Origin of the sequence: Kitasatospora sp. NPDC057692 (genome assembly GCF_042799475.1) — a bacterium.
In the GTDB taxonomy this organism is placed as follows: Bacteria; Actinomycetota; Actinomycetes; order Streptomycetales; family Streptomycetaceae; genus Kitasatospora.
Map to the genome: position 1 here is coordinate 1 of NZ_JBHVIV010000057.1, position 57,671 is coordinate 57,671.

Genomic DNA, 57,671 nt, shown 5'->3' on the forward strand with positions numbered 1-57,671 from the left:
AGCGACACCCCCGTCATCACCCTCGACGCCCGCCGACGCGACAGCGCCAAGAGCGCCCTCATCACCCTCGTCGAACACGCCCTCCTCGCCCGGCTGCGGTGAACCGGGGGCACTGCCCGACGACGCACCGCCCGACGACGCACGGCCGCACGGCGCGGCCCGCGGACCCTCCGGTCCACGGGCCGCGCCGTTCTGCCCCGCCCCCCGCGGGGCGCTACGCGGCGTCCGGCTCCAGGCCGGCCCGCAGCAGGCCGTGGGTGTAGGCGTCCTCCAGCGCCAGCCAGGAGGCGGCCACCACGTTGTCGGCGACCCCGACCGTGGACCAGGAGGCGGTGCCGTCGGAGGTGTCGATCAGCACCCGGGTCTTGGAGCCGGTGCCGTGCTGGCCCTCCAGGATGCGGACCTTGTAGTCCACCAGCTCCAGCTTCGCCAGCTGCGGGTAGATCCGCTCCAGCGCGGTGCGCAGCGCCCGGTCCAGGGCGTCGACCGGGCCGTTGCCCTCGCCGGTGGCGATCATCCGCTCGCCCTTGGCCCAGACCTTGACGGTCGCCTCGTTGCCGGCGTTGCCGCCCGGGCCCTGCTCGCTGATCGTGCGCCAGGACTCCAGCGCGAAGAAGCGCTCGCGCCGGCCGCGCACCTCGTCGCGGAGCAGCAGCTCGAAGGAGGCGTCGGCGGACTCGTAGGTGTAGCCGAGGTTCTCCTGCTCCTTGACCTTGGCGACCACCCGGCCGGCGAGGTCCCGGTCGGTGGAGAGGTCGTAGCCGAGCTCCTTGCCCTTGAGCTCGACGGAGGCGCGGCCGGCCATGTCGGAGACCAGCATCCGCATGGTGTTGCCGACGGTCTCCGGGTCGATGTGCTGGTAGAGGTCCGGGTCGACCTTGATCGCCGAGGCGTGCAGGCCGGCCTTGTGGGCGAAGGCGGAGAAGCCGACGTAGGGCTGGTGGGTCGAGGGGGTGAGGTTGACCAGCTCGGCGATCGCGTGCGAGATCCGGGTCATCTCGGCGAGGCTGCCGGGCGGCAGCACCCGGCGGTCGTACTTGAGCTCCAGCGCGCCGACCACCGGGAAGAGGTTGGCGTTGCCGACCCGCTCGCCGTAGCCGTTGGCGGTGCACTGGACGTGGGTGGCACCGGCGTCGACCGCGGCCAGGGTGTTGGCGACGGCGCAGCCGGTGTCGTCCTGGGCGTGGATGCCGAGCCGGGCGCCGGTCCGCTCAAGGACGTCGGCGACGATCTCGCGCACGCCGGAGGGCAGCATCCCGCCGTTGGTGTCGCAGAGCACCACCACCTCGGCGCCGGCCTCGTGGGCGGCGCGGACCACGGCGAGCGCGTACTCCCGGTTGGCCCGGTAGCCGTCGAAGAAGTGCTCGCAGTCGATGAAGACCCGGCGGCCCTGGGCGCGCAGGTACGCGACGCTGTCGCGGACCATCTCCAGGTTCTCCTCCAGGGTGGTGCGCAGCGCCAGTTCGACGTGCCGGTCGTGGGACTTGGCGACCAGCGTGATCACGGGCGCGCCGGAGTTCACCAGCGCGGCGAGCTGCGGGTCGTCGGCGGCGCGGCCGCCGGCCCGGCGGGTGGCGCCGAAGGCGACCAGCCGGGCGTGCCGGAGGTCCAGCTCCTCGGCGGCGCGGGCGAAGAACTCGGTGTCCCGGGGGTTCGCACCGGGCCAGCCGCCCTCGATGAAGCCGACGCCGAACTCGTCCAGGTACCGGGCGATGGCCAGCTTGTCGGCCACCGTGAGGTTGATGCCCTCGCGCTGGGCGCCGTCGCGCAGGGTGGTGTCGAAGACGTGGAACGCTTCGTCGGGGAGGTTGCTCGCCTGGGTCATGACCCTGGGTTCTCCGTTCCGGGAGGTCGGTTACTGCTCTGCCGGTTCTGATCCGGCTCCACTGTCCAGCATCCCGCGCGCGCCCGGTGTCCCTCGGCCCCTTGTGGGGGCTCCGGCCGGTCCGGGGGAAACAAAAAGACCTCTCGCGGGTGCGAGAGGTCTGCGCGCGGGTCTGGACGCTGGTGGTCGCCCCGCATCGGGTGGTGCGGTGGCGGTCACTGCGGACCGGCGCGCCTGCTGCTAATAATCAGCGACAGCGAGGACACGCTCGCAGTCTAGGCACATCGTCCGGTGCGCGGCCCGCCCGTCTCGCGATCCGGGACGGGCGGGCCACGGCGTCGGCGTCAGACGATCTTGTGCAGCCAGCCGTGGGTGTCGGGGGCCTGGCCGCCCTGGATGGCGAGCAGCGCGCGGCGCAGCTCCATGGTGACCGGGCCGGGCTCGCCGGCGCCGACGGTCCAGTCGCCGCCGTTGGACTTCACCGAGCCGACCGGGGTGATCACGGCGGCGGTGCCGCAGGCGAAGACCTCGGTGAGGGTGCCGTCGGCGTTGCCCTGCTTCCACTCCTCGGTGGAGATCCGGCGCTCCTCGACGGCGTAGCCGAGGTCGGCGGCGAGCTGCAGCAGCGAGTCGCGGGTGATGCCGGGCAGCAGCGCGCCGGACAGCTCGGGGGTGACGATCCGGGCGTCCTTGCCCTCGCCGAAGACGAAGTAGAGGTTCATGCCGCCCATCTCCTCGATCCACCGGTGCTCGGCGGCGTCGAGCCAGACCACCTGGTCGCAGCCCTTGGCGGCGGCCTCGGCCTGGGCGACCAGGGAGGCGGCGTAGTTGCCGGCGCACTTGGCGGCGCCGGTGCCGCCGGGGGCGGCGCGGACGTAGTCCTCGGAGAGCCAGACCGAGACCGGCTTCACGCCGCCGGAGAAGTAGGCGCCGGCCGGCGAGGCGATGATCATGAAGAGGTAGGAGTTGGCCGGGCGGACGCCCAGGCCGACCTCGGTGGCGAACATGAACGGGCGCAGGTAGAGGCTCTGCTCCGGCTCGTTCGGGACCCAGGCCTGCTCCTGCTGGACGAGCAGCTCGACCGCCTCGACGAAGGTCTCGGTCGGCAGCTCCGGCATCGCCAGCCGGCGGGCCGAGGCCCGCAGGCGGGCCGCGTTGGCCTCCGGGCGGAAGGTCGCGATCGAGCCGTCGGCCTGGCGGTAGGCCTTGAGGCCCTCGAAGATCGCCTGGCCGTAGTGGAGGGTCATGTTGGCCGGGTCCATCTCGATCGGCGCGTAGGGCGCCAGCTGGGCGTCGTGCCAGCCCCGGCCCTCGGTCCAGCGGATGGTGACCATGTGGTCGGTGAAGACGCGACCGAAGCCGGGGTTGGCCAGCCGGGCCTCCCGCTCCGCGTCGGACAGCGGGTGGGCGGAGGGCTTGAGGTCGAACGTGATGGGCGCCTGGGTGGGCGTGCTCATGGCTGTATGTCCTTCACCGTGGGGTTGGTCCGGGCCGCCTCCGCCGGTGAACGCTCCCGGTGCACCACACCGGAAACGGACGCACGACGACACGGCCCACTGTCGATACTCGCATCCAGAGGGCCGTGCCGAACAGCCGCGGTCTCCTTCGAGATCCGCAAGCTGCCGTTATGGGGTCCGGCCCTGCGGGGGCCGGAACACCGTCTGTCGGGTTCCGGCCTCCTAGGCGGATACTCGGGCGGCGAGCGCGTCGCCGACCTGGGCGGTGGTGCGGGTCCCGGTGCGCCCGGTGAGGTCCGCGGCGACCGCGTCCTCGATCCGGGCGGCCTCGGCCGGGTACCCGAGGTGGTCGAGCAGCATGGCGACCGACAGCACGGTGGCGGTCGGGTCGGCCTTGCCCTGGCCGGCGATGTCCGGCGCCGAGCCGTGCACGGGCTCGAACATCGACGGGAAGGCGCCGCTCGGGTTGATGTTGCCGCTGGCGGCCAGGCCGATCCCGCCGGTGACGGCGGCGGCCAGGTCGGTCAGGATGTCGCCGAACAGGTTGTCGGTCACGATGACGTCGAACCGCTCGGGCTGGGTGACGAAGAAGATGGTCGCCGCGTCAACGTGCAGGTAGTCGGTGGTGACCTCGGGGAACTCCCGGCCGACCTGCTCGAAGATCCGGGTCCACAGGTGGCCGGCGTGCACCAGCACGTTGTTCTTGTGCACCAGGGTCAGCTTCTTGCGCGGGCGCGCCTGGGCCCGGCGGTAGGCGTCGCGCACCACGCGCTCGATGCCGAAGGCGGTGTTGAGGCTGACCTCGGTGGCCACCTCGTGCTCGGTTCCGGTGCGCAGGCTGCCGCCGTTGCCGACGTACGGGCCCTCGGTGCCCTCGCGGACGACCACGAAGTCGATCTCCGGGTCACCGGCCAGCGGGCCCGCCACCCCGGGGAAGAGCCGGCCCGGGCGGAGGTTGATGTGGTGGTCGAAGGCGAACCGCAGCTTGAGCAGCAGCCCCCGCTCCAGCACGCCGGACGGCACGCTCGGGTCGCCGATGGCGCCGAGCAGGATCGCGTCGTGGGACTTGAGCTCCGCCAGGACACTGTCCGGGAGCGTCTCACCGGTGCGGTGGTAGCGCCGGGCCCCGAGGTCGAACTCGGTGGTCTCCAGCTTCACATCGGCGGGAAGCACCGCCCCCAGGACCTTCAGGCCTTCGGCCACCACTTCCTGGCCGATACCGTCACCGGGGACGACTGCGAGACGAATCGTGCGAGACATGCTCGGAGGCTACTCCGGTGTCCCACAGCCTGACATCCGGCGTCCACCATCCGGACAGTGGGCCCCCGGGCCGCCTCAGGTGAGATCGATGTCGACCGGGAAGGGGCGGTCGAGCTTCAGCTGCTTGTGGTGGATGCCGGTCAGCCCGTAGAGGCGGGTCGCCGGGTCCAGCTCGTAGGTGTGGACGATGGCGTGCCCCTCTTCGTCGCTCTCCACGCGCCAGAAGTGCGCGATGCCGGCGGCGGCGTACTTGCGTGGCTTGACCTCTCGATCGCGCTCCCGGGACTCCGTGGACACGATCTCGACGGCGAGCAGGACGTCCTGCGCTTCGCAGTAGGTTCCCTCAGGACCGGTGTCCGCGTTCTCGTTCACGACGGTGAGATCCGGCTCGGGCCGATTCCGCAGGTTCAGCCGGATCGTCATCTCCCGCCACACCTGCCACCCGTCCGGTACGGCCGCCTCCAGGGCTCGTTCCAACCTGCGGAGTGTGCGCATGTGGAAGAGGGTCTGCGGGCTCACGAAGATCAGGCTCCCGTCGAGCAGCTCGGTGTGCGGCGGGAGATCCGGCAGCCGGTCGAGGTCCTCGGCGGTGTAGCCACCGACCGGGGGCCGAAGCCAGTCGGGGTACGGCGCGACGCTCATGGTTCCTCCCATACGGGCATCCTCGTGGCCTTTCTCAGGCTACTCGGCCCGATCCCCCCGGGACTTCATCCTTTCGAGGGGCGTGCACAGATCCGTGCACGCCCCTCGGCAGCTCCTAGGGCAGGGTCAGGACCTGGCTGCGGTGGGCCTCCGGGTTGAGGTGGTGGAGGAGGAGGATCCGGGACCGGTCGCCGGAGGTGCGGCGGATGTCGAGGACGGTGGCGGGGCGGACGGGGGCGGCGATCGCGGTGGCGCCGCCGGGGACGGTGCGGATGTCGACGGCGGGCTGCAGGACGTCGACGGCGAGGGTCGGCCGGGCGCCCTCCAGGCCGATCGCGGAGAAGGCCTCGGCCGGGTCCGGGGTGCCGGAGCCGGTGAGGCCGGACCACAGGGCGTAGTGGACGGTGCCGTGGCCGGCGCCGATGCCCGGCAGGGCGGCCAGGCGGACCGGCAGGACCACCGCGTCGGAGTCCAGCAGGGCGGTGTCGGTGTCGCCCCAGCGGGCGTTCAGCGGCTGGACGTCCAGCTCGGTACCGGTCCGGGCGTCCAGCGAGCGGGCCACCAGGACGTCGCTGCCGCGCAGCCGGTCGGCCTTGACGATCACGTCGGTGACGCCGTCCCCGTCGGTGTCCAGCGAGGCCCGGACGGCGAACAGCCCGACCGGGGTGGCGGCCGGCGCCCAGACCTGGGCGCCGAGGTAGAGCCGGCCCTCGGCGAGCGGGTCCCCGGCGACGGCGGGCGCGTCGGTGGCGGCGCCGACCGCGCGCAGGTTGGCGGCCCGGTCGCCCGCGTGCTCGACGCAGAGGTCCGCGAGGTGCTCGGCCTCGCCGGTGCTCCCCTCCGGGACGTAGCCCGCGCCGGGACCGACCGCCGCCCCGCTGTCCGGCGGGCAGTCCGGCCAGCGGTCGCCCTCCCCGCCGAGGGCGAAGGCGCTGAGCAGGCCGGGTCCGCCGCCGGGCGTGCCGGTGCCGGTGAGGGCGGCCAGCGCGCCGCCGCGGGCGGTGCGGACCGGGGTGGTGGCGGCCAGGTCGGAGGCCGCCCGCGGGGCGGCGAACAGCGGCACCCGCAGCCCGGGGGCGGCCGGGTCGTCCGGGGTGAGCAGCAGCCGGCCGGAGAGCTCGCCGCGGTAGCTGCGGGCCCGGCCGCCCTGGAGGGCGGCGGTCGTCGGGTCGGGGGCCCGGTCCAGCGCCCCGGGCACGCTGAGGGTGACCCGCACCCGCGCGGCGCCGCCGGGCGGGACCTCGACCCGGGCGGGCGCGAGCTCGAAGCGGGCGCCGGGCACCTCGGTGGCGGCCGCGTAGCCGGTGCGGTACGCGACCGGGGCGGCGGAGAGGTTGCGCACCTCGACCTCGCGGACGAGGTCCAGCGGCCCGGTGACGGCCACCGGGCCGAAGGAGACGCCGACGGCGCCCTCGACCGCCCCCTCCCCCGCCGCGTAGGCGACGGCCGGGGTGCGCACCGCTCGGTCCACGGCGGCCCGGCCGGCGCCGGTGCGCTCGGGCCCGTAGACCGGGCCGGTGCCGCCGTCGCCGAGCCAGGTGTCCCCGGCGGTGTTCATCAGCGCGGCCTTGACCTGCTCGACCGTCCAGTCCGGGTGGACGGCGCGGACCAGCGCGGCCAGCCCGGCGACGTGCGGGGTGGCCATCGAGGTGCCGTCCTCGCGCTGGCCGCCGGTGCCGCTGCCGACCAGGGCGGACCAGACGGTCTCGCCGGGGGCGGCGAGGTCCGGTTTGACGACGCCGGGTACGCCGATGCCGCGCGAGGTGAAGTCGGTGAGGGTGTCGAGCCGCTGCGGCTGGTCCTGGGCGACGGCGCCGTGCAGCGGGTCGCCGGGCGCCGCGAGGCGGACCCGGACCGGCCCGGCGGCGGCGCCCGCGCGCAGCCGTTCGCCGTCGGCGCGGCCGAGCAGCGCGAGCGGCACCCGGTCGTTGCCCGCGATCTCGGCGAGGTGGTCGTCGTCGGCGGCCAGGACGGCGCCGATCGCGCCCGCGTCGGCGACGTGGTCGGCGCGCGGGCCGGAGCCGCAGGCGCGCTCGGACTCCCGGGTGCTCCAGGCGAGCACCGCGATCCGCCCGGCGAGCCGCTGCCGGTCCGCCTCGGAGAAGGCCGCGCAGCCGTCCGGCTGGTCGGCGGGCAGGACGAGCTCGCCGGTGACGTCGGCGGTGGACCAGTCCCGGTAGCGGGCGCTCCAGTGGGCCGGGACGACGCCGGCGAGCGGCGCCGGTTCGAGCACGGTGATCCCGTCGGCGTCGCCGTGCGGATCGACGGAGGCCGCGACGGCGACGGCCCGGGCGGCGGTGCCGGGGCTGCCGCCGATGCCGTACACGTCGCCCTCGTTGCCCGCGGCGGCGACCACCACGGTGCCGAGCGCGGCGAGCCGGTCGACGGCGAGGGCGTCGGCGTCGTCGGTGGAGCCGAAGCGGCTGCCGAGCGAGAGGTTGAGGACGTCGAGGCGGTCGCCCGGGTCGCCGTCGCCGTCCGGGTCGGCGGCCAGGTCGAGGGCCTGGCCGAGCTGGTCGGTGGAACCGTCGCAGCCGAAGACCCGGATCGCGTACAGCTGGGCGCCGGGCGCGGCGCCGGGGCCGACCTTGAAGCCGGCCGGGTCCAGGCCGGGCCGGTAGGGGCCCCGGTAGGGCTGCCCGTCGGCGGTGACGCCCAGGCCGGCGGCGGTGCCGGCGACATGGGTGCCGTGGCCGTTGCGGTCGCAGTCGATCGGGTTGTCGTCGGGGTGCGGGTCGGGCTGGTAGTGCGGGGCGCCCGGATCGGGCTGGTAGTCGTCGCCGACCAGGTCGCGGCCGCCGACCACCTTGGCGCTGGGGAAGAGCCCGGCGGGCGCGGGCAGGGCGCCGTCGACGGACCGGAACGCCTCCTCGGTGCCCGGACCGCCGAAGTCGGCGTGGGTGTAGTCGATGCCGCTGTCGGCGACGCCGATCCGCACCCCCTGCCCGGTGCTGCCGGCCGCCCCGTCCTGGGACGGGCCGCCCGCCCAGACCGCGGGCGCGCCGGTGACCGGCACCGAGTGGGCGTTGTCGCGCCGCTTGCGGACGATCGGGTGCACGGCCGCGACCCCGGGCAGGGTGCGCAGCGCGGGCAGCCGGCCGGCCGGCGCGCTCACCGCGAGGCCGGTGACCAGGGTGCGGGTGCGGTAGATCTCCCGGGCGCCGGGGACCGCGCCGTGGACGGTCTCGGCCAGCCGGTCCAGCGCGGCGGAGGCGCGGGACCGCTGGGCGGCGCCGGCCCGGGCGGCCTCCCGGCGGGCGGTCTCCGGGGAGCGCCGCTGCCGTCGGGCCTCGTCGCCGGCCCGCCGCCAGACGGGGGCGACGGGCTCGGTGGCGAGTTCCAGCAGGACGGGGACGGGCCGGTCGGCGACCCCGGCGGGCGGGGCCGGCGGCGGGCTGCCGGCGGCCGGGGCGGCGCCGGTGAGCAGGGCCGGTCCGGCCAGCAGGGCCAGCGCGAGGCCGATCCGGGCGAGCGGTCGGCGGACGGTCGGACGACGCATGGGGTCCTCTCCCCCGGCCGGGGGTACCGATCCGCACGCCGTGTGCCGCTGACGCCCGCCCGTGCGGCCGTCGATCGCCCTCCCGGGGGCCCCAAATTAGGAATATCGCGCCGGTCGAGGCGAGCAACCTCCCCCGAACGGTGGCAAGTTGCACCCCTTGGGGTGACATCCCGTCGGCCCGTTCGGCTCATTCGGCGGATGAACGCCACCGGGCCCGGGGCGACCGGAGCGGCGTCAGTGGTGGCCGGTCGCGCCGCCGTTGTCGCGGCGGTCCAGCGCGCGCTGGAGCGCGGCGGCGGCGAAGGGGTTCGGCTCGGCGGCCCGGCGGCGCCGCGGGACACGGGTCTGCGGGGCGGCGGGGGCGGAAGCGGCGTGGCGGTCGGCGGTCGGGGGCATACCGGGGCTCCTTGGTTCGATACGCGCCGTCGGGACGGACGCGGCGGAGGGGAGGAGAGGGGTACACCGGGCGGGGATCACCTGCCCATCGGGCGTACTCAGGCGCACGGGCCGCACTCCCTGGCTACAGGGGCGGCGCACCGTACGGCTTCCACCACCGTACGACTCCGGCCCGGCGGTGTCTGCACGAATACTTGGATTTCCTACTATCTGAGACGGCCGTCACCCGGAGATACGCACCAGGGCCCGGACCGCCGTGCGTACGGCGGTCCGGGCCCTGGTGGGAGGGTGCCGCGGGGTGCGGCGCGGGGCTCAGGCGCCCAGGTCGACCGAGCGCGCGAAGCGGGCGCCGATCTCGGCGGCGATGGCCGACAGCACCTCCTGCGGGATCTCGCTGTCCACGGTGAGGGAGGCCAGCGCGCCGCTGCCGTCGCGGGCGACCTGCATGCCGGCGATGTTGATGCCGGCGTCGCCGAGGTGGCGGCCGAGGACGCCGACCACGCCCGGGCGGTCCTCGTACTTGAAGAAGGCCATGTGGTCGGTGAGCGCCACGTCCACGTCGAAGGCGTCCACGCCGACGATCTTCTGGACCTGCTTGGGGCCGGCCAGCGTGCCGGAGATGGCGATCTCCTCGCCGTTCGCGAGGGTGCCGCGCACGGTGATGACGTTGCGGTGCTCGGGGCTCTCGCTGGAGGTGGTCAGCCGCACCTCGACGCCGCGCTCCTGGGCGAACAGCGGGGCGTTGACGTAGGACACGGTCTCCGCCACGACGTCCTCGAACACGCCCTTGAGGGCCGACAGTTCGAGCACCTTGACATCGTGCTGGGTGATCTCGCCGCGCACCTCGACGTCGAGCCGGACGGCCACCTCGCCGGCCAGCGCGGTGAAGATCCGGCCGAGCTTCTCGGCCAGCGGCAGGCCCGGGCGGACGTCCTCGGCGATCACGCCGCCCTGGACGTTGACCGCGTCCGGCACCAGCTCGCCGGCCAGCGCCAGGCGCACCGACCTGGCGACGGCGATGCCGGCCTTCTCCTGGGCCTCGTCGGTCGAGGCGCCCAGGTGCGGGGTGGCCACCACGGTGTCGAGGGCGAACAGCGGCGAGTCGGTGCACGGCTCCTTGGCGTACACGTCCAGGCCGGCGCCGGCCACCCGGCCGTCGAGCAGGGCGCTGAGCAGCGCCTCCTCGTCGACGATGCCGCCGCGGGCGGCGTTGACGATCCGCACGGTCGGCTTGACCTTGTGCAGCGCCTCGTCGCCGATCAGGCCGATGGTCTCCGGGGTCTTCGGGAGGTGGACGGTGATGAAGTCCGAGACCTCCAGCAGCTCCTCCAGCGAGACCAGCTTGACGCCCATCTGGGCGGCGCGGGCGGCCTGGATGTAGGGGTCGTACGCGACGATCTTCATGCCGAAGGCGGACATCCGCTGGGCGACCAGGACGCCGATCCGGCCGAGGCCGACGACGCCGAGGACCTTCTCGCTCAGCTCCACGCCGGTGTACTTGTTGCGCTTCCACTCGCCGCCCTTGAGCGCGGCGTTGGCCGGCGCGATGTTGCGGGCGACGGAGATCAGCAGGCCGCAGGCGAGCTCGGCGGCGGTGACGATGTTGGAGGTCGGCGCGTTCACGACCATGACGCCGGCCTTGGTGGCGGCGGAGACGTCCACGTTGTCGAGGCCGACGCCGGCCCGGGCGACGACCTTGAGCTTGCGGGCGGCGGCCAGCGCCTCGGCGTCGACCTTGGTGGCGGAGCGGATCAGGACGGCGTCGACGTCCGCGATCGCGGTCAGCAGCTCGGTGCGGTCCGCGCCGTTGCAGTGGCGGATCTCGAAGTCGGGGCCAAGGGCGTCGACCGTGGCGGGCGAGAGCTCTTCGGCGATCAGAACTACGGATTTGCTCACGACAGTGTTGTCCTTAACTGTCCGGTTCCCCCGGGCACGAAGGTGGCGTGGAGGGCGGGGGAAGGTGGCATGCCGCGTAGGTAGACGCACGACGCTGTGGGCCTGACGCGCACTCGGAAGTGTATCGACGGGCTGGGTACCGGGCTGCTCCCGTCCGGCGAAATCACCCGGACGGGAGCAGCCTAGTTGTACAAGGGCGTTACAAAATCGAGAGGGTCCGATTCAGCGAGCGCCCCGGACGGCTCAGGCCTCTTCCTTGACCCAGCTCATCAGCTTGCGGAGCTTCTTGCCGGTGGTCTCCAGCAGGTGGTCCTCGTCGGCCTTCTTGTACTCGTTGTACTTGGGCAGACCGGCCTTGTACTCGGCGATCCAGGTGTTGGCGAAGGTGCCGTCCTGGATCTCGGCGAGGACCTTCTTCATCTCGGCCTTGGTGGCGTCGGTGATGATCCGCGGGCCGGTGACGTAGTCGCCCCACTCGGCGGTCTCGGAGACCGACCAGCGCATCTTCTCCAGGCCGCCCTCGTACATCAGGTCGACGATGAGCTTCAGCTCGTGCAGGCACTCGAAGTAGGCGATCTCCGGCTGGTAGCCGGCCTCGACCAGGGTCTCGAAACCGGCCTTGACCAGGGCGGCGGTGCCACCGCAGAGGACGGCCTGCTCACCGAACAGGTCGGTCTCGGTCTCCTCGGTGAAGGTGGTCTTGATGACGCCGGCCTTGGTGGCGCCCAGGCCCTTGGCGTAGGACAGCGCCAGGTCGAAGGCCTTGCCGGAGGCGTCCTGCTCGACGGCGACGATCGCCGGGACGCCGCGGCCCTCCTCGTACTGGCGGCGGACCAGGTGGCCCGGGCCCTTCGGGGCGACCATGCAGACGTCGACGTCGGCCGGCGGCTTGATGAAGCCGAAGCGGATGTTCAGGCCGTGGCCGAAGAACAGGGCGTCGCCGGCCTTCAGGTGCGGGGCGATGTCCGCCTCGTAGACGTCGGCCTGGATCGGGTCCGGGACCAGGATCATGATGACGTCGGCCTCGGCCGCGGCCTCGGCGGGGGTGACCACGCGCAGGCCGGCCTCCTCGGCCTTCTGGCGGGACTTGGACTCCGGCTTCAGGCCGACGCGGACGTCCGCGCCCGAGTCGCGCAGGGACAGCGCGTGGGCGTGGCCCTGGCTGCCGTAGCCGATGACCGCGACCTTGCGGCCCTGGATGATGGACAGGTCGGCGTCGTCTTCGTAGAACAGCTCGGCCACGGGGGCACATCTCCTTGCGAGTGGTTTGCACGGGTCCGGGTCGGTTCCTACCGTATGCGGACCCGGTGAAGGGGTGGGGCGGTACTCGGGGTGTAGCAGGGCGGCGCGGTCAGGCGCTGCGGTCGAGGGCGCGCAGCGAGCGGTCCGTGATCGAACGGGCGCCGCGCCCGATGGCGACCAGGCCGGACTGGACCAACTCCTTGATGCCGTAAGGCTCCAGCATCCGGAGCATGGCTTCCAGCTTGTCCGAGCTTCCGGTGGCCTCGATGGTCACCGCGTCCGGGGACACGTCGACCGTCTTGGCGCGGAACAGCTGGACGATCTCGACGATCTGCGACCGGGTCTCGTTGTCGGCGCGGACCTTCACCAGGACCAGTTCCCGCTGGATCGCAGCGGACTGGTCGAGTTCGACGATCTTTATCACGTTGACGAGCTTGTTGAGCTGCTTGGTGACCTGTTCCAGCGGGAGGTCCTCGACGTTGACCACGATGGTCATCCGGGACACGTCCGGATGCTCGGTGGGGCCGACGGCGAGGGAGTCGATGTTGAAGCCCCGACGGGAGAACAGCGCGGCGATCCGGGCGAGCACGCCGGGCTTGTTCTCGACCAGGACGGACAGGGTGTGCTTGGACATGGGTCGTGGGTTCCCTTGGTCGTTCCGGAGGGGGCTCAGTCGAGGTCGTCGCCGAAGTCGGGGCGCACCCCGCGGGCGAACTGGATCTCGTCGTTGCTGGTGCCGGCCGCGACCATCGGCCAGACCATGGCGTCCTGGTGGACGATGAAGTCGATGACCACCGGGCGGTCGTTGATCTCCATCGCCCGCCCGATCACCGCGTCGAGGTCCTCGGGGCGCTCGCAGCGCAGGCCGACGCAGCCCATCGCCTCGGCGAGCAGGACGAAGTCGGGGATCCGGGTGCCCTGGGCGGGCGGCTCGATGCCGTCGTGGCCGGGGCCGGAGTGCAGCACGGTGTTGGAGTAGCGCTGGTTGTAGAACAGCGTCTGCCACTGGCGGACCATGCCCAGCGAGCCGTTGTTGATGACCGCGACCTTGATCGGGATGCCGTTCAGGGCGCAGGTGACCAGCTCCTGGTTGGTCATCTGGAAGCAGCCGTCGCCGTCGATCGCCCAGACCGCCGTCTCCGGGCGGCCCGCCTTGGCGCCCATCGCGGCCGGCACGGCGTAGCCCATGGTCCCGGCGCCGCCGGAGTTGAGCCAGGTGCCCGGCTTCTCGAACCGGATGAACTGCGAGCTCCACATCTGGTGCTGGCCGACGCCCGCCGCGTAGATGGCGTCCGGGCCGACCAGGCTGCCGATCCGCTCGATGACCTGCTGCGGGGAGAGCTCGCCGCCCGCCGCGGGCTCGTAGCCCAGCGGGTAGGTGCGCTTCCACTCGTCGAGCCGCTCCCACCAGTCGCCGTAGTCGCCCTTGTGGCCGGCGTCGAACTCGGCCTGGACGGCGACGATGAGGTCGGCCAGCACCTCGCGGGCGTCGCCGACGATCGGCACGTCGGCCGGGCGGTTCTTGCCGATCTCGGCCGGGTCGATGTCGGCGTGGACGACCTTGGCGTACGGCGCGAAGCTGTCCAGCTTGCCGGTGACCCGGTCGTCGAAGCGGGCGCCGAGGGTGAAGAGCAGGTCCGCCTTCTGCAGCGCGGTGACGGCCGGGACGGAGCCGTGCATGCCGGGCATGCCCAGGTGCTGCGGGTGGCTGTCCGGGAACGCGCCGAGCGCCATCAGGGTGGTGACGACCGGGGCGCCGGTCAGCTCGGCGAGGATCCGCAGCTCGGCGGTGGCGCCGGCCTTGATGACGCCGCCGCCGACGTACAGGACCGGGCGCTTGGCGGTCACCAGCATCTTCGCGGCCTCGCGGATCTGCTTGGCGTGCGGCTTGGTGACCGGGCGGTAGCCGGGCAGCGAGGTCTCGACCGGCCAGCGGAAGGTGGTGGTGGCCTGCAGGGCGTCCTTGGCGATGTCGACCAGGACCGGGCCGGGGCGGCCGGTGGCGGCGATGTGGAACGCCTCGGCGATCACCCGGGGGATCTCGGCCGGGTCGGTGACCAGGTAGTTGTGCTTGGTGATCGGCATGGTGATGCCGCAGATGTCCGCCTCCTGGAAGGCGTCCGTGCCGATCGCCTGCGAGGAGACCTGGCCGGTGATCGCGACGATCGGCACCGAGTCCATGTAGGCGTCGGCGATCGGGGTGACCAGGTTGGTGGCGCCCGGGCCCGAGGTCGCCATGCAGACGCCGACCCGGCCGGTGGCCTGCGCGTACCCGGTGGCGGCGTGGCCGGCGCCCTGCTCGTGGCGGACGAGGATGTGGCGCACCTTGGTGGAGTCCATCAGCGGGTCGTACGCGGGAAGGATGGCCCCGCCGGGGATGCCGAAGACGGTGTCCGCGCCGACGGCCTCCAGCGAGCGGATGAGCGACTGGGCGCCGGTCATGGTCTCGACGACGTGCTGCGGAGCGGGAGCGTGGGCGGCCGGGGTGTCCCCGCGGCGGGGGGCTGCGGCGTGCTCAGTCATCTGCCTGTCTCTTCTCGGTTCTGGCCGGCCCGGTGGTTGCGGGCCCCGGGGGTCGAGGGAGGGGGTCCCGCTTGCGGGCCGATCGCCGGCTCTGCCCCAATCGTCCCTTTCGAGGGGCCACGGGGCCAGGGGTCTTGCTGTGGTGGAACGGCGTCGGTGCAACAAAAAACCCCTCGTGCCCAAGGGCATGCGAGGGGTGGCGCGTCGGTCTGTCACGAGCGGGGCATGGCCCGCTCAGCCGACGCGCCCGCCAAGTACGAGAATTCGGGTGCGCATGGCAATGACCTTCCTCCCGTCAAGGCCCGGCTGTCAAGCAGGTGGGACGGCAGTCTCGCCATGCGGACCCGCTCCCGGACCGGGCACGGACTGGTGTTCGGGCAGGTCGGAGGGGCTGCGGTGGGCCGCGGCGCGCCCCGGGCCGCCCTCGGCGCGGCCGCCCGTCCGCGGATCCGCGGCCAGGTACGCCCGCCGGGCCGGCGGCGCCCCGGGCGGGCGCGGCACCGGGTAGGAGCGGCGGGCCAGCGCGCGCCGCAGCCGGGTCTCGTCCAGCGGTGCGGCGAAGGCCGAGCCCTGCACCTGGCGGCAGCCCAACTCCTGCAGCACGCCCACCTGGCGGGGCAGGTCGACGCCCTCGGCGCCGGTCACCAGGCCGAGGTCCCGGCCGAGCCGCAGGGCGTGCCCGGCGAGCGTGCGGGCGAGCGCGGAGTCACCCAGGTCGTGCACCAGCGAGCGGTCCAGTTTGAGGCCGTCGAGGGGCAGCCGGGCGAGCGCGCCGAGCGAGCCGCCGCCGGCCCCGAAGCCGGCCAGCGCGGTGGAGACGCCGAGCCGGCGCAGCGCGGCGAGCCGGCGGCCGAGTTCGTCGGCCAGCTCGTCCGGGCCCGTCCGGGCCACCTCGACGATCAGCTGGCCGCCGGGCAGCCCGCTGTCGCGCAGCGCGGCGGCCACCGTCTCGTACAGGCCGGGGGCGCAGAGCCGTTCGACGGAGAGCCGGACCGAGACCGGGACCGGCGGCGGGACGGGGCGGCCGCGGGCGGGCAGGCCGCGGCGCAGCGCGGCGGCGGTGACCGCCTCGCGGACCAGCCAGCGGGAGAACCGGGCGGCGGCGTCGCCGTGTTCGGTGGAGCGCAGGAACTCGGCGGGGGTGAGCAGCAGCCCCTGCGCGGAGCGCCAGCGGGCCTGCGCCTCGACGGCGGTGACCGCGCCGCTCGCGAGGTCCACCACGGGCTGGTGGAGCAGGGCGAAGCCGCCCTCCCGGACGGCCGCCCGGAGCCGTTCGTCCAGCTCGGTGCGGCGCTCCAGGTCGGCGCGCATGGCCGGGGTGTAGAGCATCACCCGCCCCTTGCCCTCGGACTTGGCGCGGTACATCGCGAGGTCGGCGTTGCGCATCAGCTCGTCGGCGGCGGCGCGCGGGTCGGCGGCCGGGCCGCGCTCGGGGCTGCCGAAGGCGATGCCGATGCTGGCGGCGACGCTGAGTTCGGTGCCGCCGATCCAGTACGGCTCGGAGAGCGCGGTGCGCAGCCGCTCGGCGAGCTCCTGGACCTGGAGGCGGCCGAGCGGGCCGCAGACCAGGGCGGCGAACTCGTCGCCGCCGAAGCGGGCGACGGTGTCCCCGCAGCGGACGGCGCCCTGGAGCCGGCGGGCGGCCTGGACGAGCAGCTCGTCGCCGACCTGGTGGCCGGCGGTGTCGTTGACCGCCTTGAAGCCGTCCAGGTCGAGGAAGAGCACGGCGACCCCGGCACCGGCCTCGTCCTGCGGCCCGCGGGCGGCCAGCGCGGTGCGCAGCCGCTGGGTGAACAGCGCCCGGTTGGGCAGGTCGGTGAGCGGGTCGTGGAACGCGTTGTGCTGCAACTGGGCCTGGAGCATGACCCGTTCGGTGACGTCTCGGCTGTTCAGGATGAGGCCGTCGCGGTACCGGTCGACGGTCGACTCCACGTGCAGCCACTCACCGGCGCCGGAGCCGATCCGGCACTCCACCCGGGCCGCGGGCAGCGGTTCGCCGCCCGGGTCGCGGTGGGCGGCGAGCCGGCCGCGGGCCAGGAAGCGGCGGACCTCCAGCAGCACCCGGTCGACGTCCTCGGGGTGGATCAGGTCGAGGAGGTTGCCGCCGACCAGCTCCTCCGGGTCGCGCCCGTAGACCCCGAGCGCGGCCGGGGAGACGTAGGACAGCACCCCGTTGGCGCCGGCGATCATGATGACGTCGCTGGACCCCTGCACCAGGGAGCGGAAGTGCGCCTCCTTGTGGGCGAGTTCCTGCGCCAGCGACAGGTTGTCGAGCAGCATGATGCCCTGCCGCAGGATCAGCGCCAGGCCGACGGTGCAGGCGGCCGAGGCCACCACCCGGTCCAGCGAGCGCCCGCCGAGGGCGTTGTAGAGGATCCCGGCGGTGCAGACGGCGGCGGCCGCGTACGGAGTGAGCGCGCTGAAGGTGGTGGCGACCCGGCGGCGCGGCAGTCCGCCGAGCGCGGGGTGCTCGCGCAGCGGGCGGCGCCAGCGCGGGGACCACGGCGCCCAGGCGAGCAGCAGGCTGCCGGCGAACCAGCCGGCGTCCAGCAGCTCGCCGGAGTGGTAGCTGCTGCGCAGTTCGGGCGAGGTGAACAGGGCGTCGCAGAGCACGGTGACGGCGAGGCCGACCATGGCGGTGTGGACGGCGGCCCGGTTGCCGTCCCGGCCGCCGAAGCGCAGGCCGACGACCAGTGAGACCAGCAGGATGTCCAGCACCGGGTAGGCCAGGTTGAGGGCCAGCCGCAGCGGGGAGCCGGCCTCGCCGGCGGCGGTGCGGCCGAGCGCGAGGCTCCAGCTGAGGGTGAACAGCGAGCCGGCCACCAGCCAGCCGTCGAGCAGCAGGCAGAGCCAGCCGGCGGCGGTGCGCGGGCGCTGGGCGAGTACCAGGACGCCGGTGATGGCGAGCGGGGCGAACAGCAGGAAGGCGTACTCGGCGAGCGAGTTCGGCGGCAGCGGGGTGCGCTCGACCAGCTCGTACCAGCCCCAGGTGCCGTTGCCGAAGGCGACCATGAGCGAGGAGAGGCCGAACAGCAGCCAGGCCGGGCGGGCGTGGCCGCCGACCGTGCAGCCGTACGCGAGGCAGGAGAGCGCGGCGGCGAGGGCGGCCGCGGCGAGGCCGAAGTCGCCCATGAAGACGGCGATCTGGCGCGAGCCCCAGCCGAGCGCCGCGCCGAGGGCGTAGGCGAGGCAGAGCACGCCGAGGACGGCTCCGGGCAGTCCGCGGCTGCGCAGCGCCCGGCGGAGCGGCCCGGGTCTGCCGCCCCCGGGCGCCGGCGGGGAGGGCGCGCGGAGGGCGTGCCGGGACGCGCCTCGCGGGGACCGGCCCGGCGGGGACGGGACCACGGCGGGCGGGCCGGTCACGGGCGGCGGGCCGTCCCCGAACAGGTCGGCGTCCGGCGCCGCCGGCCGTCCGGCTCCGGGCAGCACCGCGTCGGTGGAGCTCACTCGGCCTCTCCCCCTCCGGCCCGGGGCCTCGCGCCCCGGTCGCGGACCACCGGCCGCGCGCCTGGTGGCCGTACGCGGTGACCTGGCGCCCCGTCAGGGCGGTGGCCCAGGGGACGGGGGGCCTGCCGGCCGTCCCGCCACACCGATGTTCCCGTTCGGGACCCTACACCACTTCGGTCACTCAATGAGACGCACACTCAACTTAGAGTAATGGTCCGGGGGTGGGGAATTGCGCCCGATTCCACCGGAACGGGCCGGTTGGCGGGGGCGCACGGAGGGGGGCTCACGCGGCGCGCACGGGAGCACGGGACGGCGCCCGGGCGGCACCGGACGATCCGGGGCGGGCGGGCCGGCCCGGCCGGTGCCGCGCGGCGGGTGGACGGGCGGCGGGCCGGCGGCGCCCGGTCAGCGGCCGGCGGGGGCCAGATCCTCGGGGAACAGCCGCAAGCGGTGCGCCAGCGCGGCGGCTTCGCCCCGGCCGGCCACCGCGAGCTTGCCCAGGATGTTGGAGACGTGCACGCTCGCCGTCTTCGGCGAGATGTACAGTTCCTCGGCGATCTGCCGGTTGGTGCGCCCCCGCGCGAGCAATCGGAGCACGTCCCGCTCACGGGGGGTGAGGCCGAAGGACTCCCCCGCCGGCGGCGTCACGGCGGGTGCCGGACGGCCCGCGACGACCGCCAGGCCCGCCCGCTCGGCCAGCGCGTCGATCTCGGCGCGCAGCCCGGCGTCCCCCCGGGCGGACGCCAGGTCCCGCGCCTCCCGCAGCAGTCCGGCCCCGGCCTCGCGGCGTCCGGCCAGCACCTCGGCCTCGCCGGCCCGCAGCAGGGCGAGCGCCAGCGGGTACGGCAGCCCGGTCGGGCGCAGCAGCTCCACCGCGGCGGCCCAGTGCGTCGGGGTGTCCGCCCCCTCGGCCCGGGCCAGCTCGCCCTCCAGCAGCCGGGCCCAGCCGTGGTGCAGCGGCGCCGTCGGGGTCAGCCCGGCCGCCACCTCGACGATCCGGGCCAGCACCGCGGCCCGGCCCTCCGCGGCCTCCGGCAGGCCCCGGCTGTCCGCCTCGGCGCCCGCGCCGTCCACCAGCAGCGGGAAGAAGTCGGCCAGGTAGCCGCAGGGGAAGTCCCCGGCCAGAGCGGCCAGCAGCTCGGCCCGGGCCTCCAGCGGGCGGCCCGCCAGGGCGGCGAGGCGCACCGCGAGCCGGCTGATCGGTACCGAGTGCTGGATCTGGCCGACCCGGTTGGCCGCCCGGGCCTGGGCGAGCAGCGCGGCGGCGCCGGCCAGGTCGCCGCGGAGCAGGGCCAGCTCGCCGCGCAGCCGGTCCAGGTACTCGGCGTGGGTGCCGGTCGGGCTGGTCAGGTCCCCCTCGGCGAGCACCAGTTCGGCCTCGTCGATCCGCCCGAGGTCCACCAGCGCCTCGGCGAGGTTCCCGGTCAGGATGGTGCCGATGTTGCGCTGCAGGCCGTTGTGGCGGGCCGAGTCCAGGCCCTCCCGGGCCAGGGCCGCGGCCTGCTCGGCCCGGCCGAGGCCGCGCAGCAGCGAGGAGAGGTTGTTGAGGCCGCGCAGCAGCAGGTCCGGCGCGCCCAGCCGGCGGCTCGCCTCGACCGCCGCGGTCAGCTGCGCCACCGCCGCCTCCGGGTCGGCGTCCAGGTCGTTGCGCAACCCGCCGAGCGTCATCAGGGCGTGCTGCTCGACGGCGTGCGCGCCCACCTCGCGGGCGATCCGGGCGGCCCGTTCGGCGAGCTCGACCAGCTCGGGGCGGGGGTTGGAGAGCATGCCCGCGCCGGCGCCGAGGGCGAACACCTCGGCCTGCACGGCGGACGGCGGCAGGTTCTCGACCAGCCGGTGCGCGTAGGCGATCTCCTCCTCGTCGCCGGAGCGGCGCAGATGGCCGAGCATCCGGGCCCGGTTGATCCGGAACCAGGCGGCGCGGGCCGGGTGTTCGGCCTCGTCGACGAGCTTGAGCGCCCGCTTCGCCAGGCTCAGTCCGCGCTCCCGGTCGCCGCTGCGGCGGGCCGCGACCACCGCCTCGGCCAGCACGTCGATCAGGCAGAGCCGGTCGCAGTCCTCGTCGTGGTGGTCGGCGTCGCAGGAGCACGGCGGATAGGTCTCGGCCCAGTCGTAGGGGCGCAGGGTGCCGGCCAGTTGATCGCCGGGCACCTCGTCCCACAGCTCCAGGGCCCGCTCCAGCATGCGCAGTTGCTCGGCGAAGGCGTTGCGGCGGCGGGCCGCGCGGGCGGCGTCCAGCGCGGTCGGCAGCGCCCGGGCCGGGTCGTGCGCGTGGTACCAGTAGTTGGCCAGCCGGGCCGGCCGGACGTCGGCGCCGACCAGCTGCGGCTCGGCCTCCAGGGCCTCGGCGAAGCGGCGGTTGATCCGGTGCCGCTCGCCGGGCAGCAGGTCGTCCGAGACCGCCTCGCGGACCAGCGCGTGCCGGAACCGGTAGCCGTCGCCGTCCGGGTCCGGGCGCAGGATGTTGGCGCCGACGGCGGCCCGCAGCGACCCGATCAGCCGCTCCTCGTCCTCCAGCACGGCGGCGAGCAGGGCGTGCTCGACGCAGGAGCCGCCCTCGGCGGCGAGCCGCAGCACCCGCTGGGTCTCCTCGTCCAGCGCCTCGACCCGGACCAGCAGGATGTCCCGCAGGGAGTCGGTGAGCCCGGTCGAACAGCCCTCCCGGAGGGCGGTGGCCAGCTCCTCGACGAAGAACGGATTGCCCTCGGAGCGCCGGTGGACCCGCTCGACCAGCTGCCGGTCGGGCGCGGCGGTGCCGAGGATGCCGGCCAGCTGGGCAGCCACCTCGCCGGGGCCGAAGCGCTCCAGCTCCAGCCTGCGCACCGTGCGCAGCCGCTCCAGCTCGGCCAGGAAGGGCCGCAGCGGGTGGCGGCGGTGCAGGTCGTCGCTGCGGTAGGTGGCGACCAGCAGGACGCGGGACCGGTGCAGGGTGCGGACCAGGTAGGCGAACAGCTCCCGGGTGGAGCGGTCGGACCAGTGCAGGTCCTCGACGGCGAGCACGAAAGTACGGTCCGTGCCGAGCCGTTCGAACAACCGCGCGGTGTGCTCGAACAGCCGGGCCCGGCCGTACTCGTTGTTGGGTTCGCCGTCGGCCTCGCCGAAGTCGGGCAACAGCCGGGCGAGATGGCCCTCCATCCCGGCGGCGGCGCTCTCCAGCTCGACGCCCAGGCAGCGGTGCAGCCGGCGCAGCGCGGTGGAGAGCGGCGCGTACGGCAGCCCCTCCGCACCGACCTCCAGGCAGCCGCCGTCGGTGGTGAGCACGCCCTGGTCGTCGGCCCGGCGCAGGAACTCCTCCAGCAGCCGGGTCTTGCCGACGCCCGCCTCGCCGCCGATCAGCACGGTCTGCGGCTCGCCGCGCCCGGCCCGGCGCAGCGCGTCCGCCAGGTCGGTGAGCTCCGGGTCGCGGCCGACGAAGACGGGGCTCACCGAGTTCTGCTGCATGGAGGCGAGCATGCCACAAGGCCCCTGCGCGTTCCGAGGGGTTATCGCGCCGGGCGAACGCCCGGAGGGGGAGGCGCTCCCCTGTCGCGCCTCCCCCTCCGTTCCCCGCTCGGCACCGCGGTGCCGGTCCGTCAGCATTCGCCGGGGCGCACGGCGCGCCGCTGGATGCGCAGGCCGACGTTCGGCCGCCATCCGGTGCGCTCGGCGCCCTTCGCCGCGCGGACCAGGCGCTCGTGCTCGGCCTGGGCCCGGAGTTCGCGTTCCTGCTGCTTGATGAGCTCGTACTCGATCACGGTGGTTCCCCTGGTTCTTCGTCGCTTCCGTCTGCTGAGTAGAGACTCCTCTCCCAGGGGGGTGGCCGGCATCGGCAGGCTTCCGGATCTTCCGGGGCGTGCCCGCCTTAGACACCCGCCGGAGGAGACGGCGAAGGCCCGGCCTCACCCCTGTGCGGGGTAAGACCGGGCCTCAGGCGGCTAAGTAGGCCTTAGAGCGCCTTGGACACCTTGGAAACTCAGGCGCAGACGCCCGGCTTCTCCAGCGTGTGCCTACTGTCCCTCCACGGCGAGCCGCTCCAGGATCAGGTCCTTGACGCGGGCCGCGTCGGCCTGGCCGCGGGTGGCCTTCATGACCGCGCCGACCAGCGCGCCGACCGCGGCGACCTTGCCGTCGCGGATCTTGGCGGCGACCGCCTCGTTCTCGGCGATGGCCTGGTCGACCGCGGCGCCCAGCGCGGAGTCGTCCGAGACGACGGCCAGGCCGCGCTTCTCGACGATCTCGTCCGGCTCGCCCTCGCCGGCCAGCACGCCCTCGATGACCTGGCGGGCCAGCTTGTCGTTCAGCTTGCCCTCGGCGACCAGCGCGGTGACCCGGGCGACCTGCGCCGGGGTGATCGGCTGCTCGGTCAGCTCGGTGCCGGTCTCGTTGGCGCGCCGGGCCAGCTCGCCCATCCACCACTTGCGGGCCTGGTCGGCCGGGGCGCCGGCGGCGATGGTCTCCTGGATCGGCTCGACGGCGCCGGCGTTCAGCACCGACTGCATGTCCTTGTCCGACAGGCCCCACTCGGCCTGCAGCCGGGCCCGGCGCACGCGCGGCAGCTCGGGCAGCGCGGCGCGCAGCTCCTCGACCCACGCGCGGGACGGCGCGATCGGCACCAGGTCCGGCTCCGGGAAGTACCGGTAGTCCTCGGCGTTGTCCTTGATCCGGCCGGAGGTGGTGGAGCCGTCGTCCTCGTGGAAGTGCCGGGTCTCCTGGATGATGGTGCCGCCGTCGGTCAGCACCGTGGCGTGCCGCTGGATCTCGAACCGGGCGGCCCGCTCGACGCTGCGCAGCGAGTTGACGTTCTTGGTCTCCGAGCGGGTGCCGAAGGTCTCGGTGCCGTTCGGGCGCAGCGACAGGTTGACGTCGCAGCGCATCTGGCCCTTGTCCATCCGGGCCTCGGAGACGCCCAGCGAGCGGATCAGCTCGCGCAGCTCGGCGACGTACGCGCGGGCGACCTCGGGGGCCCGCTCGCCGGCGCCGGTGATCGGCTTGGTGACGATCTCGATCAGCGGGATGCCGGCCCGGTTGTAGTCCAGCAGCGAGTGGGTGGCGCCGTGGATGCGGCCGGTCGCGCCACCGACGTGGCTGGACTTGCCGGTGTCCTCCTCCATGTGGGCGCGCTCGATCTCCACGCGGAAGGTCGAGCCGTCCTCCAGCTGCACGTCGAGGTAGCCGTTGAAGGCGATCGGCTCGTCGTACTGCGAGGTCTGGAAGTTCTTCGGCATGTCCGGGTAGAAGTAGTTCTTCCGCGCGAACCGGCACCACTCGGCGATCTCGCAGTTCAGCGCCAGGCCGATCTTGACGGCCGACTCCACGCCCACCGCGTTGACCACCGGCAGCGAGCCCGGCAGCCCCAGGCAGGTCGGGCAGACCTGGCTGTTCGGCTCGGCACCCAGCTCGGTCGAACAACCGCAGAACATCTTGGTCTTGGTACCGAGCTCGACGTGGACCTCCAGGCCCATCACCGGGTCGTACGACGCGAGAGCGTCCTCGTAGGAGACCAGGTTCTTGACGCTCACAGCGTCCCCTTCACTCAAAAAGTCTTCGGTGGTGCGGGTCCGGCCGGTACCGCGGTACCGGCCGGACCCCACGGGCTAGCCCAGCAGGACGTCGTCGTCGCCGAGGCGGCGCAGCTCGCGTACCAGCAGGGCGGTGCCGGTGACCAGGGCGGCGGCGCCGATCAGGGCGTTGACGAGCTTGAGGGTGTCGCTCTCGTCGCGGGCCTTGCGGACGTCCTTCACGATGGAGATCGCGCCGAACGTGCTGGTCCCGATGGACAGCCACAGCCCGGGCTTCGAGTGCTTGAAGCCCTTGGCCTTCTCGATCTTGCTCACAGTGCCGGTGCCTCCTCCAGCAGGGTGTGCCCCCACTTGTCGTTGAGTGCGGCCTCGACGGCGCCGCCCACGCGGTACAGGCGGTCGTCCGCCATCGCGGGTGCGATGATCTGCAGGCCGACCGGGAGATTGTCCTCCGGGGCCAGACCGCAGGGCAGCGACATGGCCGCGTTGCCCGCCAGGTTGGACGGAATCGTGCAGAGGTCGGCCAGATACATCGCCATCGGGTCGTCGGCGCGCTCGCCGATCGGGAAGGCGGTGGTCGGCGTGGTCGGCGAGACCAGGACGTCCACGCCGGCGAAGGCGGCGTCGAAGTCACGGGAGATCAGCGTGCGCACCTTCTGGGCCGAGCCGTAGTAGGCGTCGTAGTAGCCCGAGGAGAGCGCGTAGGTGCCGAGGATGATGCGGCGCTTGACCTCGGGACCGAAGCCGGCCTCGCGGGTCAGGGCGGTGACGTCCTCGGCGGAGCGGGTGCCGTCGTCGCCGACCCGCAGGCCGTAGCGCATCGCGTCGAAGCGGGCCAGGTTGGACGAGGCCTCGCTGGGCGCGATCAGGTAGTACGCGGGCAGCGCCAGGGTGAACGACGGGCAGGAGACCTCGACGACCTCGGCGCCCAGCTCGCGCAGCAGCTCCACCGACTCGTTGAAGCGCTGCATGACGCCGGCCTGGTAGCCCTCGCCCGCGAACTCCTTCACCACGCCGATCCGCATGCCGCGGACGTCGCGCATCCGGGCGGCCTCGACCACGGCCGGGACCGGCGCGTCGATCGAGGTGGAGTCCAGCGGGTCGTGGCCGGCGATGGCCTCGTGCAGCAGCGCCGCGTCCAGCACGGTCCGGGCGCACGGGCCGCCCTGGTCCAGGCTGCTGGAGAAGGCCACCAGGCCGTAGCGGGAGACCGAGCCGTAGGTCGGCTTCACGCCGACCGTGCCGGTGACCGCGCCGGGCTGGCGGATCGAGCCGCCGGTGTCGGTGCCGATCGCCAGCGGGGCCTCGAAGGCGGCCAGCGCGGCCGCCGAACCGCCGCCGGAGCCGCCGGGGATCCGGGAGAGGTCCCACGGGTTGCCGGTGGTGCCGTAGGCGGAGTTCTCGGTGGAGGAGCCCATCGCGAACTCGTCCATGTTGGTCTTGCCGAGGATGACGACGCCGGCGTCCTTGAGCCGCGAGGTCAGGGTGGCGTCGTACGGCGGGATCCAGCCCTCAAGGATCTTCGAGCCGCAGGTGGTCGGCACGCCCTTGGTGGTGAAGACGTCCTTCAGCGCCAGCGGGACGCCGGCCAGCGGGCCCAGCTCCTCGCCCTTGGCGCGCTTCTCGTCGACGGCCCGGGCCGCGCCGAGCGCGCCCTCGGTGTCGACGTGCAGGAAGGCGTTGACCTTCTCGTCGACGGCCTGGATGCGGTCCAGGTGCGCCTGCGCGACCTCGACGGCGGAGACCTCGCCCTTGGCGATGGCGGTGGCCGTCTCGGCGGCGGTCCACTTGATGATGGGGGTGGGGATCAGGTCGGTCATCTCGGTCAGTCCTCCCCGAGGATCTGGGGAACGCGGAAACGCTGCTCCTCGGCGGCCGGGGCGCCGGCCAGTGCCTGCTCCGGGGTGAGCGACGGCCGGACCTCGTCCGCGCGCATGACGTTGGTCAGCGGCAGCGGGTGGGAGGTGGGCGGGACGTCCTGTCCGGCGACCTCGGAAACGCGGGCGACCGCGCCGATGATCACGTCGAGCTGCTCGGCGAAGTGGTCCAGCTCTTCGGCCTGCAACTCAAGACGCGACAGCCGAGCGAGGTGGGCGACCTCCTCGCGCGTGATGCCAGGCATGCAGCGATCCTCAGGGTGAGTTCTGGTGAGGCCCGGATCCGCCGTCGGGCGGCCCCGGGCCCGGGCCGGGAGCGGCCTGTCCGGCGCTCCCGTCCTCGTGGTCTGTGGCCCCCATCCTATGGGGCACGGCCGGGCCACCGGCCAACGACCAGCGGTGGGCGCGGGTCACCCCCGCCGCGCGGCGCCGCTCACTGCGGGCGGGTCGGCGCCCAACGCTGCTGCTGGGGCGCCTGGATCTCCACCGCGGCGGCCTGCACCGCCTGCGCCACCGGCGGCAGCGCGGGCTTGATCACCGGCGGCAGCCGGTCGGCGGAGGCGGCCGCGAGCCGCTCCACCGGCGGGGCTCCGGTGCGGTGCACCCGCAGCCAGGCGGTGGCCTGCTCGGCCGGCAGCGCCGCCGAGACCAGCCAGCCCTGCACCGCGTCCACGCCCATGCAGTTCAGCCGCTCCCAGGTCTCGTCGTCCTCGACGCCCTCGGCGACCACGGTCAGGCCGAGCGAGTGGGCCAGCTCGACCGAGCAGCGGACCACCGCCGCGTCGTGGTCGTCGGCGACCATCCGGGAGACGAAGGAGCGGTCGATCTTCAGCTCGCCGACCGGCAGGCTGCGCAGCCGCACCAGCGAGGAGTGGCCGGTCCCGAAGTCGTCCAGGGACATCCCGACCCCGTAGCCGCGCAGTTCGGCGAGGGTGTCGGCGGCCCGCCGGGAGTCGTCCAGCAGCAGCCGCTCGGTGATCTCCAGCTGGAGCGCGTGGGCCGGCACCTGGTGGCGCACGAGGTGGCCGGCGACCCGCTGGGCGAAGCCGGGGTTGAGCACGTCGCGCGGCGAGACGTTCACCGCGACCTGTACCTGCAGGCCCTGCTCGCGCCAGTGGGCGAGCTGCCCGACGGCGGCCTCCAGCACGTAGTCGGTGAGCCGGGGCATCAGGCCGCTCGACTCGGCGAGGCCGACGAACTCGTCCGGCGAGACCCGGCCCTGGCCGGGGCGCTCCCAGCGCAGCAGCGCCTCCAGCCCGACCACCCGGCCGTCGAAGGCGACCTTGGGCTGGTAGTGCAGCTGCACCTCGCCGGTCTCCAGGGCCCGCCGCAGGTCGCCCAGCAGGCCGATCCGGTACGGCGTGTCGGCGTCCTGCGCCTCGTCGTACTGTTCGACCGAGGTGCGCTCGTGCTGGGCGTGGCCCATCGCGACGTCGGCGCGGCGCAGCAGCGACTCGGCGTCCTGGGCGTGCTGGGGGAAGACGCAGACCCCCGCACTGGCCTCCAGGACGAGCAGCAGGCCGTCGAGGCGGATCGGCGCGGCCAGTTCGGCGATCAGCGCCTTGGCCACCTTCTCCAGCGAGTCCGGGCAGCCGATGCCGGGCAGCAGCACGGCGAACTCGTCGCCGCCCATCCGGGCCACCATCGGGCGGCCGCGGTAGTGCCGGGGCAGTCCGGCGAAGACGTCGTCGATGGACTCGCGGGTGGCGCTGCCGGCCGCCCCGCCGGAGCGCAGGGCCCGGTGCAGCCGGCGGGCGATGTGGACGAGCAGCCGGTCGCCGGCGGTGTGGCCGAGGGTGTCGTTGAGCGACCGGAAGCGGTCGAGGTCGAGCAGGATCAGACCGACGCTGTACCCCTCGGAGTGCTCGGCGATCGCCTCCTGGGCCGCGATGAGTAACGCCTGGCGGTTGGGCAGGTCGGTCAGGGGATCGGTCAGCTGGTCGCGCGCCCGGTCCCGGGCGATCCGCCAGGCGGCGACCAGGACGGCCAGCGGCACCGCGAACAGCGGCAGCAGCTCCGCTTCGTAGCGGTAGACCAGCACGGCCAGCGGGATGAGCGGCGCCGCGCCGGCCAGCAGCACGCCGAGCAGCAGGACGGCCCCCGCCACCCCCTGCGGCGGGCGTGTGGGCGCGCCGCCGGTCGTACGATCCATAAGCCCTGTCCTCCGTCGGGCCCGCCCCGTCAGGCCGCCTAGCGGTGAGGCACCGTACCGGTACCGGCAGCCTGCCGGGCATGGAGCGGCCCCGTGGGGCCCGGCTCAGCCGGTGCCCCCACCCCTGCTGACACTCTGTTGCGCTCCAGGGTATGCGCGGCCTCACCCGACGGGCAGACTTTCGGACAACCGGACATACGCCACCGAGCGCCCGGTGCCGCGCAGTGACACGATGCCCGATAACACTGTGCGGCAACGGGTGACGTTGCATCAGGACGATAACAAGCCGGATTCGGTGCTTCCGCGCGCGGGGTCAGCCCTCGGCGGGCTCCTCGGCCGCGTCCTCGGCCGACTGCTCGGCGGCGTCCTCAGCGGCCTCCTCGGCGGGCTGCTGCTCCGCCCCGTCCGCGTCCTTCTTCGCGGCGGCCCTCCTCTTCGCGGGCGCCTTCCTCACCGGCTCCTCCGGCGGCTCCGGCGGCAGCCCCAGGTGGACCCGGGCGGCGGCCGGGCCCTGCTCCAGCAGGACCGCGAAGCCCGCGTCGTCCAGGACCGGCAGACCCAGCTGGACGGCCTTGTCGTACTTGGAACCGGGGTTGTCCCCGGCGACCACGAAGTGGGTCTTCTTCGACACCGAACCGGTCACCTTCGCGCCCCGCGAGGTCAGCGCCTCCTTGGCGCCGTCCCGGGTGTGCCCGGCCAGGGTGCCGGTGACGACCACCGTCAGCCCCTCCAGCGGGCGCTCGCCCTCCTCCTCCGTCGCCTCCTCGGTGAAGCGCACGCCGGCGGCGCGCCACTTCTCGACGATCTCCCGGTGCCAGTCCACCTGGTACCACTCGATGATCGACCGCGCGGTGCCCGCGCCGACGCCCTCGGTGGCGGCCAGCCGCTCCTCGCTCGCCGCGAAGATCGCGTCCAGGTCGCGGAACTCCCGGGCGAGGTCCTGGGCGGCCACCGGGCCGACGTGCCGGATCGAGAGGCCGTTGAGGAAGCGCCAGAGCGGACGGTCCTTGGCCTTCTCGATGTTCTCCAGCATCAGGCCGGTGTTCTTCTTCGGCGCACCGGCGGTGGTGGCGAAGAAGAACACCTCCTTCTCCTCGCCGGTCTCGTCGTCGAGCTTCGGCATGCCGGTCTTCTGGTCGCGCACCAGCACCTTGATCGGGAGCAGCTGCTCGACCGTCAGGCCGAAGATGTCGCCCTCGTTGCCCACCGGCGCCTCGGTCGGCTCCAGCGGCTGGGTCAGCGCGGTGGCGGCGACGTAGCCGAGGCCCTCGATGTCCAGCGCCGAGCGCCCGCCGAGGAAGGCGATCCGTTCACGGATCTGGGCCGGGCAGTACCGCGCGTTGGGGCAGCGCAGGTCGATGTCCCCCTCGGCCATCGGCCGCAGCTCGCTGTCGCACTCGGGGCAGTGCGAGGGCATCACGAAGGCCTGCTCGGTGCCGTCGCGCAGGTCGTACACCGGGCCGAGGATCTCCGGGATCACGTCGCCGGCCTTGCGCAGCACCACGGTGTCGCCGAGCAGGACGTCCTTGGCCTTGACGATCTCCTGGTTGTGCAGCGTCGCGTACTGCACCATCGAGCCGGCCACCTTCACCGGCTCGGCGAGCACCGCGTACGGGGTGGCCCGGCCGGTGCGGCCGATGCCGACCTTGATCGCGGCCAGCTTCCCGGTGACCTCCTCCGGCGGGTACTTCCAGGCGATCGCCCAGCGCGGGGACTTCGAGGTGGAGCCGAGCCGGCCCTGCAGGGCGATCTCGTCCACCTTGACGACCACGCCGTCGATCTCGTGCTCGACCGAGTGCCGCTGCTCGCCGAAGTGCTTGATGAACGCCCGCACCTCGTCCAGCGTGCCGACCACCCGGTTGTGCCGCGCGGTCGGCAGGCCCCACCCGTGCAGCAGGTCGTAGGCGTGCGACTGGCAGTCGATGTCGAAGCCGGAGCGCGCGCCGATGCCGTGCACCACCATGTGCAGCGGGCGGGAGGCGGTGACCAGCGGGTCCTTCTGGCGCAGCGAGCCGGCCGCGGCGTTGCGCGGGTTCATGAACAGCCGGATCATCGCCCGGGGCCGCTTGCCCTCCTCGGCGCGCTCCTCGTTCTCCACCCGGCGGCGCTCGTTCTCCTCCGCGAAGGAGGCGTTGAGCGCCTCGAAGGCCTCGGTCGGGAAGTACACCTCGCCGCGGATCTCCACCAGCTCCGGGACGTTGTCGCCCTGGAGCCGGTGCGGGATCTCCTTGATGGTGCGGACGTTGGCGGTGATGTCCTCGCCGACCCGGCCGTCGCCGCGGGTCGCCGCCTGCACCAGCCGGCCGTTCTCGTAGGTGAGGTTGACGGCGAGGCCGTCCACCTTGAGCTCGCACAGGTAGTGGTGGTCGATCCCGGCCAGCTCGCCGGCGACCCGCTCGGCCCAGGCGGCGAGCTCCTCGTCGTCCATCGCGTTGTCCAGGCTGAGCAGCCGCTCCCGGTGCTCGACCGGGGCGAACAGCAGGGTCGGCGCGCCGCCGACCTTCTGCGAGGGCGACTCCGGGGTGACCAGCGCCGGGTGCTCGGCCTCCAGCCCCTCCAGCTCGCGCATCAGCGCGTCGAACCCGGCGTCGCTGACGACCGGAGCGTCCTGCTCGTAGTAGCGGGCCCGGTGGTCGGTGATCTCGGCCGCCAGCTCGGCGTGCCGCTTGCGCACCTCCGCCGGAACGTCCTCCCAGCCCTCGACAGCCACCACCGCAAGCCCTCCGTCAATCTCTCATTCCGGGTTGTCCACCAGGCTCCGGGCCGCCTTCACGCTGAGTGACAGCGCCGCGCGCGCATGGGACGGGGAGGCCCCGGCCAGCCCGCAGGTCGGCGTCACCAGCACACGACGGCCCAGCAGCTCCGGGGCGAACCCGAGCCTGCGCCACAACGTCCTGACACCCTGGACACTACCGGCCGGGTCGGACAGTGCCTGGTCGGTGGAGGGGACGACACCGGCGAAGATCACGGTGCCGGCCTCGACCGCCTCGCCGAGGGCGTCGTCCTCACGCTCGGTCAGCAGCGAGAAGTCCACCGAGACGCCCGCCACCCCGGCCCGGCGCAGCAGCGGCAGCGGCACCCGGGGCGAGCAGCAGTGCACCACGACGGGCGCGTCGAGCCCGCGGACCAGCTCCCGCAGCGCCTCCTCGGCGATCTGCCGGTCGACCGCCCGCAGCCGCTGGAACCCGCTGGCGGTCTTCACCTCGCCGGCCAGCACGGCGGGCAGCAGGGGCTCGTCCAGCTGGAGCACCACCTCCGCGCCGGGCACCCGCTTGCGGACGTCGGCGAGGTGGCGGCGCAGGCCCTCGGTCAGCGAGCCCGCGATGTCCCGGCAGGCGCCGGGGTCGGCGAGCGCCTTCTCGCCGTGCTTGAGCTCGACGGACGCCGCCAGCGTCCACGGACCGACCGCCTGGACCTTCAGCGCGCCCCGGTAGTCCTGGGTGAACTCCTCCAGCGCGTCGAGGTCCTCGCCGAGCCAGGAGTGGGCCCGCCGGGTGTCCCGGCCGGGGCGGTCGGCGAAGCGCCAGCCGCTCGGCTCGGTCTGCGCGAACAGCTCGACCAGCAGACCGGCGGAGCGGCCGATCATGTCGGCGCCCGGCCCGCGGGCGGGCAGCTCCGGCAGGAACGGCAGGTGCTCCAGCGCGCCGGTGGAGGTCCTGGCGGCCTCCCGGGCGTCGGTGCCGGGCAGCGAGCCGACGCCGGTGGCGGCGCCGACCAGGTCGGGGAAGGGGTGTCCGTTGCTCACCCGTCCGAGCCTAGTGCGCCGCCACCGCGCCTCCGCTCAGCGTCCGGGGCGGACCGTGATGTCGGTGATCTCCGCGTCCCGGGAGGCGTCCAGCGCCGCCAGGACCGCCTTCGCCACCGACTCCGGCTCGATCCACTGCCCGGCGTCGTACTGCTTGCCCTCCTGCTGGTGCACCTTGACCTGCATCGCGGTGGCGGTCCGGCCCGGGTACACCGAGGTGACCCGCACGCCGTTGCCGTGCTCCTCCAGCCGCAGCGCGTCCGCGAGCGCCTTCAGCCCGTGCTTGCTCGCCGCGTACGCCGACCACTCGGCGCTCGCCCGCAGCCCGGCGCCGGAGTTCACGAACACCACGTGCCCCTTCACCAGCCGCACCGAGGGCAGCAGCAGCCGGGTCAGCTCGGCGGGGGCGACCAGGTTGACGTTCAGGGTGTCCTGCCAGGCCTTGACCGGCAGCTCGCCGACCGGGCCCAGCTCGACCGTGCCGGCCACGTGCAGCACCGAGTCCAGCTCGACCGGCAGCGTCTGGTGCCCGAAGGCCCAGGACAGCTTGCCCGGGTCGCCGAGGTCGCCGACCAGGGTCCTCGCGCCGGGGAAGCGCTCGCGCAGCTCGGCGGCGCGGCGGGCGTCGCGGGCCAGCAGCCAGAGCTCGTCGCCGCGCTCGGCGAGACGTTCGGCGAGGACGGCGCCGATGCCGGAGCCGGCGCCGGTGATCAGATGAGTGGCCATGCCCCCGATCCTCTCAGGCCTTGAGCTGCTGGAAGACCTCGGCCGGGGTGTCGGCGAAGCCGACCAGCTCGGCCAGCGGGCGGGGCAGGAAGCCCTCCGCGTCCATCCGCTCCAGCTGAGTGCGCAGGCCCGCGTAGAAGCCCTCGGTGTCCAGCACGACCACCGGCTTGTCGTGCAGCGCGTGCTTCTTGAGCTCCAGCACCTCGGTCACCTCGTCCAGCGTGCCCAGTCCGCCGACCAGCACGACCACCGCGTCCGCGCGGGACAGCAGCATCGCCTTGCGCTCCGCGAGGTCGGCGGTGGTGACCAGCTCGTCGGCGCCCTCGTAGGCCTTGTGCTTCAGGAACTCGACGGATATCCCGACCAGCCGCCCGCCGGCCGCCTTCACCCCGTCCGCCAGCTCCCCCATCAGCCCGGCGTTCGACCCGCCCCACACCAGCGTGTGACCCCCCTCACCGAGGAGCCGGGCGAACTCGGCGGCGGGGGCGGAGTAGCGGTCGTCGAGCGAGGCGGCGGAGCAGAAGACGCAGATATTCATAGTGGTATCCGGTCTATCACGCCCCCGCGCCCCCGCTCACCGCCTTTTCCGCCGCCTCAGCCCTTGTAGGGCACCAGCGCCGCGAGGCCCAGCGTGAACCCGAAGGGCTCCGGAATGTGGATCTCGTCGCCGAACTTCCGGTCGCTGCGGGTGTGGTACCGGTCGTGGTCCGGCTCGGAGAACAGAGTCACCGTGTGCTGGCGCGGATCCACGATCAGATAGAGCGGGACGCGCATCACGGCGTAGTCGTGCAGCTTGTCCATCCAGTCGTTGCCCGGGTTCGACGGCGAGACGATCTCCACCGCGATCAGCGCCTCAGCGGCCGGCGCCCGGTTCCCCGGCCCGGAGAGCACCTCCAGTGGTAGGTAGGTGAGGTCCGGCTCACGCCCCTTGGAGACATCCGGGCTGACGATCTCACTGCGCTCGCTGGGGAGATAGCCATCCGGGGCATGGCGCTCGAACTGCCTTCGCACCTGGGCGATGTTGAGCTGGTGGATGTTCGACGGCGACGCCTGCATGATCAGCGTGTCTCCGGACCACTCGATCCGGACGCCCTCCGGAGCGATCCGCTCCAGCTCCTCGATGAAATCACGATGCTGCTCGTAGAAGCTCATGCCGTCCCCTCCGGGTACCTGGGCGCATCCAACAACAGCTAGCCAAGCAGACGCCGCCCGTCATGCGCTCGCACGACCGGCGCGGCGCTGTCCCGGAGCGCGTCCAGCACGCGCACCGCGTACACCTCGGCCATGCGGTCGGAGACCTCGCCCGGCGTGAGCCAGTCGACGGCGGTCGACTCCTCCGAGAGCCGCTCGCTCCCGCTCTCCGGTCGGCAACGGAAGACCAAGGCGACGATTCCGCGGCTCACGTTCTTGTAGACGCCCGTCAGCCGCTCCACACCGGCCTTGATGCCGGTCTCCTCGAACACCTCGCGCCGCACGCCGTCCTCAACGGCCTCCGTCATCTCCAGCACTCCACCCGGCGGCTCCCAGGTCCCCTTGTCGGCCCGCCGGATCGCCAGCACCCGGCCGTCCTCCCGCACCACCACCCCGGCGACGGACACCGAATGGAGCGGCGTTGACTGGGAGTTCCCGGCGCTGTCACTCATGTGATGATCAACCACTCCCGTTGAACGCCGCCCGCGCCGCCGGGTCGGCGGCGCGGGCGGTGGCGACCGAGTCGGGGCTCAGACGGTGACGGCCGGGCGGTGGGTGGTGGCGATGGTGGCGGAGCCGACGACGCGGGGGCCGTCGTAGAGGACGACGGCCTGGCCGGGGGCGATGCCGCGGGCCGGGGTGTCGAGGGTGACGTGGAGGGTGTCGTCGACGACCGAGGCGGAGACGGGCACCTCCTCGCCGTGGGCCCGCAGCTGGGCGGTGTAGCGGCCGTCGGCCACCGGCTCGGTGCCGCACCAGCGGGGGCGGACGGCGGTGAGGGCGGTGACGTCCAGGCCCTCGACGGGGCCGACGGTGACGGTGTTGTTCACCGGGGAGATGTCGAGCACGTAGCGCGGCTTGCCGTCGGCGGCCGGGCGGCCGATCCGCAGGCCCTTGCGCTGGCCGATGGTGAAGCCGTACGCGCCGTCGTGCTCGCCGAGCTTGGTGCCGTCGACGTCCAGGATGTCGCCGGTCGCGGTGCCCAGGTGCTTGGCCAGGAAGCCCTGGGTGTCGCCGTCCGCGATGAAGCAGATGTCGTGCGAGTCCGGCTTCTTGGCCACGGCCAGGCCGCGCCGCTCGGCCTCCTCGCGGATGACGTCCTTGGTGGTGTCGCCCAGCGGGAAGAGCGAGTGGGCGAGCTGCTCGGCGTCCAGCACGCCGAGCACGTAGGACTGGTCCTTGGCCGCGTCCACCGCGCGGTGCAGCTCGCGCGAGCCGTCCGGGAGGTCGACGATCCGCGCGTAGTGGCCGGTGCAGACCGCGTCGAAGCCCAGCGCGATCGCCTTGTCCAGCAGCGCGGCGAACTTGATCTTCTCGTTGCAGCGCAGGCACGGGTTGGGCGTGCGGCCGGCCGCGTACTCGGCGACGAAGTCGTCGATGACGTCCTCGCGGAAGCGCTCGGCGAGGTCCCAGACGTAGAACGGGATACCGATCACATCGGCGGCGCGGCGCGCGTCCCGGGAGTCCTCGATGGTGCAGCAGCCGCGCGCGCCGGTCCGGAAGGACTGCGGGTTGCTGGAGAGCGCCAGGTGCACGCCGGTCACCTCGTGCCCGGCTTCGACGGCGCGGGCGGCGGCGACGGCGGAGTCCACCCCGCCGGACATCGCCGCGAGCACGCGCAGGCGGCCAGTGGCGGACGGAGCGGTCGGGGCACCCGGGAAGTCAGTCATGATGCATCCAAGCGTACGTGCTGCCGCCCGGCATTCCGCCGGGGTTTCCTCAGCGCCGCACGGCCGCCAGGCCGGCGTTGCGGGCGCGCTGGACGGCCGGGGCGATGACCTCGGAGAGGGTGGTCACATCGGCCCGGGTGGAGGTGTGGCCGAGCGAGAAGCGCAGCGAGGCGCGGGCCAGCAGCGGGTCGACGCCCATCGCCAGCAGCACGTGGCTGGGCTGCGGGACGCCGGCCGAGCAGGCCGAGCCGGTGGAGCACTCGATGCCCTGGGCGTCGAGCAGCATCAGCAGGGCGTCGCCCTCGCAGCCGGGGAAGGAGAAGTGGGCGTTGGCGGGCAGCCGTCCCTCCCCCGCCGGGTCGCCGTTGAGCACCGCGTCCGGGACGGCGGCCAGCACCGAGGCGACCAGTTCGTCGCGGAGCGCGCCCAGCGTGACGGCGTGCTCCGCACGCCGCTCGACGGCGACGGCCGCCGCGGCGGCGAAGCCCGCGGCGCCGGGAGCGTCCAGGGTGCCGGAGCGGACGTCGCGCTCCTGGCCGCCGCCGTGCAGCAGCGGCACGGGCGTCGCCCCGCGCGACAGCAGCAGCGCGCCGATGCCGAACGGGCCGCCGATCTTGTGGCCGGTGACGGTGAGCGCGGTGAGTCCGGAGTCGGCGAAGGACACCGGGACCTGGCCGAGCGCCTGCACCGCGTCGGCGTGCACCGGGATGCCGTACTCGGCGGCCACCGCGGCGAGTTCGGCGACCGGCTGGACGGTGCCGACCTCGTTGTTGGCCCACATCACGGTGACCAGCGCGACCGAGGCCGGGTCGCGCTCGATCGCCTCGCGCAGCGCCGCCGGGTGGACCCGGCCGAGCGCGTCCACCGGCAGGTAGTCGACGGTGGCGCCCTCGTGCTCGGCGAGCCAGTGCACCGCGTCCAGCACGGCGTGGTGCTCCACCGGGCTGCACAGCACCCGGGTACGGGCCGGATCGGCGCCGCGGCGGGCCCAGTACAGGCCCTTGACGGCCAGGTTGTCGGACTCGGTGCCGCCACCGGTCAGCACGATCTCGCTGGGCCGGGCGCCGAGCGACTCGGCCAGCGACTCACGGGCCTCCTCGACCACCCGGCGGGCCCGACGGCCGGCCGCGTGCAGGGAGGAGGCGTTGCCGACGACCCCCAGGTGCGCCGTCATCGCGGCGATCGCCTCGGGCAGCATCGGCGTGGTCGCCGCATGGTCCAGGTATGGCATAACCATCCGATTGTAGAGGCCCCCCGGCTCGCACCGGACCGGCACGGGCGGACCCGATCCGCCGCGCCGCAGCGATCCGGCCACCGGACGCGGCGCACCGCGGGGCTGCCCGTCCGGGCAACCCCGGTACGGGAGGGGGCCCGCGAGCGGTTAGCCTGACGGCCGGTGCGGCCGGACCGGAACCGGGCGTTCCCTAGCGGAAACCAGGAGTCAGGCGGTGGGATGTCCCAGTCGGTCGATCGTGCCCTGACCCTGCTCGGGTCGCTCGGCGACGGCCCCGTCACCCTGGAGCAGGCCGCCACCTCGATCGGCGTGCACAAGTCCACCGCGCTGCGCCTGCTGCGCACGCTGGAGGAGCACGGCTTCGTCCACCGGCTGTCCGACCGGCGCTACCGGCTGGGCGGCCGGGTGCTGTCGCTGGCGCAGGCGGCGCTGCGGGAGATCGACGTCCGGCAGGTCGCCGCGCCGTACCTGGCCTCGCTGCACGAGCGCTGCGGCTGCACGGTGCAGCTGGCGGTGCTGCAGGACGACGAGGTGCTGTACGTGGACGAGCTGGCCGGGCGGTGGAGCGCCGCCGCGGGCCTGCCGACCCGGATCGGGCGGCGGGCGCCGGCCGCCGGCACGGCGATCGGCCGGGTGCTGCTGGCCGGGCTGCCGGAGGACGGCCGGGCGGTGGAGGAGCTGTCGGCCGATCTGGCGGCGGTGCGCCGGCGGGGCTGGGCGGCGGAGTCGGCCGAGCACCCGGAGGCGGTGACCTGCGTCGCGGCGCCGGTGGCGGGCAGCGACCGGCGGGCGGTCGCGGCGTGCGCGATCTCGGCGCCCCGGGACCGGGTGTCTCCGGCCGAGCTGGTGAAGCTGGTGCCCGAGCTGCTCTGCACGGCGGAGGCGATCTCGCTGGCGTACGGCGGCTCGCCTACTCCTCGCTGGTGCGAGAACCGTTGCGGCGCCAGGCCCGCGGCGCGCGCCAGCCGTACCTGAGGGCGAGCATCCGCAGGCCGAACGCGGTGAGCGCGGCGGCGGTGCCGGTGGCGGCGGTGAGGCTGTCGAGGGCGATGAGGACGGCGACCAGCGCGGCGCCGACCAGCGCGGGCACCGCGTAGATCTCACGGTCCCAGCGCAGCAGCGAGGGGATCTCCCCGGCGAGGACGTCGCGCATCACGCCGCCGCCGGCGGCGGTCACCATGCCGAGGGCGACGGCGGAGACGGCGCCGAGGCCGAAGTCGTGGGCCTTGGCGGTGCCGGTGACGCAGAACAGGCCGAGGCCGAGCGCGTCGAGGGTCTGCACGGCGCGGTTGATCCGTTCGACCTCGGGGTGCAGGAAGAAGACGACCAGGGCGGCGATCATCGGGGTGACGAAGTAGCCCAGGTTGGTGAAGGCGGCGACCGGGGTGGCGCCGATCACGAGGTCGCGCATGACCCCGCCGCCGAGCGCGGTGACCTCGGCCAGCACGCAGATGCCGAAGATGTCCATGTTCTTGCGGACGGCGAGCAGCCCCCCGGAGAGGGCGAAGACGAAGATGCCGACGAGGTCCAGCGACTGCTGCACGTCGGAGGGGAAGATCTGGGAGGTCACCGTCCCTTTTGTACCCGACGCCGGAGGCCCTCCCGCGCGCCGGGCACGGGGAGGCGCGCGGAGAAAAATGGTCACGGTACGGACAAGAAGGGCACCGCAGGGAACATAAGCCCTCCCTCGGACAATCAGTTCCGCGCCGTTTCGGCTAGCCTCCGCCTGTGAAGCTGATCGAACGCGCATCCAGGCATCGCACCGGCCGCCGGTCGGCCGAGGGCGCCACCACCACCCCCGCCGCGTCGCGGCTCGGCTGGCTCGACGCCCTGCGCGGGATCGCCGCCCTCTCGGTCGCGGTCTACCACTTCGCGCTGCCGTTCTACTGGGTGCCGCACGGCACCAAGGTGCCCTACTACCTGGACCCGGGCATCTTCGGCGTGATGCTGTTCTTCCTGGTCAGCGGGTACATCATCCCGGCGTCGCTGGAGCGGCGCGGCGACGTCCGCGGGTTCTGGGCGGGCCGCTTCTTCCGGATCCTCCCCGTGGTGATCCTCACCGTGGTCGGCAGCCTGCTGATCCTGCCCCGCCAGTACTCGGTGGTGAACGCCTGGTCCTACGAGCACCCGCTGCTGTCGATCGTCGCCAGCGGGACGATGCTGCAGGACATGACGGGCGTGGCGAACGTCATCGGGGTGATGTGGACGCTCACCTACGAGATGATCTTCTACTACTTCGCGACGGCGCTGTTCGTCGTCGGGTGGCACCGCAAGAGCGCGCCGATCGCGATCGGCTTCGCGGCGTTCGCGGTCGTCCTCGGCGCGTGGCTGTCGCTGGGCACCATCACCAAGGACATCCAGTCGACCCGGCACCTGGTGGCCGCCGTCACGCTGGTGGTCGTCATGGCGATGGCCTGCATCGCCACCGCGCGCCCGGAGCTGGTCCGCTGGGGCGGCGTCATGCTCGGCGGCCTCGGCCTGACGCTGATCCTCCTCAACGGGCGGTCGACCGCCTTCGAGACCATGATGATCTTCGCCACGATGTTCGCCGGCACCGTCCTCTACCGGCTTGAGCACGGGCAGATCGAGCGGCTTCCGGCCATCCTGTGCTGCACCTTCGTGGCCGTCTCGGGCTTCCTCTGCGGCTACCTCTACAACCGCGGCCCGGCCCTGTGGCGGACGTGGAGCAGCTCGTGGATGTCGTTCTCCTACGCCTACATCGCGGCGTGGGCGGTGTTCGTGATCGGCATGATGCTGCGCAAGCGCCGCTTCCCCCGCTGGCTCAGCTGGCTGGGCGCCATCAGCTACTCCGTCTACCTGCTGCACAACCCGCTGATCCACGCCATGAACTGGCTGCTGGAGGGCCACGCGCCGATCGTCAGCTGGAAGGACCGCGGCATCCAGCTCGTCGCCTTCTCTGCGGCGCTGCTGATCATCAGCTACGCCAGCTACCGGCTGATCGAGATCCCGTTCCAGAACCTCGGCCGCAAGGTCATGAAGGCCGTGAACCGCCGCTTCCCGGCGCCCGCCGCGCCGCAGCCGGCCGTCGTCGGCCAGGCCCGGCCGGCCGAGGCGCCCGACGGCGCGGTCCCGGCCCCGGCCGCGGCCTCACCGGAGCCGGCGCTGTCCGGCAACCGCGACTGACGCCGCCCCTCGCACACAGGAGTCCGCCCGCCCCGGTGACCCGGGACGGGCGGACTCTTCACGTTGCGGAGGGACGCCGCTCAGTCGTTGCCCTCGCTCCGCACCGGCCTGCGCTGGACGCTGCCCCTCGCCCCGCTCGGGCCTGCGCTAGTCGTTCCCCTCGCTCCGCTCGGGCCTGCGCTAGTCGTTCCCCTCGCTCCGCTCGGGGAAGTGACACGCCACCTGGTGCCCCGCCGTCGCGGCGGTCAGCAGCGGCTCCTGGCTCGCGCAGATCTCCTGGGCCTTCCAGCAGCGGGTGCGGAAGCGGCAGCCGCTGGGCGGGTTGATCGGCGAGGGCACGTCGCCCTTGAGCAGGATCCGCTCGCGCCCGGCGCGCTGCCGGCGGCGCGGGTCGGGCACCGGCACGGCGGACATCAGCGCGGTGGTGTACGGGTGCATCGGGCTGCGGTAGAGCGAGTCCCGGTCGGCGATCTCGACGATCTTGCCGAGGTACATCACCGCGACCCGGTCGGAGACGTGCCGGACCACCGAGAGGTCGTGCGCGATGATCAGGTAGGTCAGCCCGAGCTCCTTCTGGAGGTCGTCGAGCAGGTTGACCACCTGGGCCTGGATGGAGACGTCGAGCGCGGAGACCGGCTCGTCCGCGACGATCATCTTGGGCCGCAGGGCGAGCGCCCTGGCGATGCCGATGCGCTGGCGCTGGCCGCCGGAGAACTCGTGCGGGTAGCGGTTGTAGTGCTCCGGGCTGAGCCCGCACAGCTCCAGCAGCTCCTGGACGGCCTTCTTGATCCCGCCCTCGGGCTCCGCCTTCTGCAGCTTGAACGGCGCGCCGACGATGGTGCCGACGGTGTGCCGGGGGTTCAGCGAGGAGTACGGGTCCTGGAAGATCATCTGGATGTCGCGGCGCAGCGGCCGCATCGCCCCGACCCCCAGGTGGGTGATGTCGGTGCCCTCGAACTCGACCGTCCCGCCGGTGGGCTCGTCGAGCCGGGTGACCAGCCGGCCCATCGTGGACTTGCCGCAGCCGGACTCGCCGACGACGCCCAGGGTCTCGCCGGCGTTGACGGTGAAGTCGATGCCGTCGACCGCCCGGACGGCGCCGGTCTGGCGCCGCAGCAGGCCGCTGTGGATCGGGAAGTGCCGGGTCAGACCGGTCACCTTGAGCAGCGGCTGCCGGTCCGAGGCGGGCGCCGGTGCGGGAACCTTCTTCAGAGGTTCGGGGCTCGCCGCCTGAGTGTCCGTCATCGGTTCTCTCCAGAAAGGTGGTACGAGGCCGGGCTCACAGCCGGGGCGCGATCTCTTCGGCGAAGATGCGGTGCCGCTCGGCGAGTGCGAGGTGGCAGGCGGCGTGGTGTCCGGGCGCGACCTCGGTGAGCTTCGGGGTCTCCTCGGTGGAGCGCCCGCCGGTCAGCGCGGCGTAGGGGCAGCGCGGGTGGAAGGCGCAGCCGGACGGCACGTTGATCAGGCTGGGCGGGGTGCCCTTGACCGGGACCAGGCGGTCCTGCAGCTCGCGGTCGAGGCGCGGCATCGAGCCCAGCAGGCCCCAGGTGTAGGGGTGCTCGGGCGCGTCGAAGAGGGCCTCGGCCGGACCGCGCTCGACGCACTTGCCGCCGTACATGACCAGGATGTCGTCGGCGAGCTCGGCGACCACCCCGAGGTCGTGGGTGATGATGATGACGGCCGAGCCGAACTCCTCCTGGAGGTCCCGGATGAGGTCCAGGATCTGCGCCTGGACGGTGACGTCCAGGGCGGTGGTCGGCTCGTCGGCGATCAGCAGCGAGGGGTCGTTGACCAGCGCCATGGCGATCATGGCGCGCTGGCGCATGCCGCCGGAGAACTGGTGCGGGTAGTCGTCGACCCGGCGGTCGGGCTGCGGGATGCCGACCCGGTCGAGCATCTCGACGGCTCGGGCGCGGGCCTGCTTCCTGCTCGCCTGCGGGTGGTGCACCCGGTAGGCCTCGACGATCTGCTGCCCCACCGTGTAGTAGGGGTGCATCGCGGTCAGCGGGTCCTGGAAGATCATCGCCATCTGCCGGCCGCGCAGCTGGCGGACCCGGTCCGGCCCGGCGGAGATGAGCTCCTCGCCGTCGAGCCGGATCTCGCCGCTGATCCGGGCCCGCTTGGAGCGGTGCAGACCCATGATGCCGAGCGAGGTGACGGACTTGCCGGAGCCGGACTCGCCGACGATGCCGAGGGTGCGGCCCTTGGCGAGGTCGAAGCTGACCCCGTCGACGGAGCGGACCAGGCCGTCGTCGGTGTCGAAGTGGATCCGCAGGTCCCGCACGGAGAGGAAGGCCTCCTCGCCGCCCGGGGCGGCCGTGCGGGCCGGGGTCTTCTGGAGCTCGGTCACGACAGCCTCACCCGGGGGTCGACAGCGGCGTACAGGAGGTCAACCACGAGGTTGCAGAGGACGATGAAGAACGCGGCGAGCAGGGTCACGCCGAGGATCTTCGGGAGGTCGTTGTCGGAGATCGCCTGGACGGCGAACTGGCCGACGCCCTGGAGCGAGAAGACCTGCTCGGTGATCAGCGCGCCGCCGAGCAGCAGGCCGAGGTCCATGCCGAAGATGGTGACGATCGGGGTGAGCGCGGCCCGCAGCCCGTGCCGGGTGACGACCTTGGACTCGGCCAGGCCCTTGGCCCGGGCGGTGCGGATGTAGTCCTCGCTCATCGTCTCCAGCATTCCGGCTCGGGTGAGCCGGGCGTAGAGCGCGGAGTAGAGGAAGGCCAGCGAGATCCACGGCAGGATCAGGTTGCGGGCCCACATCAGCGGGTTGTCGGTGAAGTTGACGTACTGGAGGTTGTCCAGGATCGGCCACTCGTAGCTGAACACCGTGAGCAGCAGCGCGCCGGTGAAGAAGACCGGCAGCGAGACGCCGGCGAGCGCGATGCCCATCGAGAGCCGGTCGAAGATCGAGCGCGGCTTGAGCGCGGAGATGACACCGGTGGTGACGCCGGAGGTCAGCCAGACCACGGCGGCGCCGATGGCCAGGGAGATGGTCACCGGGATCCGCTTGGTCAGCTCGGGCCAGACCTCCAGGTGGTTCTTGAAGGAGTAGCCGAAGCAGGGCACGTGGCAGGTGGCCGGTTCCGGGCCGAACTTGTACTCGGCGCCGCTGACCAGCGCCTTGAGGAAGTTCCAGTACTGCGTGTACAGCGGCTGGTCGAGGCCGAGGTTCTGCTTGACCGCCTTGATCGCGTCCGGGGAGGGGTTCTTCCCGATGTACTGGGTGGCCAGCTGGTCGGCCGTCTGTCCGGCGAGGCGCGGGAGCAGGAAGAAGATCGCGAAGGTGACCGCGCTGACGACCAGCAGCAGCACCGCGGCCGCGAGGATCCTGCGGATGATGTAGGCAAACACAGTTGGTCGGCTCCGGCCGCCCGCCGCCGTCCGGGGTCCTCCGGACGGCGGCGGGCGCCGCTGCCTTCACCTGCCTTCAGGGATGCGGAGCCAGGCTCTTACTTGGTGGTGCCGATGTTCAGGTAGTCGTACTCACCCGAGAAGGCCGGCGTGGACACGAGGTTGGTGGCGTTGTCCGGGCGGTACAGGAAGACCTTGAAGTCGGTCAGCGGGACGTAGACCGCCTGCTCCATGACCTTCTTGTCGATGTCGCCGTAGATCTTCTCGCGGGCCGCCCGGTCCGGGTTGGTGGCGGCGTCGTCGAGCAGCTTGTTGATCGCCGGGTCGTTCAGCGAGGGCAGGTTGCTGTTGCCGGAGGCCTTGATCGCGCGGCCGTCGACGATCTGCTGCAGGAAGCCGTAGCCGGTCGGCCAGTCGGCGCCCCACTGCATCATCATCAGGCCGATGTTGTGCTCCTTGGCGAAGGCCGGGGCGCCGGCGCTGTCGGCCAGGTACTTGCCCTGCGGGAACTGCTGGATCTCGGCGTTGATGCCGACCTTCTTCAGCGCGGCCTGGATCGAGGTGGCGGCGGCGACCTCGGTGGCGCGCTCGGTGCGGGCGGAGAGCACGGTGGTGATGCTGTCCTTGCCGCAGGCCTTCAGGGCCTCCTTGGCCTTGGCCTCGTCACCCTTGTTGTCCTTGGTCTCCCACAGGTTGAAGTCCTGGTGGCCCGGGATGTCCGGCGGGAGCATGGTGTTGGCGACCTGGCCGCGGACCGGGCCGCCGAGCGAGGTCTGCACCGAGACCTTGTCGACCGCGAACTGGACGGCCTTGCGGCACTCGATGTTGTCGAACGGCGCGACCTCGGTGTTGATCGCCATGTAGACCTTGCGGCCGCCGTAGGCGTTGTCGGTGCTGGCCTTCAGCTTCGGGTTCTGCAGGATCTGCGCCTGGGTCTGCGGGTCGACACCGCCGCCCACCAGGTCGACCTGGGCGTTGCCGGCCAGCAGGTCCTTGTCGATGGTGGCCTGGTCGATGTTCATCCGCAGCACGATCTTGTCCGGCAGCTGCTTGCGGATCGGGTCGGTGGCCGGGTCCCAGTTGGTGTTCGGGACCAGGACGGCCTGCTTGCCGTCCTCGTAGGACTCGAACTTGAAGGAGCCCGAGGAGACGATCTTCTTGACGTACTCGGCGCCGGTGTCCTTGGCCTGCGGGACCGGGACGGTCTGCGGGGCGCTCACCAGGTAGTCGAAGTCCGCGAAGGCGTGCTTCAGGTGGAAGACGATCGTGGTGTCGTCCGGGGTCTCGATCGACTTCAGGTCGCCGGTCTTGTCCTTGTACGGACCCGCGTACGGCGTGCCCTCGTTGTCGACCAGCAGCTCCTTGAAGTACGTCGGGCCGTTGGAGTTGACCTCCGGCGCGAAGTTGGAGCGCTCGACGGCGTACTTGACGTCCTTCGAGGTGATCGGGGTGCCGTCGTCGTACTTCAGGCCCTTGCGCAGCTTGTACGTCCAGGTGAGGCCGTCCGGGCTGACCTGGCCGAGCGACTCGGCGAGGTCCGGGACGAGCTTGTTGCCCGCATCGCCGGCGCCCGGCTGGAAGGTGGTGAGCGGACGGCCGTACAGGCGCGAGAAGTTGTAGATGTACGCGTAGTACGTGTTCCCCGGGTCGAGGGAGTCCGGGGTGCCCTTCATCTCGAAGGTGACCGTGCCGCCCTTCTTGTCCGAGGCGTTGACGATGCCCTTGGTGGCCGCGTTGGCCCCGGAGCCGCCGGCGGCCTCGGTGCTGCTGCCGGTGGCGGTGGACTTGGCGTCGTCGCTCTTCTTGCTCGACGAGCAGCCGGTGACGACCAGGACCGCGGCAGCGGCCATGGCGGTCAGCGCGACGGTACGGGACCTACGCATGGGTGAGATCAACCCCTTGAGGAAGTGGTGGCTGAACGGAGGATCCTGACGCTGTGTCAGTTGCTCTTGGGATCGAGGGCGTCACGCAGCCCGTCACCGAGCAGGTTGAAGGCGAGCACGGTGAGGAAGATCGCCAGACCGGGGACCACCATGTACTGGGGGTCCACCTGGTAGTACCGGATCGCGTCCTGGAGCATCCCGCCCCAGGAGGCCTGCGGAGGCTGGATGCCGACGCCGAGGAAGCTCAGCCCGGCCTCGAAGAGGATGTTGGTCGGGATCAGCAGGGTCGAGTAGACCAGGATCGGACCGACCAGGTTGGGCAGCAGTTCCTTGAACAGGATGAACGGGCCCCGGGCGCCGAGGCTGCGGGCCGCGTAGACGAACTCGCGCTCGCGCAGCGAGAGGGTCTGTCCGCGCACGATCCGGCCGATGTAGGGCCAGTTGAAGAAGCCGATCACGAAGATCAGCACCAGGATGTGCAGCGGCAGGCCGTGCAGCCCGAACGCGCCGCCCTGCAGCGACGTGGAGATCGCGATCGCGAAGAGCAGCAGCGGGAAGGCGAGGAAGACGTCCATCACCCGGCTGATCAGGGTGTCCACCCAGCCGCCGTAGTAGCCGGCCATGATGCCGAGCACGGTGCCGATGGTGTTGGACAGCACGGTCGCGCCGAAGGCGACCAGCAGGGAGACCCAGGAACCCTCGATCACGCGGGTGAGCAGGTCACGGCCCTGCAGGGGGTCGACGCCGAGCGGGTGGTCCCAGCTCATCCCGCCCCAGTCGCCGAGCGGCAGGCCGCCGAGGTCGGCGTCCAGCAGGTCCTGGTTGAGGGCGTCGGGGTCGAGCCCGAAGACCGACTCGATCGGCTTGGCCAGCACGGCGAGCAGGATCAGGAGGATCACCACGATGCCGCCGGCGACGGCGGCCTTGTCCCGCTTGAAGCGGGTCCAGGCGATCTGGCCGAGCGAGCGGCCCTCGATCTTCTTGGCCGGGCTCGCGGCGGCGTCTGCCCCCGGTGCGTTGCCGGCGGTCTTGATGGGTGCGGTCATGGTCAGTTCGGTCCCCTCGCCGACGGTGGCCGGCCCACGGGTGCCGGACGCCGGGATCGGCGGCTCGGCTGGTGCGGACGTGCTTGGGTGCGGACGTGCGGAGGTGCAGGTGCGGGTGCGGGGGTGTTCCCAGCGGTACGACGTGCTCAGTACTGCTGCCACGCGGGATGGGCGTCACGTGGATCATGCGGTCCGCCAGCGCGTTCGCCTTTGTGAGGCGCCAACCACGCGCGGTGGGCTGTTGCAGAACTCTCTGCCATCCGAACTGGCTTGCGCCAGCCCTGCCAACCGACAGATGCCCAACTGTGATCTGTCCGCATGCACCTCCCGAATCTTCGGCATATCCCTCTTCACACAGCTGTAACAGCCATGTCAAGATGTCTGCCACCCACTCCGCGGAGAACGTCCGGAAAACGCCGAAACCGGCCTGACAGAGTGTCAAGCCGGTTCCTGTGATGGATGTTTGGCGCGTTTGAGCGGTCAGCGACCGGGGTAGCCGGGCCACGGCTGCTGCGGCGGGGGCTGCTGCCCCGGCCAGCCCGGAGCCGGCGGCCGGGTGCCGTAACCGAAGCCCTGCCCGTGCGCCGGACCCTGCTGCGAGGCGTACGGCGGCGGGGGCACCGGCGGGTACGGACCCGTCTGCGGACGGCCGTGCCCGGCCGCCTCCCGGTCGTAGAACGGGCGGGCGTTGGCCCGCATCCACAGCGCCACCGGGTCGTACTCGTCCGCCATCGCCACCGTCGAGACCGCGAGCCCCTCCGGCGCGACCGCGATCGCCCGCTGCATCAGCGCCCGCACGGCCTCCACGGTGGGCGGCGAACTCTCGTACAGGTCAAGGCCGATGGCGAGGTACGGTTCGCCCACGGACGGCCGCACCCAGGCCCGGCGCAGCGCCTTCACCGCGCGCACCTCGACCGCCTGCCGCTCCAGCAGCGCGAAGAACTGCTGCGCCGGCACCTGCGGCTCGCTCAGCTTCAACGGCCCGGCCGGCAGCCGGTCCAGGCCCGCCGCGACCCGGCGCAGATCCGCCCAGGGCACGCCCACCCCGCCGCCCGGGGCGTGCGGGTTCAGCCACAGGCCCCACCGGGTGCGGTACAGCGAGGCCGCGATCTCCCGGCCGGAGATCACCTCGTGCGCCCGCGCCCAGCCGGACGCCGCCAGCTGCTCGGGCGAGGTCACGGCCGGGGCGTACCCGTGGCCGCTGATCTCCATGTTCCCGTACCGGGCGTCCGGACTGCCCGGCGTGCCGTGCCAGAGCAGCATCCAGACCCGGCCCTCGGCGAGCGCGTGCAGCATCGTCTCGTAGGCCTCGTAGCGCTCCGGCGCCACCTCGCGCAGCGCGCGCTCCAGCGCGCCCGGATCCGGGCGTCCGGTGGGCGCCTGGCCCCAGGGCCCCGGTGCACCGCCAGCTACCGATCCCGCACTCATGCGCCCACCTCGCTGCGCTTCTTCGTTCCTCGTCCGTCACCGGCGGCCCGGCGGCCGTCAGCACGCACCCTATGGGGCGGTTGCCGACCACCGCCACGCCGACGTGCCAGGGTCCCACCGCCGCCCCGCCCGAACCCGCCCGGCGGATGCCGGACGGACGGCCGGAGTCCGGATCAGCCCCGTACGTAGAAGGGCGCGACCCGGGTCACCAACCAGTCGACCACCGGATCGTCCGCGAGGTCGAGCAGTACGAGGTGGACGCCGCCGGGCAGCGGCGCGGTTCCCAGCGCTCGCCCCAATGCCTCGTTCACCGCGGCCGGGTCGGCCGGGGCCAGCGGGTCCAGCTGGACGCCGACGAACATCACGGTCGGCTCGCCCTCGACGCTCGCCAGCGCCCGCCGCGCGGTCAGCACGCCCGGCAGCGCCGCGAGCTCCCCGCGGCAGGCGGCCAGGAACGCCTCCGGGTCCTCCCCCGGCACCGGCTCGCGCAGCGCCACCCGGCCGCCGCCGGGGGCGTCCGGCGCGTCCTGGGCGGCGTCCCAGCGGTCCTCGCGCGGCCCGCGGCGCAGCTCGGCCACGCCCTCCGGCGGCACCGGGATGCCCACCGCCGCCTCCGGGTTGACCGCGATGCCCACGCCCAGCGGCAGACCGCGGGCGAACTCCCAGACCGGCGCGACCGCGAACGGCATCCCCGGCGCCTGCTGGAGGAACACCTCCTGCGAGGAGAACACCGGGACGTAGGGGTCGCCGGCCAGTTCGATGACCGGCAGGTCCAGCGACCGCCCCTGCGGGTCGCCGCCCGACGGCAGCGGGATCCACACCTGGCTGCGCGCCAGCACCTCGACCACCCGCGGGGTCGCGCCCGGGTCGCCCAGCGCGGCGGTGAGCACCTGCTCCAGCTCGTTGGCCGGCCACCCTCCGGCCGGCGGCGCCGAATCCGCCCCGCCCCACCCCTGCTGCTCCACCGGGTACCCCATGCGCCGCCGTACCGCCCTCTGCTCGCCGATGCCCGCAGCCTAGCGTTCCGGCGCCGCGCCCGCCCCGCCCCGGGCCGCCGGGCCCGACGTGACGCAGCCCCCTCTCCCCTCATTCCCGCGGACGTGCCATGATGTGCCCGTCTGCGGTGGCATCCACCCAGGCCCCGCCAACTCCATACCGGCCGCTCGAACCCGCGCGGGAGAGTCCGGAGCGCCCCCGTCGAGGAGGCGCAGCCGGCGCCGAAGGAGCAAGTCCTCCCCGGAATCTCTCAGGCACCCCTACCGCACGGGTTAGGCACATCTGGAAAGCGGCGCACGGCCCTGCCGTCCGCCCACCCACGGTGCAAGCCGCCATGCTGTCCCCTACAGGGCAGTGGACGGTGAAGCTCTCAGGTTCGACGACAGATGGGGAGACCCAGCCGCCGCATGCCCGCGCGCAGGGTCCGCCGCCCCCGAAGCAGGGCCGGTCCCGGCGCGCGCACCCCTGAGTGCCCCGACCGAGGAGTTCCTGGCCATGTCGTCCCTCCGCCTCACCGCGCTCGACGCGCTGCACCGCGCCCTCGGCGCCACCATGACCGACTTCGCGGGCTGGGACATGCCGCTGCGCTACGGCAGCGAGCGCGAGGAGCACCTCGCCGTCCGCACCAAGGCGGGCCTGTTCGACCTCTCCCACATGGGCGAGATCACCGTCACCGGCCCGCAGGCCGGCGAGATGCTGGACCACGCCCTGGTCGGCTTCGTCTCCGCGCTGGGCGTGCTGCGCGCCCGCTACACCATGATCTGCGCCGAGGACGGCGGCATCCTGGACGACCTGATCGTCTACCGTCTGCGCGAGGACGCCTTCCTGGTCGTCGCCAACGCCTCCAACGCCCAGCTGGTGCTGGACGAGCTGATCGCCCGTGCCAAGGGCTACAACGCCGTCGTCTCCGACGACCGCGACGCCTACGCGCTGGTCGCCGTCCAGGGCCCGGAGTCCACCGCGATCCTGGCCGGCACCACCGAGGCCGACCTGGCCGGCCTGAAGTACTACGCGATCCTCCCGGCCCAGGTGGCCGGCCGCGACGTGCTGCTCGCCCGCACCGGCTACACCGGCGAGGACGGCTTCGAGATCTTCTGCAACCCGGGCGACGCCGAGCAGATCTGGCAGGCGCTGACCGAGGCCGGCGCCGACCGCGGCCTGATCGCCTGCGGCCTGTCCTGCCGCGACACGCTGCGCCTGGAGGCCGGCATGCCGCTGTACGGCCACGAGCTGTCGACCGACCTGACCCCGTTCGACGCGGGCCTGGGCCGGGTCGTCCGCTTCGACAAGACCACCAACGAGGGCGCCTTCGTCGGCCGCAAGGCCCTGGAGCGGGCCGCCGCCGAGGCCGAGGCCAACCCGCCGCGGGTGCTGGTCGGCCTGGTCTCCGAGGGCAAGCGCGTGCCGCGCGCCGAGTACACCGTGGTCTCCACCGACGGCGAGCCGATCGGCCGGATCACCTCCGGCGCGCCCTCCCCCACGCTGGAGAAGCCGATCGCGATGGCCTACGTGGACGCGGCCCACGCCGCCCCCGGCTCCACCGTCGCGGTGGACGTGCGCGGCAAGCACGAGCCGGTCCAGGTCGTGGCGCTGCCGTTCTACAAGCGCGCCCGCTGACCCCCCTCCCCCCGCTGTTTCCCACGCGAGGCACGTCCGCGCGCCGGGCCGCTTCGTCGTACCCGCTTCCCATCCTGGAGAATGACGCCATGAGCAACCCCCAGCACCTGCAGTACACCGATGAGCACGAGTGGCTGACCACCTCCGCCGCCGGTGAGGTCGCCACGATCGGCATCACCAAGCACGCCGCCGACGCCCTCGGCGACATCGTGTACGTGCAGCTCCCCGAGGTCGGCGACACCGTGACCGCCGGCGAGACCTGTGGCGAGCTGGAGTCGACCAAGTCGGTCAGCGACCTGTACTCGCCGGTCACCGGTGAGGTCACCGAGGTCAACGAGGCCGTCTCGGACGACAACAGCCTGGTCAACAGCGAGCCGTTCGAGGGTGGCTGGCTGTTCAAGGTCCGCGTCGAGGCGGTCGGCAAGCTGCTGAGCGCCGACGAGTACACCGCGCTCACCAACCCCTCGGCCTGAGCCACCGCCGGGGCGGCCGCCGCACCGCGGCCGCCCCGCCTGCGCCCGCCCGTCGCCCGCCGCCCTTCCGGCGACGCGCGGGGCGCGGCCCCTCCCCCTCTCCTCCCGGGAAGACTCCACCATGACGGTTCTGAACCAGTCCCTGCACGCCCTCGACCCGGAGATCGCCGCCGCGGTCGACGCCGAGCTGCACCGCCAGCAGACCACCCTGGAGATGATCGCCTCCGAGAACTTCGCCCCGGTGGCGGTCATGGAGGCCCAGGGCTCGGTGCTGACCAACAAGTACGCCGAGGGCTACCCCGGCCGGCGCTACTACGGCGGCTGCGAGCACGTCGACGTGGTCGAGCAGATCGCGATCGACCGGATCAAGGCCCTGTTCGGCGCCGAGCACGCCAACGTCCAGCCGCACTCCGGCGCGCAGGCCAACGCCGCCGCGATGTTCGCGCTGATCAAGCCGGGCGACACCATCCTGGGCCTGAACCTGGCCCACGGCGGTCATCTGACCCACGGCATGAAGATCAACTTCTCGGGCAAGCTCTACAACGTGGTGCCGTACCACGTGAACGACAAGAGCGGCCAGGTCGACATGGAGGAGGTCGAGCGCCTCGCCAAGGAGCACCGGCCGCAGCTGATCATCGCCGGCTGGTCCGCCTACCCGCGCCAGCTCGACTTCGCCGAGTTCCGCCGGATCGCCGACGAGGTCGGCGCGCTGCTGATGGTCGACATGGCCCACTTCGCCGGCCTGGTCGCCGCGGGCCTGCACCCCAACCCGGTGCCGTTCGCGGACGTGGTCACCACCACCACCCACAAGACCCTGGGCGGCCCGCGCGGCGGCGTCATCCTCTCCAAGGCCGAGCACGCCAAGAAGATCAACTCCGCGGTCTTCCCCGGCCAGCAGGGCGGCCCGCTGGAGCACGTCATCGCCGGCAAGGCCGTGGCCTTCAAGGTCGCCGCCTCGGAGGAGTTCAAGGAGCGCCAGCAGCGCACCCTGGACGGCGCCCGGATCCTCGCCGAGCGCCTGCTGCAGGACGACGTCACCGCGGTCGGCGTCTCCGTGCTGTCCGGCGGCACCGACGTCCACCTCGTCCTGGTCGACCTGCGCAACAGCCAGCTCGACGGCCAGCAGGCCGAGGACCGCCTGCACGAGGTCGGCATCACGGTCAACCGCAACGCCATCCCGAACGACCCGCGCCCGCCGATGGTCACCTCCGGCCTGCGGATCGGCACCCCGGCGCTCGCCACCCGCGGCTTCGGCGCCGAGGACTTCCGCGAGGTCGCCGACATCATCGCCGAGGCCCTGAAGCCGGCCTTCGACGAGGGCGTCGCCGGGGCCCTCAAGGCCCGGGTCACCGCCCTGGCCGAGAAGTACCCGCTCTACCCGAACCTGTAAGTCCCGCCGTTCGGCTGCGGGTGACCGGGCTCACCCCGCCCGGACACCGGGGATTCCGGGGCACCGCGCACACTGGAGAGTGCACGCGGTGCCCCGTCCCGTGTCAGCCGCCCGACCGCCCCGTTCCGCCACCGCCGTCCTCCCTCCCTGCCGGCACCACCCACGAGACCAGACAAGGACGTCCCTCCGTGGCCATCAGCGTCTTCGACCTCTTCTCCATCGGCATCGGTCCGTCCAGCTCCCACACCGTCGGCCCGATGCGCGCCGCCCGGATGTTCGCCCGCCGACTGAAGTCGGAGGGCCTGCTGGCCGAGGTCACGGCCGTCCGCGCCGAGCTGTACGGCTCGCTCGGCGCCACCGGCCACGGCCACGGCACCCCCAAGGCGGTGCTGCTCGGCCTGGAGAACGCCTCCCCGCGCACCGTCGACGTGGACCAGGCCGACCGCGACGTCGAGCGGATCACCGCCGAGAAGCGGATCCACCTGCTCGGCGTCCACGCCATCGACTTCGACCCCGACACCCAGCTGGTGCTGCACCGGCGCCGCTCGCTGCCGTACCACGCCAACGGCATGACCCTGTGGGCGTACCGGGCCGACGGCTCCACCGTGCTGGAGAAGACCTACTACTCGGTCGGTGGCGGCTTCGTCGTCGACGAGGACGCGATCGGCGCGGACCGGGTCAAGCCCGACGACACCGCGCTGAAGTACCCCTTCCGCACCGGTGAGGAGCTGCTGCGGCTCACCCGGGAGACCGGCCTGTCGATCTCCGGCCTGATGCTGGAGAACGAGAAGGCCTGGCGCACCGAGGAGGAGATCCGCGCCGGGCTGCTGGAGATCTGGCGGGTGATGCAGGAGTGCGTCCGGGCCGGCATGTCCCGCGAGGGCATACTCCCCGGCGGCCTCAAGGTCCGCCGCCGTGCCGCCGCGGCCGCCCGCGCGCTGCGCGCCGAGGGCATCGGCCCGGCCAACGCGATGGAGTGGGTGACCCTCTACGCGATGGCGGTCAACGAGGAGAACGCCTCCGGCCGCCGGGTGGTCACCGCCCCGACCAACGGCGCGGCCGGCATCATCCCCGCCGTCCTGCACTACTACCTGAACTTCATCCCGGGCGCCGACGAGGACGGCATCGTCCGCTTCCTGCTCGCCGCGGGCGCCATCGGCATGCTCTTCAAGGAGAACGCCTCCATCTCCGGCGCCGAGGTCGGCTGCCAGGGCGAGGTCGGCTCGGCCTGCTCGATGGCCGCCGGCGGCCTCGCCGAGGTCCTCGGCGGCAGCCCGGAGCAGGTCGAGAACGCCGCCGAGATCGGCATCGAGCACAACCTCGGCCTCACCTGCGACCCGGTCGGCGGCCTGGTGCAGATCCCCTGCATCGAGCGCAACGGCATGGCCTCGGTCAAGGCCGTCACCGCCGCCCGGATGGCCCTGCGCGGCGACGGCCGCCACCACGTCTCCCTCGACAAGGCGATCAAGACCATGAAGGAGACCGGCGCCGACATGAAGATCAAGTACAAGGAGACCTCGCGCGGCGGCCTCGCCGTCAACGTCATCGAGTGCTGACGGCGCCCCCGCCACGCCCGCGCCCCCGCCCTCCCGGCGGGGGCGCGGGCGGTTTCTCCCACCGTAGCCACCGGGTCGCGGCGGCGGTCCTCCTTCTCACTCGGCCGGGTGAACCGGTCCGGATCCGGACCGGGCGGGTTCCGGTGGCTGCCATCGTGGCGGAACACCACCCCCACTAGCCCCCGGAGCGCGGATGAAGCACACCCGTCACGGTGTCCGCACCCTCACCACCCTGCTGCTGGCCGCCGCCCTGGCCGCGGCCGCCACCACCCCGGCCGCGGCCCGCGCCGCGCTGCCGGACGCCACCGACGCCGCCTTCGCCGACGACTGCCTGCGCGCCCACAACGAGTACCGCGCCCGGCACGGCGTCCCGGCGATGACCCCGGACCCCGCCGTCCAGGAGTACGCCAGGAGCCGCGCCGCCCACCTGTCGACCTCCGAGCGCCTCTCCGGCGGCCACACCGGCCTCGACCCCGCGTACGGCGAGAACCAGTCCTGGTTCGGCTCCACCGTCCCCGACCTGGCCACCTGCCGCCGGGCCGTCGACGCCTGGTACGCGCAGGCCGGGAACTACGACTACGGCAGGCCCGGCTACTCCGCCGCCACCGGCCTGTTCACCCAGGTGGTCTGGAAGTCCTCCACCCGCCTCGGCTGCGCCCGCGCCCACGGCCGCGGCGACACCTGGTACGAGACCTACGTCGTCTGCGAGTACGGTCCCCCGGGCAACGTCGCCCCCGAGTACGCCGGGAACGTCCTGCCCCCGCGCACCTGATCAGCAGGTCTCCCGGTACGGGACGCCGGGCAGGTGGGTGCGCCACTCCGCCCGGCCCAGCCCGCCGCCCGCCCGGCGGCACAGCGCCGCCGCGACGGCCGGCGGGGCGACCTCGATCCGCCGCAGCGGCACGTGCACCCCGGAGACGTACAGGACCGCCGAGTCCGCGGAGAAGGCGAGATCCCGGACGAGGCCCCCCGCGGTGGGCAGCGGTGAGCCGATGGGGAGGAGGGAGGCGAGGTCCCAGAGCTGCACGGTGTGGTCGTAGGAGGCGGCCGCGAGCATCCGTCCGTCCGGCGAGAACGCGAGCGCGGTGACCCGCCCCGCCTCGGATCCGGCGGTCCGGGCCAGCACGCCGAGGCGGCGGGCGACCGCTCCGTCCCACAGCACGACCCGCCCCGCGTCCTTCCCCTCCGCGAAGTACCGGCCGTCGGGGCTGAAGCCGAGCGCGTCGTCCGCCGCTCCCGGGATCCGCGACCGGGGGTCCGCGGTCATGCTCGGCAGGTCGACGACGCGGCCGGACGAGGAGACCAGCAGCCGCCCGTCCGGCCGCACGGCGAAGGCCGGACCCTTCACGTCCGGCACCTCCGCCGTCACGCTCAACCGGGCCGGATCCCAGAGGGTGACGCCCTCCGGCTCCCGGTCCGAGGTCGTCGCCAGCCGGCCGTCCGGGAGGAACGCCAGTCCGCCCCAGCCGCCGATCGGCCCGTCGGCCGAGGCCACCTCCCGCTGCCGCACCGGGTCCCACACCAGGATCCGGCGGGTGGCGGAGGATCCGTCCGTCCAGGTGGTGGCGGCCGCCAGCAGTCCGCCGTCGGCCCGGAAGGCCAGGGCGGATCCGCAGGTCGGCCGGATCACCCCGGCCTCGGGCGATGGCGTGAGCGGGCAGGGCAGGCCGCCGGACTCGGCCACCCGGGCCCCGCTCGCGACGTCGACGATCCGCAGATCGGCCGTCCCGGTGCCCTCCGCCGCGGTCAGGGTGGCGAGGAGCCGGCCGTCCGGGGCGAACTCCGCGGAGAGCAGCACCTCGGACCGCCACTGCCGGTGCGTCGCCTCGCCGATGTCGTACACGTGGACGACGTTGTGCTCGGCGCTCTCCCCCGGGTAGCCGAGGTAGCGCAGCCGGCCCGCCACCGGGTCCACCGCGGCCTCCCCGGGGGTGGTGCCGGTCACCGGGTAGATCCCCACCGGGGTGTCGGGGCTGTCGAGGCGCCAGAGCACGACGTCCTCGTCCGTCGCCGCGACCAGGTAGCCGTTGTCGTCGCTGGACCCGATCGTCTGCACCTCGCGCACCGGCAGCAGGGGCCGCTCGGAACCGGCGGCGACGTCCCACAGGCGGATCCCGTCCTCGGTCAGGTGGGCGAGCAGGCCGTCGCCGACGAACCGGTAGCGCTCGTCGTGGCACGCCGGGTCGGGCGCCTCCCCCGCCCAGGGCGCGGGCAGCTGCCGCTGGTCCGCCAGGTCCCATAGGCGCAGCGGCCGGCCCGGGGCGCAGAGCAGGAGCAGCCGGCCGGCCGTGTCGACCGTCGCGTCCGGGAGGCTCTGGTTCATCGGGCGGCGTTCCCTCTCCTGGCGGATCCTGGTGACGCCCGAGTACTCGACCTGGACCTTGAGGTCCGGATCGCGCGGCTCGCTCACCTCCAGCAGCGAACGGCCGCTCTCCGCGTCCCAGACGGTGACCACCCACGCGGTGGGGGCACGGCCGTAGCCGATGACCTGCCGCCCGCCGGGCGCCATCTCCGCCCCGGCGTCCGCGCGGCCGAGGACCCGGTCGGGCCGGCGGCCGGTGAGGTCCCGCACCGCCACCCGGCCGGCGCCGCGGAGGTTCCCCGCGGTGGCCGGATCGGCGGCGCCGTCCGGGAAGAAGGTCACCAGATCCCCGTCCCCGCGCTTCCACCCCACCCGGTCCACGTCCTCCCCGAGGCCGGGCAGGGTGCGCACGACGGTTCCGGTCTCCAGGTCCCGGACGGTCACGCGCCCGGGGCCGACGCTGGTCAGCGTCCGGCCGTCCGAGCCGAGGTAGCGGACGGTGCGCGGGTCGTCGTCGGGGTCGCTGAAGGCCTCCAGCTCCGATTGCGCCAGGCCGCCCAGCAGGACCGACCTGGTCTCCGGCAGGTCGGCGAGGCGCCAGGCGGCGAGGGCGAGCCGGATGGCGGTGCGCGGGTCGGAGAGCCGCAGACTGGTGGCGACCCCGGCGGCCCGGCGGGCCTCCGCCTCGACGCGGCGCCGCTCGCCGACCCGGTTCTGCTGCCACGCGGCCAGTCCGGCCGTCAGGGCGAGCACCAGCACCGTGCAGAGCACGCCGGTGAGCACCCGCCGCCGTCGGCGCTCACGGCCCTGCGCGGCGGTGCTCGCGGTGAGGAACTCCCGCTCGATCGGGGTGAGTTCGTCCGGTCCCTCACGGCGGGCCGGGAACCGTTGCGCCGCGACGGCCAGCCGGACCCCGCGGTACAGCGCCCCGGTGTCCCGGCCGAGGGACGTCCAGGTGTGCGCGGCCTCGGTGAGCCGGCGCTGGACGTGCAGGCGTTCGCGGTCCTCCTCGATCCAGCCGCGCAGCCGGGGCCAGGCGGTGAGCAGCGCCTCGTGGGCGAGTTCCACGGCGGTCCCGGTGAGGGTGACCAGCCGGGCGCGGGCCAGCTGTTCGAGGACGGGCGCGGTGTCGGAGGCCACCGCGCCGGACTCGTCGGAGCCGTGGGAGCCGTCGGGGCCGTCGGGGCCGTCGGGGCCCTCGAACTCGGCGCGGTCGGCGGGCCGGCGGGTGTCCTGGGTGCCCCGTCCCGGCGCGACCAGCCGCAGCAGCACCCGGCGGGCGGCGGCGGCCTGCCCGGGGGTGAGACCGGCGTGGAACTCCTCGGCGGTACGGGCGAGCGCGCCGTGCAGGCCGCCGGCCGCGTCGTAGGCGCTCTCGGCGAGGGTGCGGCCGTGGCGGCGGCGCCAGGTCTCCAGCAGGGCGTGCGAGAGCAGCGGCAGGCCACCGGGCTCGTCGGCGAGCTCGCGGACGATCCGGGCGGTGAGCGAGCGTTCGACGACCAGGCCGCGGGCGGCGGCGGGCCGCACGACGGCGTCGCGCAGCTCGTCCGGGCTCATCGGGGTGACCAGCTGGGTGGTGTCCCGGACGGCCTCGGCGAGCGGGCCGTGGGCCGCGCAGTGGCCGAAGAAGTCGGCCCGCACCGCGAGCACCACGCGGGCGCCGCGGTCGGGCTCGGCGGCGGCGAGCAGCAGGTCGACGAAGCGGGCGCGCTCGGCAGCGTCGGTGCAGAGCGTGAACACCTCCTCGAACTGGTCGACGAGCAGCACCACGCCCCGGCCGGTGCGTTCCGGCGCGAGCAGTTCGGCGTGGCTGCGGACCGGGTGCGGGCCGGGGGTGAGCAGCCGGATCGCGGTGGGCCGCCGCGGGCCGGCCTCCTCCTCGCGCAGGGCCGGGACCAGGCCGGCCCGCAGCAGCGAGGACTTGCCGCTGCCGGAGGGCCCGACCAGGGCCACCACCCGCCGTTCGCGCACCAGCGCGACGAGCCGGGCGACCAGCCGCTCGCGCCCGAAGAACAGTTCCCGGTCGCCGGGCTCGAACCTGGCCAGCCCGAGGTACGGGGCGTCGGCCGGATCGTCGGCCGCCGCCGTCCGCTCGGCCAGCTCCCGGCTCGCCCGCCGCCAGCGCTCCGCCCACGCGTCGACGTCGCCCCCGCACGCGCCGACGTAGGCGAGCGCGACGGGCAGGGTCGGCAGCCGCTC

At 73.4% G+C, this 57,671-nt stretch carries 41 protein-coding genes, 2 pseudogenes and 1 riboswitch (1 of these 44 running past the window's edge); of the genes and pseudogenes, 8 read left to right on the top strand and 35 right to left on the bottom strand.

The window, feature by feature from the left end; genetic code table 11:
- Positions 1-102, top strand: a pseudogene (locus tag ACFVFS_RS27535) (ATP-binding protein); the annotation flags it as partial.
- A 112-nt stretch (positions 103-214) separates the two neighbouring features.
- Here ACFVFS_RS27535 and cimA read toward each other — a convergent pair.
- The 26 genes and pseudogenes from cimA to ACFVFS_RS27665 all read right to left on the bottom strand — a co-directional run bounded on the left by cimA (position 215) and on the right by ACFVFS_RS27665 (position 36,277).
- Positions 215-1,825: a citramalate synthase gene (cimA, locus tag ACFVFS_RS27540; RefSeq protein WP_380627394.1), complete on the bottom strand. Its 1,611-nt coding sequence runs from the start codon at positions 1,823-1,825 to the stop codon at positions 215-217.
- 344 nt (positions 1,826-2,169) lie between these two features.
- Complete coding sequence (locus ACFVFS_RS27545) at positions 2,170-3,282, bottom strand: branched-chain amino acid aminotransferase (protein WP_380627395.1); 1,113 nt, start codon at positions 3,280-3,282, stop codon at positions 2,170-2,172.
- Between the two features lie 222 nt (positions 3,283-3,504).
- The gene (locus ACFVFS_RS27550; RefSeq protein ID WP_380627396.1) at positions 3,505-4,542 is read right to left on the bottom strand and encodes a 3-isopropylmalate dehydrogenase; all 1,038 of its coding nucleotides are present in this window, start codon (positions 4,540-4,542) and stop codon (positions 3,505-3,507) included.
- A gap of 75 nt (positions 4,543-4,617) precedes the next feature.
- Positions 4,618-5,184, bottom strand: a complete 567-nt coding sequence (locus ACFVFS_RS27555; protein WP_380627397.1) for a Uma2 family endonuclease — start codon at positions 5,182-5,184, stop codon at positions 4,618-4,620.
- 115 nt (positions 5,185-5,299) lie between these two features.
- Positions 5,300-8,683, bottom strand: a complete 3,384-nt coding sequence (locus tag ACFVFS_RS27560) for a S8 family serine peptidase (protein WP_380627398.1) — start codon at positions 8,681-8,683, stop codon at positions 5,300-5,302.
- Positions 8,684-8,917: 234 nt separating this feature from the next.
- Complete coding sequence (locus ACFVFS_RS27565; RefSeq protein ID WP_380627399.1) at positions 8,918-9,079, bottom strand: hypothetical protein; 162 nt, start codon at positions 9,077-9,079, stop codon at positions 8,918-8,920.
- A gap of 312 nt (positions 9,080-9,391) precedes the next feature.
- Positions 9,392-10,975, bottom strand: a complete 1,584-nt coding sequence (gene serA, locus ACFVFS_RS27570; protein WP_380627400.1) for a phosphoglycerate dehydrogenase — start codon at positions 10,973-10,975, stop codon at positions 9,392-9,394.
- Positions 10,976-11,218: 243 nt separating this feature from the next.
- Positions 11,219-12,217, bottom strand: a complete 999-nt coding sequence (gene ilvC, locus ACFVFS_RS27575) for a ketol-acid reductoisomerase (RefSeq protein ID WP_350550163.1) — start codon at positions 12,215-12,217, stop codon at positions 11,219-11,221.
- Between the two features lie 109 nt (positions 12,218-12,326).
- Positions 12,327-12,851, bottom strand: coding sequence for an acetolactate synthase small subunit (gene ilvN / locus ACFVFS_RS27580; protein ID WP_030302941.1), 525 nt, complete (start codon positions 12,849-12,851; stop codon positions 12,327-12,329).
- 35 nt (positions 12,852-12,886) lie between these two features.
- Entirely contained in the window at positions 12,887-14,740 is a 1,854-nt protein-coding gene (locus tag ACFVFS_RS27585; protein ID WP_380627401.1) for an acetolactate synthase large subunit, read from the bottom strand.
- A 309-nt stretch (positions 14,741-15,049) separates the two neighbouring features.
- Positions 15,050-17,974, bottom strand: coding sequence for a putative bifunctional diguanylate cyclase/phosphodiesterase (locus tag ACFVFS_RS27590; RefSeq protein WP_380627432.1), 2,925 nt, complete (start codon positions 17,972-17,974; stop codon positions 15,050-15,052).
- Positions 17,975-18,592: 618 nt separating this feature from the next.
- Complete coding sequence (locus tag ACFVFS_RS27595; protein ID WP_380627402.1) at positions 18,593-21,628, bottom strand: AAA family ATPase; 3,036 nt, start codon at positions 21,626-21,628, stop codon at positions 18,593-18,595.
- 131 nt (positions 21,629-21,759) lie between these two features.
- Positions 21,760-21,921: a hypothetical protein gene (locus tag ACFVFS_RS27600; protein ID WP_380627403.1), complete on the bottom strand. Its 162-nt coding sequence runs from the start codon at positions 21,919-21,921 to the stop codon at positions 21,760-21,762.
- 252 nt (positions 21,922-22,173) lie between these two features.
- On the bottom strand, positions 22,174-23,685 hold the full coding sequence (gatB, locus tag ACFVFS_RS27605; protein WP_380627404.1) for an Asp-tRNA(Asn)/Glu-tRNA(Gln) amidotransferase subunit GatB: 1,512 nt from the start codon (positions 23,683-23,685) through the stop codon (positions 22,174-22,176).
- A 75-nt stretch (positions 23,686-23,760) separates the two neighbouring features.
- On the bottom strand, positions 23,761-24,000 hold the full coding sequence (locus tag ACFVFS_RS27610; RefSeq protein WP_355374523.1) for a hypothetical protein: 240 nt from the start codon (positions 23,998-24,000) through the stop codon (positions 23,761-23,763).
- Positions 23,997-25,505, bottom strand: coding sequence for an Asp-tRNA(Asn)/Glu-tRNA(Gln) amidotransferase subunit GatA (gatA, locus tag ACFVFS_RS27615; RefSeq protein WP_380627406.1), 1,509 nt, complete (start codon positions 25,503-25,505; stop codon positions 23,997-23,999). The genes ACFVFS_RS27610 and gatA overlap by 4 nt, the downstream gene beginning before the upstream one ends.
- Before the next feature lie 5 nt (positions 25,506-25,510).
- Positions 25,511-25,807, bottom strand: coding sequence for an Asp-tRNA(Asn)/Glu-tRNA(Gln) amidotransferase subunit GatC (gene gatC, locus ACFVFS_RS27620; RefSeq protein ID WP_035845952.1), 297 nt, complete (start codon positions 25,805-25,807; stop codon positions 25,511-25,513).
- A 188-nt stretch (positions 25,808-25,995) separates the two neighbouring features.
- Positions 25,996-27,651 (bottom strand): annotated as a pseudogene (locus ACFVFS_RS27625) (putative bifunctional diguanylate cyclase/phosphodiesterase); the annotation flags it as partial.
- A 376-nt stretch (positions 27,652-28,027) separates the two neighbouring features.
- Positions 28,028-30,424 carry an NAD-dependent DNA ligase LigA gene (gene ligA / locus ACFVFS_RS27630; RefSeq protein WP_380627434.1) on the bottom strand — a complete coding sequence of 799 codons (2,397 nt, stop codon included), beginning with the start codon at positions 30,422-30,424 and terminating at the stop codon, positions 28,028-28,030.
- Between the two features lie 24 nt (positions 30,425-30,448).
- On the bottom strand, positions 30,449-31,459 hold the full coding sequence (locus ACFVFS_RS27635) for a methionine synthase (protein WP_380627407.1): 1,011 nt from the start codon (positions 31,457-31,459) through the stop codon (positions 30,449-30,451).
- Positions 31,460-31,495: 36 nt separating this feature from the next.
- Positions 31,496-32,185 (bottom strand): SDR family oxidoreductase, encoded by a 690-nt coding sequence (locus tag ACFVFS_RS27640; RefSeq protein ID WP_380627408.1) that lies wholly within the window; start codon positions 32,183-32,185, stop codon positions 31,496-31,498.
- 13 nt (positions 32,186-32,198) lie between these two features.
- On the bottom strand, positions 32,199-32,723 hold the full coding sequence (locus ACFVFS_RS27645; RefSeq protein ID WP_380627409.1) for a TIGR00730 family Rossman fold protein: 525 nt from the start codon (positions 32,721-32,723) through the stop codon (positions 32,199-32,201).
- 56 nt (positions 32,724-32,779) lie between these two features.
- Positions 32,780-33,337, bottom strand: a complete 558-nt coding sequence (locus ACFVFS_RS27650) for a Uma2 family endonuclease (protein ID WP_380627410.1) — start codon at positions 33,335-33,337, stop codon at positions 32,780-32,782.
- 38 nt (positions 33,338-33,375) lie between these two features.
- The gene (locus tag ACFVFS_RS27655; protein WP_380627411.1) at positions 33,376-33,828 is read right to left on the bottom strand and encodes an NUDIX hydrolase; all 453 of its coding nucleotides are present in this window, start codon (positions 33,826-33,828) and stop codon (positions 33,376-33,378) included.
- A 78-nt stretch (positions 33,829-33,906) separates the two neighbouring features.
- The gene (gene mnmA / locus ACFVFS_RS27660) at positions 33,907-35,046 is read right to left on the bottom strand and encodes a tRNA 2-thiouridine(34) synthase MnmA (RefSeq protein ID WP_376091647.1); all 1,140 of its coding nucleotides are present in this window, start codon (positions 35,044-35,046) and stop codon (positions 33,907-33,909) included.
- A 49-nt stretch (positions 35,047-35,095) separates the two neighbouring features.
- Positions 35,096-36,277 (bottom strand): cysteine desulfurase family protein, encoded by a 1,182-nt coding sequence (locus ACFVFS_RS27665; RefSeq protein ID WP_380627412.1) that lies wholly within the window; start codon positions 36,275-36,277, stop codon positions 35,096-35,098.
- Between the two features lie 222 nt (positions 36,278-36,499).
- Here ACFVFS_RS27665 and ACFVFS_RS27670 point away from each other — a divergent pair, with 222 nt between their 5' ends.
- The gene (locus ACFVFS_RS27670; RefSeq protein ID WP_380627413.1) at positions 36,500-37,255 is read left to right on the top strand and encodes an IclR family transcriptional regulator; all 756 of its coding nucleotides are present in this window, start codon (positions 36,500-36,502) and stop codon (positions 37,253-37,255) included.
- On the opposite strand, the gene ACFVFS_RS27675 is transcribed toward ACFVFS_RS27670, so the two are convergent.
- Positions 37,191-37,850 carry a trimeric intracellular cation channel family protein gene (locus ACFVFS_RS27675; RefSeq protein ID WP_380627414.1) on the bottom strand — a complete coding sequence of 220 codons (660 nt, stop codon included), beginning with the start codon at positions 37,848-37,850 and terminating at the stop codon, positions 37,191-37,193. The two genes, ACFVFS_RS27670 and ACFVFS_RS27675, sit on opposite strands and share 65 nt — an antisense overlap.
- 158 nt (positions 37,851-38,008) lie before the next feature.
- Here ACFVFS_RS27675 and ACFVFS_RS27680 point away from each other — a divergent pair, with 158 nt between their 5' ends.
- The gene (locus tag ACFVFS_RS27680) at positions 38,009-39,424 is read left to right on the top strand and encodes an acyltransferase family protein (RefSeq protein WP_380627415.1); all 1,416 of its coding nucleotides are present in this window, start codon (positions 38,009-38,011) and stop codon (positions 39,422-39,424) included.
- 180 nt (positions 39,425-39,604) lie between these two features.
- Here the strand turns inward: ACFVFS_RS27680 and ACFVFS_RS27685 are convergent, their stop codons facing one another.
- From ACFVFS_RS27685 to ACFVFS_RS27715, 7 genes are all read right to left on the bottom strand, one after another.
- Positions 39,605-40,669 carry an ABC transporter ATP-binding protein gene (locus ACFVFS_RS27685; protein ID WP_380627416.1) on the bottom strand — a complete coding sequence of 355 codons (1,065 nt, stop codon included), beginning with the start codon at positions 40,667-40,669 and terminating at the stop codon, positions 39,605-39,607.
- A gap of 34 nt (positions 40,670-40,703) precedes the next feature.
- Positions 40,704-41,774 (bottom strand): ABC transporter ATP-binding protein, encoded by a 1,071-nt coding sequence (locus ACFVFS_RS27690; protein ID WP_380627417.1) that lies wholly within the window; start codon positions 41,772-41,774, stop codon positions 40,704-40,706.
- Entirely contained in the window at positions 41,771-42,781 is a 1,011-nt protein-coding gene (locus ACFVFS_RS27695) for an ABC transporter permease (protein WP_380627418.1), read from the bottom strand. Before ACFVFS_RS27695 ends, ACFVFS_RS27690 begins: the two co-directional genes overlap by 4 nt.
- A gap of 98 nt (positions 42,782-42,879) precedes the next feature.
- On the bottom strand, positions 42,880-44,664 hold the full coding sequence (locus tag ACFVFS_RS27700; RefSeq protein WP_380627419.1) for an ABC transporter substrate-binding protein: 1,785 nt from the start codon (positions 44,662-44,664) through the stop codon (positions 42,880-42,882).
- A 56-nt stretch (positions 44,665-44,720) separates the two neighbouring features.
- Positions 44,721-45,710 carry an ABC transporter permease gene (locus tag ACFVFS_RS27705; protein WP_380627420.1) on the bottom strand — a complete coding sequence of 330 codons (990 nt, stop codon included), beginning with the start codon at positions 45,708-45,710 and terminating at the stop codon, positions 44,721-44,723.
- A 480-nt stretch (positions 45,711-46,190) separates the two neighbouring features.
- Positions 46,191-47,138 (bottom strand): enhanced serine sensitivity protein SseB C-terminal domain-containing protein, encoded by a 948-nt coding sequence (locus ACFVFS_RS27710; RefSeq protein ID WP_380627421.1) that lies wholly within the window; start codon positions 47,136-47,138, stop codon positions 46,191-46,193.
- A gap of 173 nt (positions 47,139-47,311) precedes the next feature.
- Positions 47,312-48,115, bottom strand: a complete 804-nt coding sequence (locus ACFVFS_RS27715) for an enhanced serine sensitivity protein SseB (protein ID WP_380627422.1) — start codon at positions 48,113-48,115, stop codon at positions 47,312-47,314.
- 187 nt (positions 48,116-48,302) lie between these two features.
- Positions 48,303-48,410: riboswitch (glycine riboswitch) on the top strand.
- 219 nt (positions 48,411-48,629) lie between these two features.
- On the opposite strand from ACFVFS_RS27715, the gene gcvT reads away from it, so the two are divergent.
- The 5 genes from gcvT (at position 48,630) to ACFVFS_RS27740 (ending at position 53,942) form a co-directional block, all read left to right on the top strand.
- Positions 48,630-49,751, top strand: a complete 1,122-nt coding sequence (gene gcvT, locus ACFVFS_RS27720; RefSeq protein WP_380627423.1) for a glycine cleavage system aminomethyltransferase GcvT — start codon at positions 48,630-48,632, stop codon at positions 49,749-49,751.
- 89 nt (positions 49,752-49,840) lie between these two features.
- Positions 49,841-50,224 carry a glycine cleavage system protein GcvH gene (gene gcvH, locus ACFVFS_RS27725; protein WP_380627425.1) on the top strand — a complete coding sequence of 128 codons (384 nt, stop codon included), beginning with the start codon at positions 49,841-49,843 and terminating at the stop codon, positions 50,222-50,224.
- Between the two features lie 121 nt (positions 50,225-50,345).
- Entirely contained in the window at positions 50,346-51,614 is a 1,269-nt protein-coding gene (gene glyA / locus ACFVFS_RS27730) for a serine hydroxymethyltransferase (RefSeq protein ID WP_380627426.1), read from the top strand.
- A gap of 188 nt (positions 51,615-51,802) precedes the next feature.
- A complete protein-coding gene (locus tag ACFVFS_RS27735) occupies positions 51,803-53,170 on the top strand; it encodes an L-serine ammonia-lyase (protein WP_380627427.1) in 1,368 nt (455 codons plus the stop codon).
- A gap of 193 nt (positions 53,171-53,363) precedes the next feature.
- Positions 53,364-53,942, top strand: coding sequence for a CAP family protein (locus tag ACFVFS_RS27740; protein ID WP_380627428.1), 579 nt, complete (start codon positions 53,364-53,366; stop codon positions 53,940-53,942).
- Here the strand turns inward: ACFVFS_RS27740 and ACFVFS_RS27745 are convergent, their stop codons facing one another.
- On the bottom strand, positions 53,943-57,671 hold the 3' portion of the coding sequence (locus ACFVFS_RS27745) for a hypothetical protein (RefSeq protein ID WP_380627429.1). Its footprint extends 162 nt past the window's final position; only the last 3,729 of its 3,891 coding nucleotides appear in the window; its start codon lies off the right edge, out of view; the stop codon is at positions 53,943-53,945. It abuts the gene before it with no gap.

What these genes read in the sequence shown, in the direction of transcription:
- ACFVFS_RS27640 (WP_380627408.1), bottom strand. Translation starts at nt 32,185, where the DNA reads ATGGCCACTCATCTGATCACCGGCGCCGGCTCCGGCATCGGCGCCGTC.
- cimA (WP_380627394.1), bottom strand. Translation starts at nt 1,825, where the DNA reads ATGACCCAGGCGAGCAACCTCCCCGACGAAGCGTTCCACGTCTTCGAC.
- ACFVFS_RS27645 (WP_380627409.1), bottom strand. Translation starts at nt 32,723, where the DNA reads ATGAATATCTGCGTCTTCTGCTCCGCCGCCTCGCTCGACGACCGCTAC.
- ACFVFS_RS27655 (WP_380627411.1), bottom strand. Translation starts at nt 33,828, where the DNA reads ATGAGTGACAGCGCCGGGAACTCCCAGTCAACGCCGCTCCATTCGGTG.
- ACFVFS_RS27715 (WP_380627422.1), bottom strand. Translation starts at nt 48,115, where the DNA reads ATGGGGTACCCGGTGGAGCAGCAGGGGTGGGGCGGGGCGGATTCGGCG.
- ACFVFS_RS27545 (WP_380627395.1), bottom strand. Translation starts at nt 3,282, where the DNA reads ATGAGCACGCCCACCCAGGCGCCCATCACGTTCGACCTCAAGCCCTCC.
- ACFVFS_RS27565 (WP_380627399.1), bottom strand. Translation starts at nt 9,079, where the DNA reads ATGCCCCCGACCGCCGACCGCCACGCCGCTTCCGCCCCCGCCGCCCCG.
- glyA (WP_380627426.1), top strand. Translation starts at nt 50,346, where the DNA reads ATGACGGTTCTGAACCAGTCCCTGCACGCCCTCGACCCGGAGATCGCC.
- ACFVFS_RS27650 (WP_380627410.1), bottom strand. Translation starts at nt 33,337, where the DNA reads ATGAGCTTCTACGAGCAGCATCGTGATTTCATCGAGGAGCTGGAGCGG.
- ACFVFS_RS27585 (WP_380627401.1), bottom strand. Translation starts at nt 14,740, where the DNA reads ATGACTGAGCACGCCGCAGCCCCCCGCCGCGGGGACACCCCGGCCGCC.
- ACFVFS_RS27550 (WP_380627396.1), bottom strand. Translation starts at nt 4,542, where the DNA reads ATGTCTCGCACGATTCGTCTCGCAGTCGTCCCCGGTGACGGTATCGGC.
- ACFVFS_RS27595 (WP_380627402.1), bottom strand. Translation starts at nt 21,628, where the DNA reads ATGCAGCAGAACTCGGTGAGCCCCGTCTTCGTCGGCCGCGACCCGGAG.
- ACFVFS_RS27555 (WP_380627397.1), bottom strand. Translation starts at nt 5,184, where the DNA reads ATGAGCGTCGCGCCGTACCCCGACTGGCTTCGGCCCCCGGTCGGTGGC.
- gatA (WP_380627406.1), bottom strand. Translation starts at nt 25,505, where the DNA reads ATGACCGACCTGATCCCCACCCCCATCATCAAGTGGACCGCCGCCGAG.
- ACFVFS_RS27740 (WP_380627428.1), top strand. Translation starts at nt 53,364, where the DNA reads ATGAAGCACACCCGTCACGGTGTCCGCACCCTCACCACCCTGCTGCTG.
- gcvT (WP_380627423.1), top strand. Translation starts at nt 48,630, where the DNA reads ATGTCGTCCCTCCGCCTCACCGCGCTCGACGCGCTGCACCGCGCCCTC.
- mnmA (WP_376091647.1), bottom strand. Translation starts at nt 35,046, where the DNA reads ATGACTGACTTCCCGGGTGCCCCGACCGCTCCGTCCGCCACTGGCCGC.
- ACFVFS_RS27685 (WP_380627416.1), bottom strand. Translation starts at nt 40,669, where the DNA reads ATGACGGACACTCAGGCGGCGAGCCCCGAACCTCTGAAGAAGGTTCCC.
- ACFVFS_RS27665 (WP_380627412.1), bottom strand. Translation starts at nt 36,277, where the DNA reads ATGCCATACCTGGACCATGCGGCGACCACGCCGATGCTGCCCGAGGCG.
- ACFVFS_RS27560 (WP_380627398.1), bottom strand. Translation starts at nt 8,683, where the DNA reads ATGCGTCGTCCGACCGTCCGCCGACCGCTCGCCCGGATCGGCCTCGCG.
- ACFVFS_RS27710 (WP_380627421.1), bottom strand. Translation starts at nt 47,138, where the DNA reads ATGAGTGCGGGATCGGTAGCTGGCGGTGCACCGGGGCCCTGGGGCCAG.
- ilvN (WP_030302941.1), bottom strand. Translation starts at nt 12,851, where the DNA reads ATGTCCAAGCACACCCTGTCCGTCCTGGTCGAGAACAAGCCCGGCGTG.
- ACFVFS_RS27670 (WP_380627413.1), top strand. Translation starts at nt 36,500, where the DNA reads ATGTCCCAGTCGGTCGATCGTGCCCTGACCCTGCTCGGGTCGCTCGGC.
- gatC (WP_035845952.1), bottom strand. Translation starts at nt 25,807, where the DNA reads ATGCCTGGCATCACGCGCGAGGAGGTCGCCCACCTCGCTCGGCTGTCG.
- gcvH (WP_380627425.1), top strand. Translation starts at nt 49,841, where the DNA reads ATGAGCAACCCCCAGCACCTGCAGTACACCGATGAGCACGAGTGGCTG.
- ACFVFS_RS27700 (WP_380627419.1), bottom strand. Translation starts at nt 44,664, where the DNA reads ATGCGTAGGTCCCGTACCGTCGCGCTGACCGCCATGGCCGCTGCCGCG.
- ACFVFS_RS27705 (WP_380627420.1), bottom strand. Translation starts at nt 45,710, where the DNA reads ATGACCGCACCCATCAAGACCGCCGGCAACGCACCGGGGGCAGACGCC.